Source organism: Actinokineospora terrae (genome assembly GCF_900111175.1).
In the GTDB taxonomy this organism is placed as follows: Bacteria; Actinomycetota; Actinomycetes; order Mycobacteriales; family Pseudonocardiaceae; genus Actinokineospora; species Actinokineospora terrae.
Genome location: NZ_FOGI01000003.1, coordinates 344,812 through 402,482, shown reverse-complemented (window position 1 = coordinate 402,482; position 57,671 = coordinate 344,812). Strand labels below are relative to the sequence as shown.

3 protein-coding genes and 1 pseudogene (2 of these 4 only partly in view) are annotated in these 57,671 nt (G+C 71.3%); all 4 read left to right on the top strand.

Translation table 11 applies throughout. The annotated features are described in order from the left end of the window. Window positions 1-7,835, top strand: the 3' portion of a protein-coding gene (locus BMY07_RS35250; RefSeq protein ID WP_092775713.1) for a type I polyketide synthase. 7,912 nt of this gene lie to the left of the window's left edge; 7,835 of the gene's 15,747 nt are visible here — the last part of the coding sequence; its start codon lies beyond the left edge, outside the window; the stop codon is at window positions 7,833-7,835. 124 nt (window positions 7,836-7,959) lie between these two features. After that, window positions 7,960-31,245 (top strand): annotated as a pseudogene (locus BMY07_RS35245) (SDR family NAD(P)-dependent oxidoreductase); the annotation flags it as partial. Between the two features lie 260 nt (window positions 31,246-31,505). Beyond that, the gene (locus BMY07_RS35240; RefSeq protein ID WP_245782258.1) at window positions 31,506-53,978 is read left to right on the top strand and encodes a type I polyketide synthase; all 22,473 of its coding nucleotides are present in this window, start codon (window positions 31,506-31,508) and stop codon (window positions 53,976-53,978) included. A gap of 247 nt (window positions 53,979-54,225) precedes the next feature. Continuing rightward, a protein-coding gene (locus tag BMY07_RS34825; protein WP_218150619.1) for a type I polyketide synthase crosses the window boundary here: on the top strand, window positions 54,226-57,671 show its beginning. It continues 11,158 nt past the right edge of the window; 3,446 of the gene's 14,604 nt are visible here — the first part of the coding sequence; it begins with the start codon at window positions 54,226-54,228; its stop codon lies beyond the right edge, outside the window.

The window sequence follows — 57,671 nt, the reverse complement described above, 5'->3', positions numbered from 1 at the left end:
TGGTGGCGCTGCACTGGGCCGCGAAGGCGTTGCGGTCGGGCGAGTGCGACATGGCGTTGGTCGGCGGTGTGACGGTCATGTCGACGCCGACGGTGTTCGTCGACTTCAGCCGCCAGCGCGGGCTCGCGTCCGATGGCCGGTGCAAGTCGTTCGCGGCCGCCGCGGACGGGACGAGCTGGGCCGAGGGTGCCGGACTGCTCCTGGTCGAGCGCCTGTCGGACGCGCGGCGCAATGGCCACACCGTGCTGGCCGTCGTCCGCGGGACAGCGGTGAACTCGGATGGCGCGTCCAACGGCCTGACCGCGCCCAACGGGTTGGCGCAAGAGCGGGTCATCCGACAGGCGTTGGCTGACGCGGGACTCACTGTGTCCGATGTGGATGCCGTGGAGGCGCACGGAACCGGAACCGCGCTGGGCGACCCCATCGAGGCGTCCGCGCTCCTTGCCACCTACGGCCAGGACCGCGACGAACCGCTCTGGCTGGGCTCCTTCAAGTCCAACGTCGGCCACACCCAGGCCGCGGCGGGCGTCGGCGGCATCATCAAGATGGTCCAGTCGATGCGCCACGACACCCTGCCGCCCACCCTGCACGTGGACGCCCCGTCGCCGCACATCACCTGGACCGCCGGGGCGGTCTCGCTGCTCACCGAGGCGCGCCCGTGGCCCGGGGTCGCCCGACCGCGTCGAGCCGGGGTGTCGTCGTTCGGCATCAGCGGCACCAACGCCCACGCCATCCTCGAACAGGCACCGCCAACCCCTGCCGCCACAGGCCTCCGCTCTGAGTTGACTGTTGACGCGCCATTGCTGCTGTCGGCGTCGTCGCCAGCGGGGCTGGTGGCTCAGGCTGCGCGCTTGCTGGAGGTGGACGCGGAGTCGGCGGATCTCGCGGTGTCGCTGGCGGCGCGTCCCCTGCTGTCGCACCGGGCGGTCGTGTTCGAGCGGGGCGGCCTGGCTGATCTCGCGGCTGACCTGGTGTCGGGCTCGGTGATCCGTGGTGCGGCGAGCCCGCACCGGCTGGCCTTCCTGTTCACCGGCCAGGGCTCGCAGCGGACTGGCATGGGCGAGCAGCTCCGGGTCTTCCCGGTGTTCGCGAGCGCCTTCGACGAGATCCGGACCCGGGTCCCCTTCGATGCCGCCGCGATCGACGAGACCGGTCACGCGCAGCCCGCGATCTTCGCCCTCCAGGTGGCCCTGTTCCGCCTGCTGGAGTCCTGGGGTGTCCATCCCGACGTGCTGATCGGCCACTCCATCGGCGAACTGGCCGCTGCCCACGTCGCGGGCATTCTCACCCTGGACGACGCGTGCACTCTGGTCGCCGCCCGAGCCAGCCTGATGCAGGCTCTGCCCTCTGGTGGGGCGATGCTGGCGGTGGAGATCTCCGAGGCTGACCTGGCCGCCGAGTTCCCCGATGGCCTCCCCGCAGGTGTCGACCTCGCCGCGATCAACTCGGATCGTTCGATTGTCGTATCGGGGGATCGTGGGATTGTTGAGCTGTTGGATCGTAGGTTTGTTGAACAATCCCGCCGGGTGAAGCGGCTGGTGGTCTCGCACGCCTTCCACTCGCACCTGATGGAGCCGATGCTGGACGAGTTCCGGCAGGTCGTGGCCGGGCTGTCGTTCACCAGTCCGACGATCCCGATGGTGACCAGCTCGACCGGTGACCCGAGCACGCCCGAGTACTGGGTGCGGCAGGTCCGGGAGACGGTCCGGTTCGCGGACGCGGTGGCGCGGGTCGAGGACGGGACCCGGTTCCTGGAGCTGGGGCCGGACGCGGTGCTGTCCGGGCTGGTCGACGCGGGCACGCCGACGTTGCGGGCCGGGGTGGACGAGCGGACATCGGTGCTCCGGGCGCTGGCCGTCGTGCACGTCCACGGTTGCGCGGTCGACTGGCGGGCTGTGCTCGCGCACTGGGGTGGTCAGCGGATCGACCTGCCGACCTACCCGTTCCAGCGCGAGCCGTTCTGGATCTCCCACACCGCGGTGGCACCGGTCGACAGCCGGTTCTGGGCGGCCATCGAGCAAGAGGACATCGAGTCCATCGCCGCCACTTTGCAGGTGGACGACCGGGAGAGCCTCGCCCGCGTTCTCCCCGCGCTGGCCACCTGGCGACGTTCCCAGGCCCTGGTGTCCACAGTGGAAGACTGGCGCTACCGCGTCACCTGGCACCCGCTGGACCTCCAGGCGGAGCCGCTGACCGGCGTCTGGGCCGTCGTCGGCCCTGATCCGGACAACGTCGCTGACGCCCTGCGCGCGTCGGGCGCCACGATCGTCTCCGAGCCGACGAACGCCACCGGCATCATCTCGACGGGTGACCTGGACGACGCCCTCCGCCTCGTGCAGGCCGCCACGGTCCCCGTCTGGTGCGTCACCCATCGAGCCGAGACCAACCCGGGCCAAGCCGCGATCTGGGGCTTCGGCCAGGTCGCTGCCCTGGAACACCCCGAACGCTGGGGTGGGCTCATCGACATCGCGGAACCCCTCACGCCGCGCTCCGCAGGCCGCCTCGCCACTGTCCTGAACGGACAGGAGAACCAGGTTTCGCTCCGTCAGAACGGAGCGCTGGCCCGGCGGCTCGAACGCGCTCCGCGCAGTGCTCCGCGCCCGGCATGGCGACCCGGCGGACCTGTCCTGATCACCGGAGGCAGCGGCGCCATCGGCGCCCACGTTGCCCGCTGGCTGGCCGGTCGCGGTGCCACGTCGCTCATCCTCGCCAGCCGCCGCGGCCCCCATGCTCCTGGTGCGGCCGATCTCATCGCCGAACTGGCCGATCTGGGCACCCAGGCCACAGTTGTCTCGTGCGACACCAGCGACCGCGATGCCGTAGCCGCCCTCCTCGCCGAGCTCCCGGTCACCGCCATCTTCCACACCGCGGGCACGGTCGACGACGGCGTCATCGAGTCCCTCACGCCGGACCGCTTCGCCGCCCTCATGCGATCCAAAGTGGACTCGGCGGCCCACCTCGACGAACTCGCCGGCGATGTCGACGCGTTCGTCGTGTTCTCCTCCCTCGCGGGCGCCATCGGCAACGCGGGCCAGGCCAACTACGCCGCCGCCAACGCCGCCCTCGATGCCCTCGTCGCCCGCCGTCGCGCCCTGGGCCGTCCCGCAACCGCGATCGCCTGGGGTCCTTGGGCTGACGCTGGCATGGCCGCAGGTCCAGTCGCCGACCGACTTCGCCGCGCGGGCCTGAACCCCATGCCGCCCAACGCTGCCCTTACCGCCTTGGCCCAGTCGCTCGACGGCGACGAACCGTACACCGTCGTCGCCGACATCACCTGGTCGCGATTCCCCGCTCGCCCTGACCGCCTTCTGTCCGGTTTCATCGAGGCCGCGGACCTCCCGGAACTCCCTCCGGCAGACCTGGCCCGCCACCTCGAAACCCTCGTCCGCACTCACGCCACCGCCATCCTCGGTCGCCCCAACCCGGTCCCCGCGGACCGCGCGTTCCGCGACTTGGGCTTCGATTCGCTTACCGCGCTGGAACTCCGCAACGCCCTCGCCACAGCAACCAACACCCCACTTCCCGCCAGCCTCGTCTTCGACCACCCCACCCCGGCCGCCGTTGCCGCCCACCTGCAGACCCTGCTCGGCCATGAACTCCCTGTTCGCCCACAGGCTGAGTTGCCAGTCCCCCATTCGGTGGTGGACGACGCCGTGGTGATCGTGGGCATGGCCTGCCGGTTCCCGGGTGGCGTGACCGGGCCGGATGACCTGTGGCGCCTGGTCAGCGAAGGCGCGGACGCGGTCGGCGGATTCCCCGGTGATCGGGGATGGGATCTCACCGGGGCGCCGGAGTTCGCGCGGGTGGGCGGATTCCTGGACGACGTGGCCGGGTTCGACGCGGCGTTGTTCGGGATCTCGCCGCGCGAGGCGTTGGCGATGGACCCGCAGCAGCGGGTGTTGCTGGAGGCCACATGGGAGGCGTTCCAGGCGGCGGGGTTCGACCCGTTTGGGCTCAAGGGTTCCAGCGTCGGGGTGTTCGCAGGGACCAACGGGCAGGACTACGCACCGCTTGTCGCAGCAGCGGGTGAGGGACTTGAGGGACACCTCGCGATCGGCAGTGCAGCGGCGGTGCTGTCGGGTCGGGTGGCGTACGCGTTCGGGCTGGAAGGTCCAGCGCTCACTGTGGACACCGCGTGCTCGTCATCGCTGGTAGCGCTGCACCTGGCTGTGCGGGCGCTGCGCGGCGGGGAATGCGACATGGCGTTGGCAGGCGGTGTGACGATCATGTCGACACCCACCGCGTTCGTGGAGTTCGGGCACCAGGACGGACTGGCGTCGGACGGCCGGTGCAAGGCCTTCGCCGCTGGCGCAGACGGAACTGGCTGGGGCGAAGGTGTCGGCGTTCTCCTGCTGATGCGGCACTCGGACGCCATCGCGGCGAACCGGCCCATCCTGGCAGTGGTCCGTGGCACGGCCGTCAACCAGGACGGCGCGTCCAACGGGCTCACCGCGCCCAATGGTCCGTCCCAGCAACGTGTCATCCGGGCGGCGCTCGCCGACGCCAGGTTGCGACCGTCCGATGTGGATGCTGTGGAGGCGCACGGCACCGGCACCGCCCTCGGTGACCCGATCGAGGCGCAGGCACTCCTCGCGACTTACGGCCAGGACCGCCCGCGGCCGCTCTGGCTCGGGTCCATCAAGTCCAACATCGGCCACACCCAGGCCGCGGCGGGCGTCGCCGGGGTCATCAAGATGGTCCAGGCCATGCGGCACGGCACCCTGCCCCGCACCCTGCACGCCGACGCGCCGTCCCCGCACATCGACTGGTCCGGCCCGATGCGCCTGCTCGTCGAGGACCAGCCGTGGCAGCCGGGCCCGCGCCGCGCCGCCGTGTCCGCCTTCGGCATCGGCGGCACCAATGCCCACGTCATCCTCGAACACGTCCCGGCGCCGCCGCCCGTCCCCGAGCCGCAACTCCCCACTGCGTTGGTCCTCTCCGCCCACACCCCTGAGGCCCTGCGTGCCCGTGCCACTGGCCTCGCCCACCTAGACCTCCCGGCCACCGCGATTGCCCGCGCGCTGGCCGCCACGGATCCCCGACTGCCTCACCGCGCGGTCGTCGTGGTGGATGGCGACTTTGGGGACCGCCTGGACCGGGTGTCATCGGTCGAGCACAGGGCGAACCTGGCGTTCCTGTTCACTGGCCAGGGGTCGCAGTACTCGGGGATGGGGCAGGAGCTCTATGCCACCTATCCCGTCTTCGCCGATGCCTTCGACGCTGTCCGGCTTCGGGTTCCCTTCGACGACTCCGCTATCGACGAGACCGGCACCGCCCAGCCCGCGATCTTCGCGCTCCAAGTGGCCCTGTTCCGCCTGCTGGAGTCCTGGGGCGTGCAGCCTGACTACGTGGTCGGCCACTCCATCGGCGAGGTAGCCGCCGCCCACGTCTCCGGCATCCTCTCCCTGGACGACGCGTGCAGCCTGGTTGCCGCCCGGGCCCGCCTGATGCAGGCGCTTCCGACCGGCGGCGCCATGCTGGCCGTCGAGATCTCCGAGGCCGACCTGGCCGCCGAGTTCCCCAACGGCCTCCCGACCGGCGTCGACCTCGCTGCGGTCAACTCGGATCGTTCGATTGTCGTATCGGGGGATCGTCAGATTGTTGTACTGTTGGATCGTCGATTTGTTGAACAATCGCGCCGGGTGAAGCGGCTGCAGGTCTCGCACGCCTTCCACTCGCACCTGATGGACCCCATGCTGGGCGAGTTCGAGCGGGCGCTGAGCGGGCTCTCGTTCACCACGCCGACTATCCCGCTGGTGACCACCGCGACGGGCGACCCCGCGACGCCCGGTTACTGGGTCAGGCAGGTCCGGGAGACGGTGCGGTTCGCCGACGCGGTCCGCCGAGTGCCCGAGGACACCCGGTACCTCGAACTGGGGCCGGACGGAGTGCTGTCGGCACTCGTCGACGGTGCCGCGCCGGCGTTGCGCCGCAAGCAGGGAGAGGTGATCACCCTGCTCGCGGCGGTGGGCCACGACTACGCCCGTGGTGGCACTCCACAGTGGACCAAGGTGCTCCCGCAAGGCGCCCCCGTGGCCCTGCCGCCCTACCCGTTCCAGCACCAGCGCTTCTGGCCCAAGACCAACCCCGCCGACTCCTGGTGGTACCAGGTCGACTGGACGCCCACTTCCCAGCACCCCGGCACCCCCACCGGCACCTGGCTCCTGATCGACCCCACCGACGACATCGTCGCGGCCTTCGCGGGCATTGACACCATCACCCGCACCAACATCACCACCGACGACGTCCGCGACCTCCCGGTCACCGCCGTCCTCGCCGCCACCCCCACCCCCGAGACCGTCCTCACTCTCCTGCAGAACGTCAACGCCCCCCTCTGGTGCGCGACCCGAGGAGCCGTCTCAACCCCCGGTGCCCCAACCCGCAACCCCCACCAGGCAGCCATCTGGGGCCTAGGCCAAGTCGCCGCGCTGGAACTCCCGCGCCGGTGGGGTGGTCTCCTGGATCTCCCGGAAACCGTTGACCCCCAACAGCTCCACGCGGCGCTAGCCGGCACCGAGACCCAACTGGCCCTGCGCGAGAACACAACCCTCGTCCGCCGACTCACCCGCACCACCCCGACCAAGACCCGCACCTGGGCCCCCACCGGCACCGTCCTCGTCACCGGCGGCACCGGCGCGCTCGGCGCCCACGTCGCCCGTTGGTTGGCCGACCGGGGCGCTCCTCGCCTGCTCCTCACCAGCCGCCGCGGTCCGCAGGCGCCATCGGCCGATGCGCTGGTCGCCGACCTGCGGCAACGCGGCGCCGAAGTCACGATCGTCGCCTGCGATGCCACCAGTCGGGACGCCCTGGCCGACGTGATCGCCGGACACGAGATCACCGCCGTCTTCCACACCGCCGGAACCGTTGACGACGGGGTGATCGACACCCTCGCCCCCGCCCAGTTCGACGCCGTATGGCAGAGCAAGGCGGCCGCGCGCCACTTCGACGAACTCCTGCCCGACGCGCACCTCGTGCTGTTCTCGTCCTTCGCAGGCGTCGTCGGAAACCCCGGCCAGGCCAACTACGCGGCCGCCAACGCCTACCTCGACGCCCTCGCCGAACACCGTCGCGCCCAGGGCCGTCCCGCCACGGCGATCGCCTGGGGCCCGTGGGCGGGAACGGGTTTGGGAGCCGATGCGGCGGCGGCGGATCAGCAGCACCGCACCGGTGTCACCGCGTTGGACCCCGCCCGAGCGATCGCGGCACTGGCCGACGCCCTCGACGCGGATCTGACCACGGTCGCCGTCGCCGCCATCGACTGGTCCCGCTTCGCCACTGGCCGCCACAACCCCTTGTTCGAGCGCCTGATCGCGACCAAGCCGACGACCGCCGGACCTGACCTGCGCGCAGTGATCGCCGAAACCCCTGCGGGCCAACGCAATTCGCTCGTGCTCGACCTGGTCACCGCCCGTGCCGCAGCGGCTCTCGGGCACCGCGAAGGCGAACTGGTCGACCCGCGGCGCGCGTTCCGCGACCTGGGCTTCGACTCCCTCACCGCCGTCGAACTGCGCAACCAGCTCGACGCCGCGACCGGACTCGCCCTGCCCGCCGGGGTCGTGTTCGACCACCCCACCCCCGAGGCGTTGGCCGCGTACCTGCTCGACGAGCTGACCGAGGACCCCGGGTCACCCGCGGTCGCCGAGCTGGACAAGCTGGAAGCCGCGCTCGCCGAGCTGCCGCCGACCGGGGCCGAGGCGAGCGCGATCACCACCCGGCTGCGCGGTCTGCTGGCGCTGCTGGAACCCGAGTCGCAAGCGGTGGCCGACGACCTGGCCGACGCGTCGGCGGACGAGCTGTTCGACCTGATCCACCAAGAGTTCGGCAAGTCCGGATGATGTTCGTGGCGGGGAGTCGCTGATCATGGCGGATGAGAAGAAGCTGCTCGAGAACCTGAAGTTCGTCACCGGCGAACTCCGGGTCGCGCGCCGCGCGCTGCGCGAGGCGCAGGAGCGGGCAGCCGAGCCGATCGCGATCGTGGCGATGAGCTGCCGCTTCCCCGGCGGCGTCGAGTCACCCGAGGACCTGTGGCGGCTGGTCAGCGAGGGGCGCGACGCCATCGGGCCGTTCCCCGACGACCGCGGCTGGGACCTCGACGCCCTGTTCGACCCCGACCCGGACACCATCGGCACCAGCTACGGCCGCACCGGCGGTTTCCTCGACAGCGCGACCCAGTTCGACGCCGGGCTGTTCGAGGTCTCGCCGCGTGAGGCGACCGCCATGGACCCGCAGCAGCGCCTGTTGTTGCAGGCGTGCTGGGAGGCGCTGGAACGCGCCGGGATCCCGCCGACCTCGTTGCGCGGTGAGCCGGTCGGCGTCTTCGCCGGTACCAACGGGCAGGACTACGCGAGTGTGATCGCCGCCGACCCGGAGGCAGCGGAGGGCTATCTCGCCACGGGAAGCGCGGCGAGTGTCCTTTCCGGACGTATCGCGTACTCGTTCGGGCTGGAAGGCCCGGCGGTCACTGTGGACACAGCGTGCTCGTCGTCCCTGGTGGCACTGCACCTGGCTATCCGGTCGCTGCGGGCAGGCGAGTGCCGGTTGGCGCTGGTCGGTGGCGTCACGATCATGGCGACCCCGGCGGCGTTCATCGAGTTCAGCCGTCAGCGCGCGCTCGCCCCGGACGGTCGGTGCAAGGCCTTCGGTGCCGGCGCGGACGGCACGGGCTGGGGCGAGGGCGTCGGCGTGCTGGTGGTCGAGAAGCTCTCCGACGCTCTTGCCGCTGGACACAGGGTTCTGGCGGTCGTGCGGGGGAGCGCGGTCAACCAGGATGGTGCGTCGAACGGGTTGACCGCGCCCAACGGTCCGGCGCAGCAGCGGGTGATCCGCGCGGCACTGGCGGACGCGGGGCTCGGTACGTCCGATGTGGACATGTTGGAGGCGCACGGCACCGGCACCCGACTCGGCGACCCGATCGAGGCCGAGGCGCTGCTGGCCACGTACGGCCGCGACCGGACCGAGCCGCTGTGGTTGGGCTCGGTGAAGTCCAACATCGGCCACACCCAGGCCGCGGCGGGCGTCGCGGGGATCATCAAGGCCGTCATGGCGTTGCGGCACGGCGTGCTGCCCGCCACCCTGCACGCGGACACCCCGACGCCGCAGGTGAACTGGGCCGCCGGAGCCGTGGCGCCGCTCACCGCGAACCGGCCCTGGCCCGCGGTCGACCGACCGCGCCGGGCAGCGGTGTCGTCGTTCGGGGTCAGCGGCACCAACGCGCACACGATCCTCGAACAGGCGCCTGAGGTCGATCCGCCGGTGGTTGCCGCTGATCCGCTCGCGGTGCCGTTGCTGTTGTCCGGATGCACGGACGAGGCACTTCGCGAGCAGGCAGCCGCACTTCGGGTGACCGGCAACGGTTTGCTCGACACCGCGTTCTCGCTCGTAACCACACGCTCGGCACTCACGCACCGGGCGGTCGTCGTAGCCCGCGACGACGCTGGCGCCGACGCCGCACTGGCTGAGATCGCCGCTGGTGGGACGCCTGCGTCGGTCGAGTTCGGAGTGGACGCGCCCGGCAGGCTGGCGTTCTTGTGCACCGGCCAGGGTTCACAGCGCCACGGCATGGGCGACGGTTTGCGCTCGTTCGACGTCTTCCGGGCGACCGCCGACGAGATCGCCGCCCGCCTCCGCTTCGACGAGTCGGACCTGGACCAGACGGGCAACGCCCAGCCCGCCCTCTTCACCCTCCAGGTCGCCCTGTTCCGCCTCGTGGACTCCCTCGGCGTCCGCCCTGACCTGCTCCTCGGCCACTCCATCGGCGAACTCGCCGCCGCCCACGTCGCGGGCATCCTCTCCCTCGACGACGCGTGCACCCTCGTCGCCGCCCGAGCCCGGCTCATGCAGGCCCTGCCCCCCGGCGGCGCCATGCTGGCCGTCGAGATCTCTGAGGCCGACCTCTTCCGCCAGTTCCCCGATGGCCTCCCCGCTGGCGTCGACCTCGCGGCAGTGAACTCGGATCGTTCACTTGTCGTATCGGGGGATCGTCAGATTGTTGAACTGTTGGATCGTAGGTTTGGTGAACAATCGCGTCGGGTGAAGCGACTGGTGGTGTCGCACGCCTTCCACAGCCACCTGATGGACCCGATGCTGACGGAGTTCCGGCGCGTGGTCGACGGGCTGTCCTTCGCCAAGCCGACGATCCCCCTGGTGAGCACGTCCACCGGTGACCCGAGCACGCCGGAGTACTGGGTGCGGCAGGTCCGCGAGCCGGTGCGGTTCGCGGCGGCGGTGGACGAGGTCCGGCGCAGGGGAGCCAACCGGTTCCTGGAGCTGGGACCGGACGGGGTGCTCAGCGCGGTGGTGGGGGGTGGCGCCGCCCCGCTGTTGCGCTCGGGCCGCGACGACCACGAGACCGTGCTGCACGCGCTTGGCCGTGTCCACACCCTCGGGACCAGGGTCGACTGGGCCGCACTGCTGCCCGGCGGGAACCGGATCGACCTGCCCACCTACCCCTTCGAACGCGTCCGCTACTGGCCGCGCCCGTCCGCGCGCGCGGACCTCACCGCCGCAGGCTTGGGTGCGGCGGAACACCCCATGCTCGGCGCCGCCGCCCCCCAACCCGATGGCGGCCACCTGTTCACCGGCCGCCTCACCTCGACCACCCACGCCTGGCTCACCGACCACCAGATCCAGGGCGACGTGCTCATCCCCGGCACCGCCTTCGTCGAACTGGCCCTGCACGCGGGCGACCAGGTCGGCCACCCAACCCTCGACGACCTGACCATCGCCGCCCCCTTGCCCCTCAGCGGCCCCCTCCGCCTCCAGGTCACCGTCACCCCACCCACCGACGACGACACCAGAACGGTGGAGATCCACTCCACGCTCGACGGCACCACCTGGACCCGCCACGCCGAAGGCCGCCTCTCCCGCGCCGCCTCGTCGACCACCCACGAACGGGCGCTGATAGCCGACGCGGTCGGCTCCGGGGCGCAGACGACGGGCCATCCTGGCGCCGAGTCGATCCGCCGTGCCGATGGACACCCCTCCAACGCCACACTGCCCTGGCCCCCAGCAGCGGAACCGATCGATCTGGAGTCCTTCTACGCGGCCGCAGCGGACCATGGGTTCGCCTACGGCCCCCTGTTCCAGGGCCTTCGAGCGGCATGGCGCAGCGACGACGCCTACTACGCCGAGGTATCGCTCCCCGACGATGCCCACCGCGACGCGACCCGATTCGGCCTGCACCCCGCGCTCCTCGACGCCGCGTTGCACCCGACCGGGCTCGATCCCGCCAAGGCCGGTCTGCCATTCGCCTGGTCCGGTGTCACCCTGCACAACCCGGGCGCGACCAGCCTCCGGGTCGCGATCAGGACCACCGCGACCGACACGTACTCCCTGGTCGCCACCGACCCGGCGGGCGCTCCGGTCATCACGATCGACAGCCTGACCCTCCGCAAACCTGCCCGCCGCGATGCCGATCTGTTCGCCATCGACTGGACGCAGCTCCAGGCCGCCGAGTCCACCAAGTCCGTCACACGTGGTACTCCCGCCGACTGGACGCCCGCCGATGCCGTGCTGTGGCAGGTTCCCGCAGGCGACATCGAGTCCACTGTGGTCGATGTGCTCGCCGGGATCCAGTCCTGGCTGGCCGATGATCGGTTCGGCGACTCGACCCTGGTCCTCAGCACACGCGACGCCGTCGCGGCACTCCCCGGCGACGAGATCACGGACCTCGCAGGCGCGGCCGTAGGTGGCCTGGTCCGATCCGCTCAATCCGAGCACCCGGGCCGATTCCTGCTCCTCGACGCCGACAGCGATCCGGCGGACAAGACCATCGCGTCCCTGCTGGACCTGGATGAGCCCCAACTCGCGTTACGTGGCAACGAGATCTTCGCGCCCAGGTTGGCCCGCGCCACCGGCAGCCTCTCCTTGCCGACCGCGACCACCTGGCGCCTCGACCCGAGCGGCGACTCACTCGACGCCCTCACCCTGGCCCCCGTCACGATCGACGAGCCCGGCCCCGGCCAGGTCCAGATCGCGGTCCACGCGACCGGCGTCAACTTCCGCGACGTCCTCATCGCGCTCGGCCAGTACCCGGAGCGCGCCTTGCTCGGCTCCGAGGGCGCTGGCGTGGTTACCGCGGTCGGCCCGGATGTCGACCTCAAGCCGGGCGACCGCGTCTTCGGGTTGTTCGCCGGGGGTTTCGGGCCATCGGTCGTGGTGGACCGGCGGATGGTGGCGCCGGTGCCGGACGACTGGTCGTTCGCCGAGGCCGCGACCGTCCCGATGGCGTTCCTCACCGCCTACTTCGGACTAGTCGACCTGGCGGGCCTGCGCGCGGGCGAGCGAGTGCTTGTCCACGCCGCTGCCGGCGGGGTCGGCATGGCGGCCGTGCAGGTCGCGCGGCACCTCGGTGCGGAGATCTTCGGGACCGCGAGCCCGGCCAAGTGGCAGGCCACCGGGCTAGACGACGACCACCTCGCCTCGTCGCGAGACCTCGGTTTCGCCGCCGAGTTCCCGAACGTCGACGTCGTCCTCAACGCGTTGGCGGGCGAGTTCATCGACGCCTCGGTCGGGTTGCTCGCCGCGGGCGGCCGGTTCATCGAGATGGGCAAGGCCGATCTCCGCACCGACATCCCGGGGTACCGCGCGTTCGACCTGAGCGAGGCTGGGGCGGACCGCCTGCAGGAGATGCTCGTCGAGGTGCTGGACCTGTTCGCGCGCGGCGTGTTCACGCTGCTGCCGTGGCGGGCTTGGGACGTCCGGGAAGCGCAGGCGGCCTTCCGGTTCGTGGGTCAGGGAAAGCACATCGGCAAGAACGTGCTCACCATCCCCCGGCCGGTCGATCCACAGGGGACAGTGCTCATCACGGGTGGCACCGGCGTTCTCGGCCAGATCATCGCGCGTCACCTGGCCGACGAGTACGGGGTGAGCAAGTTCGTCCTCGCCAACCGCGGCGGCACGGGAGACGTTCCCGGCGCCCGGATCGTCGCCTGTGACACGTCCAATCCGGACGCTCTCGCCGAGCTGGTAGCCGGAATCCCCGACCTGACAGGCGTGATCCACGCGGCGGGTACCGCTGACGACGGCGTGATCGACGCCCTCACTCCAGAACGCGTGTCCAGCGTGCTCGCGCCCAAGGCCATCGGGGCCATGGTGCTCGACGACCTCGTGGGCGACATCCCGCTGTTCGCCCTGTACTCCTCGGCGTCATCGGTGTTCGGCTCGCCGGGGCAGGCGAACTACGCAGCGGCGAACGCGGTCCTGGACGCCATCGCTCACCGTCGCCGGTCCCGTGGACTTGCCGCGGTGTCACTGTCCTGGGGCCTGTGGGCGACCTCGAGCGCGATCAGCGGCTCCCTGGACACCGTAGACCTCGCCCGCGCGACCCGGGTCGGTCCGGCGCTGACCGAGGCCCACGGCCTGGCACTGTTCGACGCCGCCCAACTCGACGGCCGCGCTCACCTGGTCACGATCGCCTACGACCCGGCCACCGCGCGGAAACTCACCCCGGTCCCGGCCCTGTTGCGCGGACTGGTGCACACACCACGCCGCGTCACCCGCACAGGGTCAGTCGACCACCTGCGCGCACTCAGCCCGGCCGAGGCAGGCCGCGCGCTGCTCACGACCGTGCGCGCTGAGATCACCGCCGTGCTCGGCCACACCTCGGCGGACACGGGCCGCCCGTTCAAGGAAATGGGCTTCGACTCCCTCACCGCCGTGGAGTTCCGCAACCGGCTCAACACCGCGACCGGCTTCCGGCTCCCGGCAACCGCGATCTTCGACTACCCGACGCCGACCGCGCTCGTCGACCACCTCCTCTCGCTGCTGCCCGCCGAGGAACGGCGGATCGAGATCGTGGCGAGTCCACAGTCGACCGACGAACCGATCGCGATCGTCGGCATGGCCTGCCGCTTCCCCGGCGGCGTTGGCTCCCCGGACGACCTGTGGGACCTGGTGTCGCAAGGGCGGGAGGGCATCGGGCCGTTCCCGACCGACCGGGGCTGGGACCTGAGCGCTCTGTACAACCCGGACGCCGACGTCGTGGGGACGACCTACGCCCAGGCTGGCGGTTTCCTCGACGACGTCTCCGGGTTCGACGCGCGGCTGTTCGGGGTGTCGCCGCGCGAAGCGACCGCGATGGATCCGCAACAGCGGCTGCTGCTGGAAGCGACCTGGCAGTCGTTCGAGGACGCGGGAATCGACCCGAACACCGTGCGTGGCTCGCAGACGGGCGTCTTCGTCGGTGTCGCCCACTCTGGCTACGGCGTGGGGATCCCGTTGCCGGAAGGCGTCGAGGGCCACTTCCTGACCGGCAGCTCGACCAGCGTGGCGTCGGGCCGGTTGGCGTACTTCTTCGGGCTTGAGGGTCCGGCGGTCACTGTGGACACCGCGTGCTCGTCGTCGCTGGTGGCGCTGCACCTCGCCACGCAGGCGCTGCGATCCGGTGAGTGCACGATGGCGGTCGCCGGTGGCGTCACGGTCATGGTGGGGCCGGGCATCTTCACCGAGTTCTCGCGCCAGCGCGGGCTTTCCGCCGATGGTCGGTGCAAGTCGTTCTCGGCTGACGCCGATGGGACCGGCTGGTCCGAGGGCGTCGGCGTGTTGCTGGTGGAGCGGCTGTCGGACGCCGCCACTCGCGGGCATCGGGTCCTCGCCGTGGTGCGGGGCTCGGCGGTCAACCAGGACGGTGCATCGAATGGCTTGACGGCGCCGAACGGTCCGTCGCAGCAGCGGGTGATCAAGGCGGCGCTGCGGTCGGCAGGGCTGTCGGCATCCGATGTGGACGCTGTGGAGGCGCACGGCACCGGCACGGTTCTGGGCGATCCGATCGAGGCGCAGGCGTTGCTGGCGACCTATGGCCAGGACCGTGACGTGCCGTTGTGGCTGGGGTCGCTGAAGTCGAACATCGGGCACGCGCAGGCCGCGGCGGGCGCGGCGGGGGTCATCAAGATGGTGCAGGCGTTGCGGCACGGCGTGTTGCCGCCGACGTTGCACGCTGCCGCCGCGTCGCCGCACGTCGACTGGGCGTCGGGCTCGGTGTCATTGTTGACCGAGTCGCAGCCGTGGATCCGGCGGGACCGGCCGCGTCGAGCGGGGATCTCCTCGTTCGGCGTCAGCGGGACGAACGTGCACACGATCATCGAGGAGGCCCCGCAGTCACCCGGCGTGGCGGCTGCGGAATCGGCGCACCCGGTGCCGATCGTGGTCAGCGCTCACTCACCGCAGGCGCTCGCCACTCGACTCGACCAGCTGCGCCCGCTCGCCGAGTCGACTCGTCCGGTGGATCTCGCCCGCGAACTCGCGGTCCGTGCCCGCCACCCGCACCGGGTCGCGTTCGCGGCAACCACCACCGCTGACGTTCTCGATGGCCTGGCCGCTACCGCGCCCGAGGTCGTGGCTGACGGGGTCGCGTTCCTGTTCACCGGTCAGGGTGCGCAACGCGAGGGCATGGGCCGCGAACTCCACGCCGCTTTTCCGGTCTTCGCCGAGGCCTTCGACGCCGTCCGCGCCCGGGTTCACTTCGACGACTCCGCGATCGACGACACCGGGAACGCCCAGCCCGCGATCTTCGCTCTCCAGGTGGCGCTGTTCCGCCTGCTGGAGTCCTGGGGCGTCCACCCGGACGTCCTCGTCGGCCACTCCATTGGTGAGCTGGCCGCCGCCCACGTCTCCGGCATCCTCTCCCTGGATGACGCGTGCACCCTGGTCGCCGCCCGGGCCCGCCTCATGCAGGCCCTCCCGACCGCCGGCGCCATGCTGGCCGTGGAGATCTCCGAGTCCGACCTTGCTGAGCAGTTCCCCGATGGTCTCCCCGCGGGCGTGGACCTTGCGGCGGTCAACTCCGATCGTTCGATTGTCGTATCGGGGGATCGCGGGATTGTTGAACTGTTGGATCGTAGGTTTGTTGAACAATCCAGTCGGGTGAAGCGGTTGGTGGTGTCGCACGCGTTCCACAGCCACTTGATGGACCCGATGCTGACGGAGTTCGAGCGGGTCGCGGCCGGGCTCTCGTTCGCCACGCCGACGATCCCGCTGGTGAGCACCTCGATAGGGGACCCCGCGACGCCGGGGTACTGGGTCAGGCAGGTGCGGGACACGGTCCGGTTCGCCGACGCGGTGCGGACTGCCGGGGCAGGCACGCACCTGGAACTCGGGCCGGACGGGGTGCTGGCGGCGCTGGTCGACCACGGCATCGCCACCTTGCGGGCGGGGCGCAGCGAGGTCACCTCCGTGATCTCCGCCGTCGCCGCCGCCCACGCGCGCGGGGCCAGCCTCGACATCACGGCGCTCGTGCCCGCCGGTGCGCGGGTCCCGCTGCCCACCTACCCGTTCCAGCGCGAACGGTTCTGGCTCGACCACGCCCCCACCGCGCCCGCGCTGGACAGCTACCGCGTCACCTGGACCGCGATCGACCCGACGCCCACCACCGGCGTGTGGCTGGTCCCCAATGACCTCCAGGCTCCCCTCAGGGCCGCGGGCCTGACCATTACCGACGACCCCGCCGCGGCCACCGGCGCGGTCATCGAGCCCGCCATTGCCGACCTGCCCGGCCTCATCCGCGACACCCAGGTCCCGCTGTGGATCATCGCCCGCGGCGACACCCGACGCACGGCCCAGATCGCGGGCCTGGGCCGCGTCGCCGCCCTCGAACACCCCCAGCGCTGGGGCGGCCTCGTTGAACTGCCGGAGAACCTGGACGACCAGACAGTCGCCCGGCTGGCCTCCGTGCTCGGCGGTGCGCACGACCAGGTCTCCATCCGACCCGATGGCGTGTTCGCCCGGCGGCTCGTCAAGGCCACCGCGCGCGCCGCCGCTCCGTGGCATCCACAAGGGACAGTGCTGGTCACAGGCGGCACCGGTGCTCTCGGCGCCCAGGTCGTCCGACACCTCGCGGCCCGTGGCGTCCACGTAATCGTCGCCAGCCGCCAAGGTTTGGCCGCGCCGGGCGCCGCCGATCTCCCCGCCGAGGTTGTGACCTGCGACGTGGCAGACCGGGAGGCGTTGTCCGCTCTGCTCGTCACGCACCCGGTCACGGCGGTAATCCACGCTGCGGGCGTAGGCGAAGATGCTCCCCTCGCCGACCTCACACCCGAGCGCCTGGCCTCGGTCCTGCGCCCCAAGGCGGACGCCGCCTGGCTGCTGCACGAGCTGGCGCCTGAGGCTCACCTGATCCTGTTCTCCTCTATCGCCGGCGTGTGGGGCAGTGGCGGCCAGGCTGCTTATGCCGCAGCGAACGCCGACCTCGACGCCCTCGCGGAACACCGCTCTGCGCTCGGACTCCCCACGACGTCGATCGCCTGGGGACCGTGGGCTGAAGCAGGGATGGCGGCCGGTGCCGCAGCCGATTTCCTGCGCAGCCGAGGTCTTCTTCCACTGTCGCCAGCGCGCGCATTGGCCGCGATGGACTCGGCTATCGCCAGCCCGCACCCGACGAGCGTCGTCGCCGATGTCGACTGGCCCACTTTCCTGGCCACCTTCACCTCGGCCCGTCCAAGCCCACTGCTCGCCGAGTTCACCCCTGACCAGGAACCTGCCCCGGACAACGACTCCCTGTCGTCGCGACTCCGTGGACTCTCCGCAGCCGAAAGCCACCGCGTGGTGCTGGACCTGGTGACCACGGCTATCGGCAGCGTCCTCGGCTACCGCGACGCCATCGACCCAGCCGCCACCTTCAGCGACCTGGGCTTCGACTCACTCACCGCGGTCGACCTCCGCAATCGCCTCACCACAGCAGTCGGGTTCGCCCTACCGTCCACTTTGATCTATGACCACCCCACCGCTCTCGCGTTGGCCAACCACTTGAGTTCCCGGTTTGATGCGCCTTCCTCGGTGGCCGAGGCCAGGCGCGTCATCGTTGATGACGACCCGATCGTCGTGGTCGGCATGGCGTGCAGGCTCCCAGGTGGAGTCGCCTCGCCGGATGACCTGTGGGACATGGTCGTCGAGGGCCGGGACGGTGTCGGCGGGTTCCCGGTCGACCGGGGCTGGAACCTCAGTGGCGCCGACTTCCCGCTGGTCGGCGGGTTCGTCCACGACGCCACCGGGTTCGACGCGGAGCTGTTCGGGATCTCGCCGCGAGAAGCCGCGGCGATGGACCCCCAGCAGCGCGTCCTGCTGGAAGCCAGTTGGGAGGCGGTCGAACGCGCGGGCATCGACGCCGGGACGATCCGGGGCACGCGCGGCGGGGTGTTCGTCGGCGCTTCCGGGTCCGGGTACGGGTTCGCGCAGGAATCCGACGAGGGCAGCGGGCACCTGATCACCGGGACCGCGACCAGCGTGATCTCCGGCCGCGTCGCGTACACCCTGGGGCTTGAGGGCCCGGCGCTCACTGTGGACACCGCGTGCTCCAGCGGCCTGGTCGCCCTGCACTTGGCGGCCCGGGCTCTGCGGCACGGTGAGTGCGAGTTCGCGATCGTCGGTGGCGTGACCGTCATGCCCAGCCCGGCCGGGTTCGCCGAATTCGCCAAGCAGGGCGGGCTCGCGCCGGACGGCCGCTGCAAGGCCTACGCGGAGGCCGCCGATGGGACCGGGTGGTCCGAGGGCGTCGCGGTTGTCGTCGTGGAGCGGTTGTCGGACGCGGTTGCCCAGGGGCACACCGTGTTGGCCGTCGTGCGCGGCTCGGCGGTCAACTCCGATGGCGCGTCCAACGGCCTCACAGCACCCAACGGGCCGGCACAGCAGCGGGTGATCCGGGACGCACTCGCCGACGCCGGGCTCGTAGCGTCCGAAGTGGATGCTGTGGAAGGGCACGGCACGGGCACGCGGCTGGGTGACCCGATTGAGGCGCAAGCACTGCTGGCCACCTACGGACAGGACCGCTCGGAGCCGCTGTGGCTGGGCTCGGTGAAGTCGAACATCGGCCACACCCAGGCCGCGTCCGGGCTAGCCGGGCTGATCAAGACCGTCCAGGCCCTGCGGCACGGGGTGCTGCCCAGGACCCTGCACGTCGACGCACCCTCGTCCCATGTGGACTGGTCGATGGGTGATGTCCGGCTGCTGGCCGAGGAGCGGCCGTGGCCCTCGGGTGAGCGGCCCCGGCGGGCGGGTGTGTCGTCGTTCGGCATCAGCGGCACCAACGCGCACGTGATCATCGAGTCGGCGTCGGTCGAGATGTCCCATGTCGAGGCGGCTCCTGTCGAGCGGGCGCAGTCGCCGGTCGCGCCGCTGGTGCTGTCCGCTAGGAGCGAGGTGGCACTGCGGGCACGGGCGGCTGACCTGCGGCGGGTCGACGCCGATCCTCTGGACCTCGCGCACTCGCTGGTGACGACGCGGGCCACGCTGGAGCACCGGGCCGTCGCGCTGGACTCCGCCGCGCTCTCGGGCCTGGCCGAGGGGACTGGTGCGTCCGGGCTGGTCACGGGGGTCGCCGGACCTGGTCGGCTGGCGTTCCTGTTTACCGGTCAGGGGTCGCAGCGGGCGGGCATGGGACGTGAGCTTCGGGTGTTCCCGGTGTTCGCGGCGGCGTTCGACGAGGTTGTGGCGCGGGTGTCGTTCGACGATGGCGCTATCGACCAGACCGGCAACGCCCAGGTCGCCCTGTTCGCCCTGGAGGTCGCGCTCTTCCGCCTGCTCGAGTCCTGGGGTGTTCGCCCCGACGTGCTGATCGGGCACTCCATCGGCGAGCTGGCCGCCGCCCACGTCTCCGGCATCCTCTCCCTGGATGACGCGTCCACTTTGGTCGCGGCTCGTGCCCGGCTGATGCAGGCACTCCCGGCCGGTGGGGCGATGCTGGCCGTGGAGATCTCCGAGGCCGACCTGGTCGCGCGGTTCCCCGATGGTCTGCCTGACGGCGTCGACCTGGCCGCGGTGAACGCCGAACGCTCGATCGTCCTCTCAGGCGAGGGTGGGGCTCTTGACCAGCTGCGATTCGGTTCCCGGGGGGTGAAGTCGTTGGTGGTGTCGCACGCGTTCCACAGCCACCTGATGGACCCCATGCTGGCCGAGTTCCAGCGGGTGGTCGAGGGGCTGACGTTCACCAGTCCGACGATCCCCGTGCTGGCCACCTCGACGGGTGACCCGAGTACGCCCGAGTACTGGGTGCGGCAGGTCCGGGAGACTGTCAGGTTCGCGGGCGCGGTCACGGAGGCCCGGGGGATCGGGGTCACCAGGTTCCTCGAACTCGGGCCGGACGGTGTGCTCACCGCCCTGGCTCGCGAGGCAGGTGACGGTGTCTTCGCAGGGTCATTGCGCGCTGGGCAGCCCGAGCCGGACGCCTTGCTCCGCGCGGTCGCGACCCTGCACGTCCACGGCGTCAGCGTCGACTGGGCCGCGATGCTCAGCCCCTGGCGCGGCCGCAAGATCGACCTGCCCGTCTACCCCTTCCAGCGGAAGCGCTACTGGCTCGGCACCGAACGCCTGCCTGCCATCGAGAATTGGCGCTATACCGCCGAATGGCACCCCCTCGCGCTCCCGCCGACCCCGGGCGAGGGTGTGTGGTTCGTCGATGGCCCGGTCCCCGCCGACATCACCGCCGCGATCACGACCTGCGACGACCTCGCTGAAGCGACCGGGATCCTCCGCCTGGCCAACACCCCCGAAGACGTCCTGTCCGCAGTGGACAAGAGCCTTCCCGTGTGGACGATCACCAGGAGCGCCCTCGACAGCGTCGATGGAGCCGCCACCTGGGGTCTCGGCCGAGTAGCCGCCCTGGAACTCCCGCACTGGCGCGGCCTCATCGACCTGCCCACGACCCTCGACGAGCACACGGCAGGCCTGTTCCGCGCCGCCCTCGCAGGCGACGAAGACCAGGTCGCCATCCGTGAGGACGGCGCCTTCGCCCGCAGGCTCCGCCGCGCCACCCTGTCCCCGGCCGAGCCGTGGCGCCCCCGGTCCGTGCTGGTCACAGGCGGTACCGGCGCGCTGGGCGGCCACGTCGCCCGGTGGCTCGCCGACCGCGGCGCCGGCAAGATCGTCCTCGCCAGCCGCAGCGGTCAGGACGCGCCAGGTGCCGGGGACCTGCTGGCCACGGTCGTCGCCTGTGACATCACCGATCGCGAGGCGCTCGCCGCCCTGCTGGCCGAGCACCCGGTCGACGCGATCATCCACACTGCCGGGATCGTCGACGACGCGCCGCTGACCGACACGACGGCCGAGCACCTCGCCCGGGTCGCGCACGCCAAGGTCACCGGCGCGCTCAACCTGCACGAACTCGCCCCCGACGCCCACCTCGTCCTGTTCTCGTCCATCGCGGGGACCTGGGGCGCGGGCGGGCAAGCGGCCTACTCGGCGGCCAACGCGGCACTCGACGGACTCGCCGCGCACCGTCAAGCGCTCGGCCTTCCGGTCACCAGCATCGCGTGGGGTCCATGGGCAGGGGCGGGCATGCTCGCCGCCGACGGAGCCGAGGACTACTTGCGCCGCCGGGGTTTACGGCCCATGCGACCGGATCACGCCCTTGCCGCTCTCGCCCAAGCGCTCGACCACCCTGCCACCACCGTCACCATCGCCGACGTCGACTGGCCCCGCTTCACGGCCACGTTCACCGCAGGCCGCCCCAGTCCTCTGTTGACAGAGTTCGTCCCCCTTGTCGAGGCGCCGGTTCGCCCGGGGCCGATCCGCACTGATCTCGTCGTTCTGGTCCGCACCGAGGCCGCGGCGGTGCTGGGGCACGAGTCGATCGACGCGATCGCCGCCGACAGGGCGTTCGCCGACCTCGGGTTCGACTCGCTGACCTCGGTCGAGCTGCGTGACCGCCTGGCCGAGGCCACCGGCGTGCCGCTGCCCGCTGGCCTGGTGTTCGACTACCCCACTCCCGCCGCGCTCGCCCAGTTCCTCGCAGGCGGATCCACTGTGGACGGGGGGATCGCCACCACTTCGGTCGACGACCCGATCGCGATCGTGGCCATGGCCTGCCGCTTCCCCGGCGGCATCGACACGCCGGAAGACCTGTGGGCGGCGCTTGTCGGCGAGCGGGACGTCACCGGGCCGTTCCCGACCGACCGTGGCTGGGACCTCGCCAACCTGGTCGACCCGGAACCGGGCAAACCCGGGACCTCCTATGTGGACCGGGGTGCGTTCCTGGTCGACCCGGCGCGGTTCGACGCTGACCTGTTCGGGATCTCCCCGCGCGAAGCGGTGGCGATGGACCCCCAGCAGCGCCTGCTCCTGGAGACGACCTGGGAAGCCTTCGAACGCGCGGGTATCGACCCGAAGTCATTGCGGGGCAGCAGAACCGGGGTCTTCACCGGGACGAACGGGCAGGACTACACGCGGCTCACGCTCGCGGTCGACGTGCCGGAAGGGCATGTTGCCACCGGTGGCGCCGCGAGTGTGATGTCCGGGCGGGTGGCCTACGTGTTCGGACTCGAAGGCCCCGCGCTCACTGTGGACACCGCGTGCTCGTCGGCGCTGGTCGCCCTGCACCTGGCCGCGCAAGCGGTGCGCAATGGCGAGTGCGGGCTCGCGCTCGCCGCCGGCGTGACGGTCATGGCGACCCCGGGCGCGTTCGTCGAGTTCAGCAGGCAGCGTGGGCTCGCGGCAGACGGTCGGTGCAAGCCCTTCTCCGAGGCGGCGGACGGCACGGCGTGGGGTGAAGGCGTCGGGGTGCTGCTGGTCGAGCGGCTGTCGGATGCCCGACGCCACGGCCACCCCGTGCTGGCCGTGCTCGAAGGCTCGGCGGTCAACTCCGATGGCGCCTCCAACGGTCTGACCGCGCCGAACGGTCCGTCCCAGCAACGCGTGATCCGGGCCGCCTTGGCGTCAGCGGGTCTGCGTCCATCCGATGTGGACGCTGTCGAGGCGCACGGCACCGGCACCACGCTCGGTGACCCGATCGAGGCCGAGGCGCTGCTGGCAACCTACGGGCGTGACCGGGACGAGCCGCTGTGGCTGGGTTCGGTCAAGTCCAACATCGGCCACACCCAGGCGGCCGCGGGTGCGGCAGGCGTGATCAAGACCGTCCTGGCGCTGCGGCACCAGACCCTGCCCGCGTCCCTGCACGCCGACACCCCGACCACCCACGTCGACTGGTCGGCGGGTTCCATCGAGCTGCTGGCCGCGGCCCGGCCCTGGCCCGTGGCCGAGCGGCCGCGCCGGGCCGGTGTGTCGGCGTTCGGGATCAGCGGCACCAACGCGCACGTGATCATCGGGGAAGCGCCCGATCAGCCCGCGGTGCCCCGATCTGCTCCCGCACCGGATGTGCTGCCGTGGCCGGTGTCGGGCCACTCACCGATCGCGCTCTCCACCCAGCTGGCGCGTCTCGCGTCGGTCGAGTCGACCCCCGTAGACGTCGCCCGGACGCTGGCGGCGCGGGCCGCCTTGCCGCACCGGGCCGTGCTGCTCGGCGACCGGACGATCACGGCACCTGAGCCACGGCCCAGTCGGCTCGGGTTCCTGTTCACCGGGCAGGGCTCGCAGCGGGCGGGCATGGGCGAGGGGTTGCGCGCGTACCCGGTCTTCGCCGAGGCCTTCGACGGCGTCCGCGCCCGGGTTCCCTTCGACGACTCCGCGATCGACGACACCGGCAACGCCCAGCCCGCGATCTTCGCCCTCCAGGTGGCCCTGTTCCGCCTGCTCGAATCCTGGAACATCCACCCCGACGTCGTGGTCGGCCACTCCATCGGCGAACTGGCCGCCGCCCACGTTTCCGGCATCCTCTCCCTCGACGACGCCTGCACCCTGGTCTCGGCTCGCGCTCGCCTCATGCAGGCCCTGCCCCCGGGTGGCGCGATGCTGGCTGTCGAGATCTCCGAGGCCGAGCTGGCTGCCGAGTTCCCCGAGGGCCTGCCCGCAGGTGTCGACCTTGCGGCGGTGAACTCGGATCGTTCGATTGTCGTATCGGGGGATCGTGGGATTGTTGAGCTGTTGGATCGTAGGTTTGTTGAACAATCCCGCCGGGTGAAGCGGCTGGTGGTGTCGCACGCGTTCCACAGCCACGTGATGGACCCGATGCTGGCCGAGTTCGAGCAGGTCGCGCGCGGGCTGCGGTTCGGCGCCCCCGCGATCCACCTGGTGAGCACGGCGACTGGCGATCCGAGCACGCCGGAGTACTGGGTGCGGCAGGTGCGGGAGACGGTCCGGTTTGCCGGGGCGGTCGCCGAGATCGAGAACGCGGCGTTCGTGGAATTGGGGCCGGACGGCGTGCTGTCTGCCCTGGTGGAAGCGGGAGCACCGCTGCTGCGCCGGGACCGGGACGATGTCGAGACCGCGCTGGCCGCCGTGGCGCACGCGTTCACCAGCGGCGCCAACCCCGACTGGACCGCCGTCCTCGCGCCCTGGGGTGGGCAGCTCGTCGACCTGCCCACCTACCCCTTCCAGGGGGACCGCTACTGGCAGCAGGTCACCGCCACCAAGCCCGCCGGTCTGAACGCCGCTGACCACCCGCTCCTCGCCGCCACCATCACCCCCGCGGCAGGCACCCAGACCCTGTTCACCGGCGTCATCTCCACCGCGACCCACCCCTGGCTGGCCGACCACCGCGTCCACGGTGACGTGATCGTCCCGGGCACCGCCGTCCTGGACCTCGTCCTCCACGCCGCCGCGACCACCGCCACCCCGGCCGTCGACGAGCTGACCCTGCACGCCCCGCTCGCTCTCAGCGGCCCGACAGAGCTCCAACTCGCCCTCGACGGCGCCGCGGTCACCCTCCACGCCCGCCCCGACAACGGCCAGTGGACCCACCACGCCACAGCCACCCTCACCACACCGTCGAACCCTTCCGTGATCACCCCGGCGGACGCGGCCGAGATCGACCTCACAGGGCACTACCCAGCCCTCGCCGACGCCGGACTCACCTACGGCCCGACCTTCCAAGCGCTCACGAACGTCAAGCTCCTCGACTGCCCCAGTGAGCCGGACTGGCTGCTGCACAACGAGATCCGCGCCGAGGTCGCCACCTCGGACGGAGCAGGCTACGGCCTGCACCCCGCCCTGCTCGACGCCGCCATCCACGCCGTGGCGGCAGCCGAGCCCGGCGGCGCGGCCAGGGTTCCGTTCGTCCTCAGTGGAGTCACGCTCCACGCCGCCGGGGCGTCCCGGCTCTCCGTGCGCATCGTGCCCACCGGTCGCGACACCGTGCGGATCCACGCGGAGAACCCGGACGGCCTGCCGGTCATCACCATCGACTCGCTCACCCTCCGCCCGGTCGGCACCGCCCGCGCGGGCGCCCTCTTCAAGATCGACTGGGTGTCGACCGGCCTCCCCCAGGCGCGGCCGGACCACATCTGTCGACCCTCCACTGTGGAAGACACGCTGGCCGCGATCCAAGACTGGCTCCGGAACGACTCCGGCACCCTCGCCGTGGTGACCCAGGGCGCGGTCGCGGCGGTCCCGGCGGACACGATCAGCGACCCGGCCAGGGCGGCGATCTGGGGACTGGTGCGCACGGCGCAATCCGAGCACCCGGACCGGTTCGCGCTCGTCGACACCGACGACGACCCCATCGTCATCCCGGGCGAGCCCCAGGTCGCCGTCCGGGCAGGCGTGCCCTACCTGCCGAGGCTCGTCCGCGCCCGACCCACCATCGCTCTCCCCGACACCCAATGGCGGCTCGTTCCCGGCGGCACGACACTCGCGGACCTGCGCGCCGAAGAAGTCCCCGTGGTCGAGCTCGCGCCAGGCGAGGTTCGGGTCGCCGTGCGCGCGGCGGGCATCAACTTCCGGGACGTGCTGATCACCCTCGGCACCTACCCCGAGCACGCCGATCTGGGGTCCGAGGGCGCCGGGATCGTCACCGAGGTCGGCCCCGAGGTCGCGGACCTGCGGGTCGGTGATCGCGTCTTCGGCCTGCTCGGTGGCGGATTCGCGCCCAGCACCGTCGTCGACCACCGGCTCCTCGCGTCCATTCCGGACGGATGGTCGTTCGCCGAGGCGGCCGCCGTCCCGATGGCGTACCTCACGGCCTACTACTCGTTGGTCGACCTCGCAGGCCTGTCCACCGGCGAGCGCGTCCTCATCCACGCGGCGGCGGGCGGCGTCGGCGGCGCGGCCGTCCAGGTCGCCCGGCACCTCGGCGCGGAGGTCTTCGGCACCGCCAGCCCGGCCAAGTGGACCGCGACCGGACTGGACCACGACCACCTCGCCTCATCGCGGGACCTCGCCTTCGCCGACAAGTTCCCCGAGGTCGACGTCGTCCTCAACGCGCTGGCAGGCGAGTTCATCGACGCCTCGGCCCGGTTGTTGCGATCGGGTGGGCGTTTCCTGGAGATGGGCAAGGCGGATCTCCGCACGGGCATCCCCGGCTACCGCGCGTTCGACCTGTGGGAAGCCGGACCGGACCGCCTGCGCGCGATGTTGACCGAGATCATGGCCCTGTTCGCCCAAGGCGCGCTGACCCTGCCGCCGATCCGCTCCTGGGACCTGCGCACCGCGTCGACTGCCTTCCGGTTCGTCGCGCAGGGCGGCCACATCGGCAAGAACGTGCTGACGGTGCCACACCAGTTGGATCCACAAGGGACAGTTCTGGTCACCGGCGGCAACGGAGCACTCGGCACATTGCTGGCTGGCCACCTGATCGCCGAGTACGGAGTGCGCCAGGTCGTCTTGGCCAGCAGGCGCGGCGTGGGGCCTGACCTCGGCCCAGCGGTCACCCACGTGTCCTGCGATGTCGCTGACCGCGCGGCCCTGGCTGGCCTGATCGCGACCATCCCCGACCTCAGCGCCATCGTCCACGCCGCAGGCGCCACCGACGACGGCCTGATCGAGTCGCTCACACCGGACCGGTTGACGTCGGTCTCCGCCAAGTCCGAAGGCGCACTGCACCTGGCGGAACTGGCGGGCGACACGTTGCTCGTGCTGTATTCCTCCGTCGCCGCCACTCTCGGCACCCCCGGACAGGGCAACTACGCAGCCGCCAACGCCGTGCTCGATGCTGTGGCGCACTACCGAGCCGCGCGTGGGCTGCCCACGGTTTCGGTGGCGTGGGGCCTCTGGGAGCGAGTCGGCGAGCTGAGCGGTCACCTGGACGAGGCCGCCCTCGCTCGTGCCGCCCGCTTGGGTGCTCCACTGTCCGATGTGGATGGACTGGCGCTGTTCGACGCCGCTCTCCGCGATGGGCGCCCGCACCTGATCGCCGCCGCGCTCGACGCGGGCCGGGTCGGTGCGGACGGACCGGCCATGCTGCGCGGGTTCGCTCGACCCGCCCCGAAGAAGGTCGTCGTCGACAGGTCGCGGTCCTCGCTCGACACGGTCCGAACCGAGGTCGCCGCAGTCCTCGGTCACGCCACTGTGGACACGATCGACCCCGACAGGTCGTTCGCCGAACTGGGATTCGACTCGCTCACTGCCGTCGAGCTGCGCAACCGGCTCACCACGGCCACCGGGCAGCGGCTCCCGGCCACCTTGATCTTCGACCACCCGACGCCCGCCGCACTCGCCGCCCACCTCGACGCCGAGGTCGTGGTCGAACAGGCGCCCGTGCGAGCCTCGGTCGACGAGCCGATCGCCATCGTCGCCATGAGCTGCCGCTTCCCAGGTGGCATCGAGTCGCCGGAAGACCTGTGGCGGTTGGTCGCCGAGGGCGGCGACGCGATCGGGCCGTTCCCGGACGACCGCGGCTGGGACCTCGACGAACTGCTGCACCCGGAGCGGGGCACCAGCGACACCGATCGCGGCGGGTTCGTCGAGGGAGCAGGCCGGTTCGACGCCACCCTGTTCGGCATCTCGCCGCGCGAGGCGTTGGCCATGGACCCGCAGCAGAGGTTGCTGCTGGAGGCTTCCTGGGAGGTCTTCGAGCGAGCCGGGATGGACCCGTTGTCACTGAGTGGCACTGACGCGGGCGTGTTCGTGGGTGCCGCGGCGTCGTTGTACGGGGCTGCGGTGCGTTCCTCCGAAGTGGAGGGTCATCAGATGACCGGCACCGCGACCAGCGTGGCGTCGGGCAGGCTGGCGTACTTCTTCGGGCTCGAGGGTCCGGCGGTCACGGTGGACACGGCGTGTTCGTCGTCGCTGGTCGCCCTGCACTGGGCGGCGCAGGCGTTGCGGTCCGGCGAGTGCTCGATGGCTTTGGTGGGTGGCGTCGCGGTAATGGCAACACCGGGGATGTTCACCGAGTTCTCCCGGCAGGGCGGCTTGGCAGCGGACGGTCGCTGCAAGTCGTTCTCCGCCGGGGCCGATGGGACCGGGTGGTCCGAGGGCGTCGGCGTGTTGTTGGTGGAGCGGCTGTCGGACGCGATCGCCCGGGGCCATGAGGTGTTGGCTGTCGTGCGCGGCTCGGCCGTCAATCAGGATGGCGCGTCGAATGGCTTGACGGCGCCGAATGGCCCATCGCAGCAGCGGGTGATTCGGGCGGCACTGAGGTCGGCTGGTCTCTCGGCGTCTGATGTGGACGTTGTGGAGGCGCACGGGACCGGCACGGTTCTGGGTGATCCGATCGAGGCGCAGGCGTTGCTGGCGACCTATGGCCAGGATCGTGACGTGCCGTTGTGGTTGGGGTCGCTGAAGTCGAACATCGGGCACACCCAGGCCGCGGCAGGCGTGGCGGGGATCATCAAGATGGTGCAGGCACTGCGGCACGAGGTGCTGCCGGTGACTCTGCACGCGCAGACGCCATCCGAGCACGTCGACTGGTCGTCGGGTTCGGTGTCGCTGCTGACCGAGTCGCGGCCGTGGGCCCGTGGGGTTCGGCCGCGCCGGGCGGGGATCTCGTCGTTCGGGGTCAGCGGGACTAACGTGCACACGATCATCGAGGAAGCTCCCGCGCAGGTCCTGCCGCCCCGCGCGGTCGATCCGACGCCTGCTGTCGTCCCGCTCGTCGTGTCAGCGGGCAGTCCGGGCGCGTTGGACGCCCAGTTGGCGGCGGTCTCGGCGGTCGCCGCTGCGCCGGTCGAGGTCGCCCGCGCGTTGATCGCCACCCGCGCTGACCTGCCGCACCGCGCTGTCCTGCTCGACCCGCTGGCCCCACCTGTCGCCACCGGGGTCGCTGGCCCTGGGCGGCTCGTGTTCCTGTTCACCGGCCAGGGCTCGCAGCGGGCGGGCATGGGCCAGCAGTTGCGGACCTTCCCGGCCTTCGCCGAGGCCTTCGACGCCGTTCGGGCTCGGGTCCCGTTCGACGACTCCGCGATCGACGAGACCGGGAACGCCCAGCCTGCGATCTTCGCGCTCCAGGTGGCGCTGTTCCGCCTGCTGGAGTCCTGGGGCGTCCGCCCCGATGTCCTCGTCGGCCATTCCATCGGCGAGGTAGCCGCTGCCCATGTCGCGGGCATCCTCTCCCTGGACGACGCGTGCACGCTGGTCGCCGCTCGTGCCCGTCTGATGCAGGGTCTCCCGACTGGTGGCGCGATGCTGGCGGTGGAGATCTCGGAGGCTGACCTGGCCTTGGAGTTCCCTGATGGCCTCCCCGCAGGTGTCGACCTCGCTGCGGTCAACTCGGATCGTTCGATTGTCGTATCGGGGGATCGTGGGATTGTTGAACTGTTGGATCGTAGGTTTGGTGAACAATCTCGTCGGGTGAAGCGGCTGGTGGTGTCGCACGCCTTCCACAGCCACTTGATGGACCCGATGCTCGATGAGTTCGAGCGGGTGGTCAGCGGGCTCTTGTTCGCCGATCCGACCATCGGCCTGGTGAGCACTGCCGCGGGTGACCCGACCACGCCGGGGTACTGGGTGCGGCAGGTGCGGGAGACAGTCCGGTTCGCCGGGGCGGTCGCGGGGTTGGGCGACGCGACCTTCCTGGAGTTGGGGCCGGATGGGGTGCTGTCGGCGCTGGTGGGCAGCGGGGCACCGATGCTGCGGGCGGGTGCGGACGAGCCGAGCACCGCGGTCAGTGCGGTAGCCGCCGCCTACGTCCGTGGCGTGCCGGTGAACTGGACCGCTGTCGTGGGGGACGGGCCGCGCGCGGTCCTGCCGACCTACCCGTTCGACCGGACGCACTTCTGGCTCACCGACGAACCTGCGGCGGCGGACACCTGGCGCTACCGGGTCGACTGGACCGAGGTCACCCCCGAACCCGCCACTGGCCACTGGCTGGTCGTGGGCGACAACGACCCCGCCATCGTCGAGGCGCTCCGCAAGACCGCCGAGGTCGCCGAAGTCAGCCTCGCGCAGGTAGCCGACACCCCGGCCGAGGGGATCCTCGTCCTGCCAGACTCCGCCGAGACCGTCCTGCGCGTCCTCAAAGCCAACCCCTTGGCGCCCGTCTGGGCCGCCACCCGCGACGCGGGCACCGACCCTGACCAGGCCCGAGTGTGGGGTCTTGGCCGAGTCGCTGGACTTGAGCGGCGGTGGGGCGGGCTCATCGACATCGATGGCGAGCCCACCACGCTTCCCCTGTCCGGCAGCGAAGACCAACTCACCCTCCGCGACGGCCGAGTGCTCGCCCGTCGCCTGGTGCGGGCGCCGAAACCCAGCGGAACGCGGTGGACTCCGGACGGTCCGGTCCTGATCACCGGCGGGACCGGTGCTCTCGCCGCCCACGTCGCCCGCTGGCTGGTTCGCCGTGGTGCCAACCACCTCGTGCTGACCAGCCGCCGCGGACCGGACGCGCCAGGTGTAGGCGCACTGGTCGCCGAGTTGGGTATCCGGGTCGACGTGGTCGCGTGTGACGCCGCGGATCGGGACGCCTTGGCCGCCCTGACGGCTGAGTACCGGCCCACCGTCGTCATCCACGCCGCCGGGGTCGCGGGCACCAATCCCATCGCCGATCTCGACGACCTCGCCGAGACGCAGCGCGCCAAAGTGGACGGAGCCCGCCACCTCGACGAACTGCTCCCCGATGCCCACCTCGTGCTGTTCTCCTCCATCGCGGGCGTCTGGGGCAGTGGTGGCCAAGCTGCTTACGCCGCAGCGAATGCAGCGCTCGACGCACTCGCCACTCGCCGCCGCGCCCGGGGGCAGAAGGCGACCGCCGTGTCGTGGGGACCGTGGGCGGATGGTGGTCTCGCATCGGGTGACGCCGAGGCTTACCTGCGGGAACGCGGCCTGACCCCGATGTCCCCGGACCGGGCCGTCGCGGCCTTGGGCGATGCCCTGGCGGCGAACGACACCCACGTGGTCATCGCCGATGTCGACTGGGACCGGTTCCTGCCGACCTTCACCGCCACGCGCCCCAGCCCGTTCCTCGCGGCCTTCCAGGCGGCTCCCGCAGACGCCACTGGGCTCACTGACTTCGCCACCCGACTGACTACCGCGACCCCGGCCGAACGTCAACGCGCGTTGCTCGACCTGGTCCGCCGCACCGCCGCCGACGTACTCGGTCACACCTCGGTCTCCGCAGTCCCTGCCCGCGCGGGCTTCGCCGACCTGGGCTTCGACTCGCTCACGGCGGTGCGGGTCCGCACCCGGCTGGCCGAGTCCACCGGCCTCGACCTGCCCACAGCGCTCGTCTTCGACTACCCCACCCCAACCGCGCTGGCCGACCACTTGGCCGACGAGTTGGCCGTCGACCCCGAGGAAGCCGAGATCCGCCGCGCGCTCGCCGAACTCCCGCTCGACCGGCTACGCGCCGCGGGCATCCTCGACCTGCTGCGAGTGGTCCCCGAACCGGTTGCCGACGACAGCTCCGATATCGACCTGATGGACGTCGACGCCCTCATCCAGTCCGCTTTAGACAACCCGGGTGCGTGACCGGGTGAGCCCCTCGCAGCGGTACCTGACCGTGCCAGCCCCGGCGGCGCGAACCCGTGGAGTCCAGCATGAGCCGTGAGCAGCAGATCGTCGAGGCGCTGCGGGCGTCGCTGAAGGAGACCGAGCGGCTGCGCAAGCAGAACCGGGACCTGGTCGCCGCCGCGGGGGAGCCGATCGCCATCGTCGGGATGGCCTGCAGGCTGCCCGGCGGCGTGACCTCGCCGGACCAGTTGTGGGACCTGGTGTCGCGCGGCGGCGACGGCATCACCGGGTTCCCCGGCGACCGGGGCTGGGACCTGGTCAGCGATGTCGACTACGCCCGCGCGGGCGGATTCGTCGACAGCGCGACCACGTTCGACGCCGGACTGTTCGGGATCTCGCCGCGGGAAGCGCTGGCGATGGACCCGCAGCAGCGACTGCTGCTGGAGTCCAGCTGGGAGGCCCTGGAGCGTGCCGGGATCGCGCCCGACTCGTTGCGCGGCAGTGCGACGGGCGTGTTCGCCGGTGCGTCCAACTCCGGTTATGGCGCTGGGGTCACGCTGCCCGAGGAAGTCGCGGGGCACGCGCTCACCGGGACGGCGAACAGCGTGATCTCCGGGCGCGTCGCCTACACGCTCGGGTTGGAGGGGCCCGCGGTCACCATCGACACGGCGTGTTCGTCGTCGCTGGTCGCCTTGCACATGGCGATGCGGGCGTTGCGTGCGGACGAGTGTTCGATGGCGTTGGTGGGCGGCGTGACCGTCGTGCCGTCGACCGCGGTGTTCGCAGAATTTGCGCGGCAGAACGGATTGGCGGTCGACGGTCGGTGCAAGTCCTTCGCTGGGGCGGCGGACGGGACCGGGTGGTCCGAGGGCGTCGCGGTGTTGGTCGTGGAGAAGCTGTCGGACGCGGTGGCCAGGGGGCACGACGTCCTGGCCGTGGTGCGCGGGTCGGCGGTGAACTCCGATGGCGCGTCGAATGGTCTGACGGCCCCGAACGGTCCTTCGCAGCAGCGCGTGATCAGGGCGGCGTTGGAGTCAGCCGGGATCTCGTCGTCCGATGTGGACGTTGTCGAGGGGCACGGCACCGGGACCCGGCTCGGCGATCCGATCGAGGCGCAGGCACTGCTCGCCACCTACGGGCAGGGGCGGGTGGAGCCGCTGTGGTTGGGGTCGCTGAAGTCCAACATCGGGCACACGCAGGCGGCGTCCGGCGCGGCCGGCGTGATCAAGATGGTGCTGGCGCTGAGGCACGCGACGCTGCCCAAGACCCTGCACGTGGACACGCCCACCCCGCACGCCGCGTGGGGGCGGGGCGCGGTGTCGCTGCTGACGGAGGCGCGGCCGTGGCCCGAGGTGGATCGGCCTCGGCGTGCCGCGGTGTCGTCGTTCGGGATCAGCGGGACCAACGCGCACATCATCCTGGAGTCGTACGCGGCTGAACCGGTTGAGGTGCCTGCCGAGCCGGCCGTCGTTGGGACGCCGTGGGTGCTGTCGGCGCGGAGTGCGGAGGCGCTTCGGGCTCAGGCTGAACTGTTGGCGGCGGTTGAAGAGTCTGATGTGGACATCGCCTGGTCGCTCGCCACGACTCGGGCCGTGCTGGACGAGCGGGCGGTCGTGGTCGGGGGCCGCGTCGGGTTGGACGCGGTGGCTCGTGGGGAGTCGGGTCCTGGTGTCGTCCGGGGCACGGCGGTCGACGGTGATCTGGCGTTCCTGTTCACGGGCCAGGGGTCGCAGCGGGCGGGCATGGGGCAGGCGCTCCGGGTGTTCCCGGTGTTCGCGGAGGTCGTCGACGACCTCCACGCCCGCCTCCCGTTCGACGACGCCGCGATCGACCAGACCGGGAATGCCCAGGTCGCGCTGTTCGCCCTCCAGGTCGCGCTGTTCCGGCTGGTCGAGTCCTGGGGCGTCCGTCCCGATGTCCTCGTCGGCCATTCCATCGGCGAGGTGGCCGCCGCTCACGTCTCCGGCATCCTGTCGCTGGATGACGCGTGCACCCTGGTCGCTGCTCGTGCCCGTCTGATGCAGGCGCTCCCGACCGGTGGCGCGATGCTGGCGGTGGAGATCTCCGAGGCTGACCTGGCTGTCGAGTTCCCTGATGGCCTCCCCGAGGGCGTTGATCTCGCGGCGGTGAACTCTGATCGTTCGATTGTCGTATCGGGGGATCGTCGGATTGTTGAACTGTTGGATCGTAGGTTTGGTGAACAATCTCGTCGGGTGAAGCGGTTGGTGGTGTCGCACGCGTTCCACTCGCACTTGATGGACCCGATGTTGGGTGAGTTTGAGCGGGTCGTGGCGGGGTTGTCGTTTGCGAGCCCGACGATCCCGGTGGTGGCCACGGCCACGGGCGACCCGAGCACGCCGGGGTACTGGGTGCGGCAGGTCCGGGAGACGGTGCGGTTCGCGGACGCGGTCGGCGGGCTGGACGAGAGCACGCGGTACCTGGAACTCGGGCCGGACGGGGTCCTGTCCGCGCTGGTGGGCGGCGTACCGACACTGCGGGCGGGCCACGACGAGCCGGACTCGCTGCTCACCGCCGTGGCGCGGCTGCACGTCGTCGGCGTGCCGGTGGACTGGACGGCGGTCCTGCCGCGAGGTCGACGTGTGCCGCTGCCGGTCTACCCGTTCCAACGGGCCCACTACTGGCTCGCACCGGCGTCCACCGAAGCCGCGGTCGACGACTGGCGCTACCGGATCGACTGGTCCCCAGTGGACCCGAAGCCCGCCGGAGACCAGGGCTGGCACGTCATCGGCGACGACCCCACGCTCTCCGACCTGCCCAGGAGCGATAACCCCGCCGCCGTCCTGGTGGCCCCGGGCGCCGACCCGGCGACGGTCATCGACCTGCTGCGCACCGCGACCGCCCCGATCTGGGTCCTCACCCGAGGCGCGATCTCCACGGGACCCGCCGACCCGGTCACCGACCCTGCGGCCGCCCAACTCTGGGGCCTCGGGCAGGTGGCGGCCCTGGAGCACCCCGACCGCTGGGGCGGCCTCATCGACCTCGACACCACCCCTGACCTGGCCCGACTCGCCGCCGTCCTCGCCGGTGACGAAGACCAGGTCGCCCTCCGTGCCGACGCCACCTACGCCAGACGCCTGATCCCCGCTCCCGCGAACAGCGGAATACCCTGGCGCGCAACAGGAACCGTCCTCATCACCGGCGGTACCGGCGCGCTGGGCGGCCATGTCGCCCGGTGGCTCGCCGGTCGGGGTGCTGAGCACCTGGTGCTCACCAGCAGGCGTGGTCCCGACGCGCCCGGAGCCGCTGACCTGGTGCGAGAACTGGCCACCCTCGGCGCCCGAGCCGAGGTCGTCGCCTGCGATGTCGCCGACCGCGACGCTCTCGCCGCGCTGCTCGCCGAACACACCATCACCGCCGCATTCCACACCGCAGGCGTGGTCGCCTCGACTCCGCTCGCCGAGACCACTGTGGACGAGTTCACCGCGATCACCCGCGCCAAGGCGGACGGCGCGACCAACCTGCACGAACTGCTGCCCGACGCCCACCTGGTGCTGTTCTCCTCCATCGCGGGTGTCTGGGGCAGTGGCGGTCAAGCCGCCTACGCCGCCGCGAACGCGCACCTCGACGCCGTCGCAGCTCAACGGCGTGCGCAAGGCAAGTCCGCCACCTGCGTCTCCTGGGGGCCGTGGGCCGGTTCGGGCATGCTCACGGACGCCGATGCCGAGGACTACCTGCGCAAACGCGGTCTCACGCCGATGTCCCCGGTCCGCGCGGTGGCCGCGCTGGGTCGTGCGCTCGACGCGGGAGACACCAACGTCACCGTGGTCGACATCGACGGACCACGATTCGCCGCCGTCTTCACCTCCGGCAGGCCAAGTCGGCTTCTCCCCTGGAGCACTCCGGCCGTCGCTGTTTCGAAGTCCACATGGGACGACGGCGGTGCGCTTGACCTGGTGCGCGCCGAGGTGGCCACCGTGCTCGGGTACACCGGGTCGGTCGACGCGCGCAAGCCGTTCAAGGACCTGGGTTTCGACTCGCTCACGGCCGTCGAGCTCCGGGACCGCCTGGCCACCGTGACGGGACAACGGCTCCCCGCGTCGTTGGTCTACGACTACCCGACCGCGACCGCCCTGGCCGAACACCTCCGCCGCCAGGCACGAGGCGAGACAGCGCGAGCGCGGACCGAGGTCGTCACGCGGACCGACGAGCCCATCGCGATCATCGCCATGAGTTGCCGCTTCCCGGGTGGTGTCGACTCGCCCGAGGCCCTGTGGGACCTGGTCGCCAACGGCCGTGAGGTCGTCGACGAGTTCCCCACGGACCGGGGTTGGGATCTCGACGCCCTCCGGTCCAGCTCACACTCGCTGCGTGGCGCCTTCCTGCGCGACGCCGCCGAGTTCGACGCCGACCTGTTCGGCATCTCCCCGCGTGAGGCCACGGTCCTCGACCCGCAGCAACGCTTCCTCCTTGAGGCGACGTGGGAGGTGTTCGAGCGGGCCGGGATCGACCCGACCTCGTTGCGGGGTGAGCCGGTCGGGGTGTTCGCGGGCACCAACGGGCAGGACTACGCCGGGGTCGCGCTGGCTTCCGAAGGTCTGGCGGGATACCTGTCGACGGGGATCACGGCGAGTGTCCTGTCAGGACGGATCGCGTACAGCTTCGGGCTTGAGGGTCCTGCGGTCACTGTGGACACGGCGTGCTCGTCGTCGCTGGTCGCGTTGCACCTGGCCGCGAAGGCTCTGCGGGACGGTGAGTGCTCGCTCGCACTGGCCAGTGGCGTGACGGTGATGGCGACGCCGGGTGCGTTCGTCGAGTTCACCCACCAGCGCGGACTGGCGGCGGACGGCCGGTGCAAGCCCTTCGCGCAGGCAGCCGACGGCACCTCGTGGGGTGAGGGCGTCGGCGTCCTGCTCGTGGAACGGCTCTCGGACGCGATTGCGAACGGGCACAGCGTGTTGGCGGTCGTTCGCGGCTCGGCGGTGAACTCGGATGGCGCGTCCAATGGCCTCACCGCGCCGAACGGTCCGTCCCAGCAGCGAGTGATCCTCTCCGCCCTGGCTGCGGCAGGCTTGGATCCGTCTGATGTGGACGCTGTGGAGGCGCACGGCACCGGCACAGTACTTGGCGATCCGATCGAGGCGCAGGCGCTGCTGGCGACCTACGGGCAGGACCGCGCGACACCACTGTGGTTGGGCTCGGTGAAGTCCAACATCGGCCACACCCAGGCCGCCGCGGGTGTCGCCGGTGTGATCAAGATGGTGCAGGCCATGCGGCACGGTGTCCTGCCGCGGTCGCTGCACATCGACGCGCCGACCTCGCACGTCGACTGGTCGGCGGGAGCGGTGTCCCTGCTCACCGAGTCCCAGCCGTGGTCACCGGGCCCGCGCCGAGTGGGCGTGTCGTCGTTCGGGGTCAGCGGGACGAACGCGCACGTGATCCTGGAGGCGGGCGGACCCAACTGGAGTGCTGCCTCTGAGGTGACTCGCGAATCCAGTGTGGACGACAAGCAGCCTGGGTCGCGAACTGGTGCGACTTCCGCGTGGGTGCTGTCGGCTGCTTCCGCGGTGGGGGTTCGGGAGCAGGCAGCGCGGTTGGTGCGCTTCCTGGAGGCCTACCCTGCCGACCCGGCAGCGGTCGCACACACGCTTGTCCACGGTCGGGCGGCGCTGGGGTACCGGGCGGTCGTGCCGGGTGGTGATCTTGCCGCGCTGGGGCGGTTGGCCGAGGGCGGTGGAGGTGTTGTCGAGGGGTCGGTGGTGGACGGGAAGCTGGTGTACCTGTTCACCGGTCAGGGGTCGCAGCGGGCGGGTATGGGGCGCGAGCTGCGGGTGTTCCCGGTGTTCGCGGAGGCCTTTGACGAGGTCGTGTCGCGGGTGTCGTTCGACGATGACGCCATCGACCAGACCGGGAACGCCCAGGTCGCGATCTTCGCCCTCCAAGTGGCTCTCTACCGACTCCTGGAGTCGCGCGGCATCCACGCCGATATCCTCGTCGGCCATTCCATCGGCGAGGTGGCCGCCGCCCACGTCTCCGGCATCCTCTCCCTGGACGACGCCTGCACCTTGGTGTCAGCTCGGGCCCGGCTCATGCAGGCCCTGCCCCCGGGTGGCGCGATGCTGGCCGTCGAGATCTCCGAGTCCGAGCTGGCTGCCGAGTTCCCCGATGGCCTGCCCGCAGGTGTCGACCTTGCGGCGGTGAACTCGGATCGTTCGATTGTCGTATCGGGCGATCGTGGGATTGTTGAGTTGTTGGATCGTAGGTTTGGTGAACAATCTCGTCGGGTAAAGCGGCTGGTGGTGTCGCACGCGTTCCACAGCCACTTGATGGACCCGATGCTGGCCGAGTTTGAGCAGGTGGTGCGGGGTCTGTCGTTCGACAGTCCGACGATTCCGCTGGTGAGCACCTCGACCGGGGACCCGGCGACGCCGGAGTACTGGGTGCGGCAGGTCCGGGAGACCGTCCGGTTCCACGAGGCGGTCAGCGGACTCAGCGACGTGGGCACGTTCGTGGAACTGGGGCCTGATGGGGTGCTGACCGCTCTCGTGCGGCAGAGCCTGGACGCGGGCGCCGTGCCGCTGGTGCGGGCCGGGAAGCCGGAGATCGACACCTTCGACCACGCGCTGGCCACGCTGTTCACCCGTGGTGTACCGGTGCAGTGGCCCACCCGAGGCCCTGGAGCGGACCTCCCCACCTACGCCTTCCAGCGCCGCCACTTCTGGGCCAGGCCCAAGCCCGCCCCGACCGGCCTCCAGCCCGCCAACCACCCACTGCTCACCGGCTCCACCCCCCTCGGCGACGGCGGCCACCTGTTCACCGGCACCCTTGCCGCCGAGGGCTGGCTAGCCGACCACTTCATCCACGGCGCCGTCGTCCTCCCCGGCACCGCCCTGCTCGAACTCGCCCTCCACGCAGGCGCCACCACCGGCACCCCCCACCTCGACGAACTCACCATCGAGGCCCCGCTCACCCTCCCCACCACCCTCCAACTCTCCGTAGCCGCCCCCACCCCGGACGGCACCCGCTCCATCACCATCCACTCCACCACCGGCACCACCTGGACCCGCCACGCTTCCGGCGTCCTCAGCACAGCCACCTCCGAATCGGCCTTTGCCCCGGAAGTGGCTGGTGACCTTGCCGCACTCGATGACCTCTATCCCGCGCTGGCTGCGGCTGGGCTTGACTACGGGCCCGCGTTTCAAGGCCTCCACTCCGTCCACCGCACCGGGCGGGGCTTGATCGCCGAGGTCGGTGCTCCTGTGGACGTCACTGGGTTTGGGCTTCATCCGGCACTGTTTGACGCGGTGTTGCATGCGTTGGCGTTGGACTCTGATGGCGGCGAGCCCGTGGTCCCGTTTGCCTGGGCCGGGGTCACGCTGCACGCCACCGGGGCAGAACGCCTTTGTGCCTACCTGACTCGGATCGCCCCTGACGCTGTTCGGGTCGTTGTCACCGATGATGACGGTGCCCTTGTCGCCAGTGTCGAGTCGCTGACGCTGCGGGTTGCGGCGAAGTCGGCTCGGTCGCTGGACAATGCTCTGTTCACAGTGGACTGGGTTCCGGTGGCGGCGAGCGCCGACACCGAGGTGCGCGATGTCGTGGTCCCCATGCCCGACACCGTCGCCGACACGCTGGGGCTGGTGCAGGCCTGGATCAGGCACAACCCCGACCCGCGGCTCGTGCTGGTCAGCTCGGGTGCCGTGGCCGCGCTCCCCGGCGACGACATCACGGACTTGGCGGCCGCGGCGTCGTGGGGTTTGGTGCGTTCGGCCCAGTCCGAGCACCCAGACCGGTTCGTACTGGTCGACGCCACCGACGTGAGCGACCTCGCCGGCGCGCTCGCGCTGGACGAGCCGCAGCTGGCCGTACGCGACGGCAACGTTCTCGCGCCCCGCATCGTCCGCGCCCAACCAGGCATCGCCATCCCCGACGAGCCCTGGCGCCTCGACGTCACCACCGGCGGCACGCTGGAGAACCTCGCCGCACTGTCCATACCAGACCAGACGCTGCGACCGGGTGAGGTGCGCGTCGCGGTCCGGTCGGCGGGGATCAACTTCCGGGACGTCCTGATCGCGCTCGGCAGCTACCCCGAGCAGGCCGTCATGGGCTCCGAGGGCGCGGGTGTGGTCGTCGAGGTCGGGGCCGGGGTCACCGACCTGGCCGAGGGCGACCGGGTCTTCGGGCTGCTCACCGGCGGGTTCGGCCCGCACGCCGTCGTCGACCGGCGACTGGTCGCGCCGATGCCGGAGTCCTGGTCGTACACCGAGGCCGCCGCGGTTCCGATGGCGTTCCTGACCGCCTACTACGCGCTCGTCGACCTGGCAGGCCTGCGCGCGGGCGAGCGAATCCTCGTGCACGCGGCCGCGGGTGGCGTCGGTATGGCGGCCACCCAGATCGCCAGGCACCTCGGCGCTCACGTGTCCGGGACGGCGAGCCCGGCCAAGTGGCCGTCAACCGGTCTCGCCGACGAGGACCTGGCTTCCTCGCGGGACCTCGGCTTCGAGCAGAAGTTCGGCGCGACCGGGTTCGACGTCGTCCTGAACTCCTTGGCAGGCGAGTACATCGACGCCTCCAAGCGGTTGCTGGGCGACGGCGGCCGGTTCATCGAGATGGGCAAGGCGGACCTGCGTGACCCGGCTGACTTCCCCGGCCTGACCTACCGTGCGTTCGACCTCAGCGAAGCCGGACCGGACCGCCTCCAGGCCATGCTCCAGGAGTTGATCGCCCTCTTCGGACACGGCGAACTCCGGCTGCTGCCGACCAGGGCATGGGACATCCGGGACGCCCGCTCGGCGTTCCGACACCTCGGACAAGGCCGCCACGTGGGGAAGAACGTCTTCACCATCCCGCGACCACTGTCCACAGTGCTCATCACCGGTGGGACTGGCGTGCTCGGGTCGGCGTTGGCGCGTCACCTGGTCGACCAAGGCGTTCGCAGGCTCGTGCTCGTGTCCCGGAGCGGGCAGGCGAGTCAGGAGTTGCCGGGCGCGGACGTGACCATCGTGTCCTGCGACATCAGTGACCCGACCGCGTTGTCCGAGGTGATCGCCGAGTACCAGCCCACTGATGTGATCCACGCGGCCGGTATCGCCGACGACGGCCTGATCATCGACCTGACCCCGGACCGCCTGCAGACCGTTTTCGGGCCGAAGGCCGACGCGGCGCGGGTCCTTGCCTGCCTCGAACTCGACTCACTGACCTTCTACTCGTCGGCCTCCGCCACCTTCGGAACCCCGGGCCAGGCCAACTACTCGGCCGCCAACGCCTACCTGGATGCCCTAGCGCACCAGCTTCGCGCTCAGGGCAAGAACGCGGTTTCCCTGGCCTGGGGCCTGTGGGAAGAAGCCAGCGGGATCACTTCGAGTCTCACCACCGCTGACCGTCAACGACTGGGGACCGCTCTGTCCACTGAGGATGGATTGACCCTGTTCGACCGGGCCCGAACTCTCCCGCAAGCGCACGTCCTCCCCATGCGGGTCGACGCCCGATCGGCCCACCCGCTCCTGCGCGGGATGAGCGTCGGTGCACAACGGCGTGCGAAGGCCGTGTCGCTGACCACGGACAACGCGCTCGACCTCGTGCGCGAACACGTGGCCGCGGTCCTGGGCCACGCTTCCGCCGACGCGGTCGACCCGCGCCGGGCGTTCCGGGACCTCGGCTTCGACTCGCTCACCTCCGTCGAACTGCGGAACCGGATCAACTCGGCCACCGGCCTGCGCCTGCCGCCGACCATCGTGTTCGACCACCCGACCCCGGTGGCACTCGCGGCTCTGCTCTCGGAAACCCGACCCGCGGCCAAGAAGACCGTGGCCCGGGTGGTCGACGCCGGGGCGGACGACATCGTGATCGTGGGCATGGCTTGCCGGTTCCCCGGCGGGGCCGGGTCGCCGGAAGAGCTGTGGGAGCTGGTGGTGTCCGGAGTGGACGCCATCGGCGAGTTCCCGCGCGACCGCGGCTGGGACCTCGACGCGCTGTACGACCCGGACCCCGAGCGGCTGGGTACCACCTACACCCGGGCCGGTGGGTTCGTCAGCACGGCCACCGAGTTCGACGCCGGGCTCTTCGGGATCTCGCCGCGTGAGGCGGCCGCCATGGACCCGCAACAGCGTCTCTTGCTGGAGACCACGTGGGAGGCGTTCGAGCGGGCCGGGATCGACCCGATGTCTTTGCACGGCAGTAGGTCTGGCGTGTTCATGGGTGTCGCGACCTCGCTGTACGGGTTGGACAGCGGGCCGTCCGAGGGGCACTCGCTGACCGGGATCGCGACGAGCGTGGCATCCGGCCGACTCGCTTACACGTTCGGACTCGAAGGTCCGGCGCTCACCGTGGACACCGCGTGCTCCAGCAGCTTGGTCGCGTTGCACCTGGCCGTGCAGGCACTGCGGAATGGGGAGTGCGCGCTCGCGCTGGCCGGTGGCGCGACGGTCATGGCGACCCCGGGGATCTTCACGGAGTTCAGCAGGCAGAAGGGACTGTCGGTCGACGGGCGGTGCCGCTCGTTCGCGGCCGACGCGGACGGGACCGGCTGGGGTGAGGGCGTCGGTATCCTCGTGGTCGAACGGCGGTCGGACGCGGTCGCCAACGGGCACGAGATCCTCGCGGTGGTGCGGGGAACGGCGGTCAACTCCGATGGCGCCTCCAACGGCCTCACCGCCCCCAACGGGCCGTCGCAGCAGCGGGTGATCGAGGCGGCACTCGCGGTCGGCGGCCTGGCCCCGTCCGATGTGGACCTGGTGGAAGCGCACGGCACGGGAACCGTTCTCGGTGACCCGATCGAGGCGCAAGCTCTGCTGGCGACCTACGGGCAGGACCGGGCCGAGCCGCTGTGGTTGGGCTCGGTGAAGTCCAACATCGGTCACACGCAGTCAGCCTCCGGCGTCGCTGGCGTGATCAAGGTCGTCGAGGCCCTGCGGCGCGGCGTGCTGCCCGGCACCCTGCACGCCGACGAACCGACTCCGCACGTCGACTGGACGGCGGGCTCGGTGTCACTGCTGACCGAGTCGCGGCCGTGGCCCAGTGTGGAGCGGCCGCGCCGGGCCGGGGTGTCGTCGTTCGGGGTGAGCGGGACCAACGCGCACGTGATCATCGAGCAGGCCGGGCCCGCTCCGGTGGTGGTCGCCGAGCCTCGTGCGGCCGATCCGGTGGTGCCGTGGGTGCTGTCGGCGGCTTCCACTGACGCGCTGCGGGCACAGGCGTCGCGGCTGGCGGCGCACTCTGCGGGCCTGGACCCGGTCGATGTCGGATTGTCCCTGGCCAGCGCGCGGGCTGATCTCGACCACCGGCTGGTCGTGGTGGGTGCGACCACGGATGACCTGCGGACGGCCCTTCTCGAGGCCGAGGGGCAGGTGATCTCCCGGGGGCGGGTCGCGTTCCTGTTCACGGGGCAGGGTTCGCAGCAGGCGGACATGGGCCAGGAGCTGCGGGTCTTCCCGGCGTTCAAGGCCGCCTTCGACGACGTCCGGGCTCGGCTGCCGTACTCGGACGAGGCCATCGACCAGACCGGCAACGCCCAGCCGGCCCTGTTCGCCGTCGAGGTGGCGACCTTCCGCCTGCTGGAGTCCTGGGGCGTGCACCCTGATGTTCTCGTGGGCCACTCCATCGGCGAGGTAGCCGCCGCCCATGTCGCGGGCATTCTCACGCTGGATGACGCGTGCACTCTGGTCGCCGCCCGAGCCAGCCTGATGCAGGCTCTGCCCTCTGGTGGGGCGATGCTGGCGGTGGAGATCTCCGAGGCTGACCTGGCCGCGCAGTTCTCCGATGGCCTGCCCGCCGGGGTGGACCTTGCCGCGGTCAATTCGGATCGTTCGATTGTCGTATCGGGGGATCGTGGGATTGTTGAGCTGTTGGATCGTAGGTTTGTTGAACAATCCTGCCGGGTGAAGCGGCTGGTGGTCTCGCACGCGTTCCACTCGCACCTGATGGACCCGATGCTCGATGAGTTCCGGCAGGTCGTGGCCGGGCTGTCGTTCGCCAAGCCGACGATTCCCCTGGTGAGCACCGCGGCCGGGGACCCGAGCACGCCGGAGTACTGGGTCCGGCAGGTGCGGGAGACGGTCCGGTTCAGCCAGGCGGTGCGCGAGTCGGGCGCGGCGACGTTTGTCGAGGTCGGGCCGGGTGGGGTGCTGTCCGCACTGGTGCACCACAGCGTGGACGGTGCGGTGACGGCCCCGGCAGTGCGCCCGGGAGACGAGGTACCCGCACTGGTGCGGGCTGTCGGGACGGCTTGGACACGGGGTGTCGCCGTCGACTGGTCCGCCGTCTTCGCCCAGTGGGGTGGGCGGCGAGTCGCCCTGCCGACCTACGCGTTTCAGCGCAGTCGGTACTGGCTGGAGCCCCGGCGGCGAATTGAATCCACTGAGGACTGGCGTTACCAGGTCGACTGGGCGCCGGTCGACGATGGCTCTGTCACCGCAGGCAAGTGGGCTGTCCAGGGCGCGGCGGACGTCGCGGCGGCCCTGAAGTCGGCGGGTGTCACCGTTGTCGATGACGTTGCGGACGCTGGCGGGTTGGTGGTCGAGGTCGACGCACCCGGGCTCCTGCGCGTGGTGGCGGAGGCGACCGTCCCGGTGTGGGCCGTGACCCGTGGTGGGGTCGACGCAGCCGAGGTCTGGGGTGTCGGCCGCGTCGCCGCGATCGAGATGCCGCAGGTGTGGGGCGGGCTCATCGACCTGCCCGCCGGTGCCGATGCACGCGTGGCGAAGGTACTGGGCGGCACAGAGGATCAGGTCTTACTGCGGCCAAACGGCGCAGTGGCGCGAAGGTTGCGCCGGGCGCCCCTGGGGCACCGGCGACAGTGGACGGTCGACGGACCGGTCCTGATCACCGGCGGCACCGGCGCGCTCGGCCTGGAAGTGGCGCGGTGGCTGGTCACCCGGGGCGCGACCGAGGTGGTCCTGGCGAGCAGGCGCGGCGGCACAGCCCCCGACCTGGGCGTCCCCGTGCACGTGGCGGCCTGCGACATCGCCGACCGGGACGCGGTGGCCGCGCTGTTGGCCCGGCACCCGGCGACGATGATCGTGCACGCGGCAGGCATCGACACCCGAACCCCGCTCATCAGCGCGGATCCGGCCGCGTACGCCGAGGTGACCCGCGCGAAGGTGCTCGGCGCCCGCAACCTGCACGAACTCGCCCCGGACGCGCACCTGATCTTCTTCTCGTCCATCGCGGGCGTGTGGGGGAGCAGCGGCCAGTCCGCCTACGCGGCCGGGAACGCCTACCTCGACGCCCTCGCGGAACACCGAGCGGCCGCCGGGCAGCGTGCGACGTCGATCGCCTGGGGGCCTTGGTCGGCCGGGATGGCCACCGGTGCCGCATCCGACTACCTGCGTCGGCGCGGCCTCAACCCGTTGCGCCCTGACCGCGCCCTGTCCGCGTTGGGTGACGCCCTCGACAGCGGCGACACCGCCGTGGTCATCGCGGATGTGGACTGGGAACGCTTCGTCCCAGCGTTCACCTCAGTCCGGCCGAGCCCGTTGCTGACTGAGTTCGTACCCGCCGACACCGCGCCGACGCACGGCTCATGGGCGTCGACCACGGCCGATTTGTCCACTCAGGAGCGCTTGGCGTCGGTGCTCGCTCTCGTCCGCAAGCACGCCGCCGACGCGCTCGGTCACCCCGACTCGACGACCATCGAGCCGGGAAAGCCGTTCAAGGAACTCGGCTTCGACTCGCTCACCGCGGTCGACCTCCGCAACCGGCTGGTGGCCACCACCGCATTCGCGATCCCAGCGACCGCGGTGTTCGACCACCCGACCGCGCAGGCTCTCGCCGATCACCTGCTCGGCTTCCTCGCCGAGGAGAAGCCCGAGTCCGCGCAACCGGTCCAGGCGCGTGACACCACGGACCCCATCGTGATCGTGGGTATGGCGTGCCGCTACCCGGGTGGCGTGAACTCTCCCGAGGACCTGTGGGAACTGGTCACCACGGGAACCGACGCGATCGCGGACTTCCCCGCTGACCGCGGCTGGGACCTCGGTGCTGACGTCACCTACGCCCGTCGCGGTGGATTCGTCGACACGGCAACCCAGTTCGACGCGGACCTGTTCTCCATCTCGCCGCGCGAGGCGCTGGCGATGGACCCGCAGCAGCGGCTCGTGCTGGAGACGGCCTGGGAGGCGTTCGAGCGCGCGGGTGTGGACCCGTTGTCGTTGCGGGGATCGGCCACCGGCGTGTTCGTCGGTGCCTCGAACTCGGGCTACGGGACAGGTGCGGAACTGCCCGCCGAGATCGAGGGCCACTTCCTGACCGGAACCGCGAACAGCGTCATGTCCGGCCGGATCGCCTACACGCTCGGGCTTGAAGGCCCCGCGGTCACTGTGGACACCGCGTGCTCCAGCAGCCTCGTGGCCCTGCACTGGGCCATCCGGGCCCTGCGGGACGGGGAGTGCGACCTCGCGTTGGCCGGTGGCGTGACGGTCATCCCGTCGCCAGCGGTATTCGCGGAGTTCGCCACCCAGGGCGGGTTGGCGGCGGACGGCAGGTGCAAGGCGTTCGCTGACGCGGCTGACGGCACGGGTTGGTCGGAAGGCGTCGGTGTCCTCGTGGTGGAGCGGCTGTCTGATGCCCTCCGCAATGGACACCGGGTGCTGGCGGTGGTGCGCGGATCGGCCGTGAACTCCGATGGGGCGTCGAACGGTTTGACAGCACCGAACGGTCCGTCGCAGCAGCGGGTGATCAAGGCGGCGCTGGCCTCAGGCGGGCTCACTGAGTCCGATGTGGATGCGGTGGAAGGGCACGGCACCGGCACCCGGCTCGGCGACCCGATCGAGGCGCAGGCACTGCTGGCGACCTATGGGCAAGACCGGGATGAGCCGCTGTGGTTGGGGTCGCTGAAGTCGAACATCGGGCACGCGCAGGCGGCGTCCGGTGTCGGCGGCGTGATCAAGATGGTGCTGGCACTGCGCCATGGGGTGCTGCCGCGCACGCTGCACGTTGACGCGCCGTCGTCGCACGTGACCTGGGGTGCTGGGGCGGTATCGCTGCTTACCGAGTCGCGGCCGTGGCCAGAGGTGGACCGACCTCGGCGCGCGGCTGTGTCGTCGTTCGGGGTGAGTGGGACCAACGCGCACACGATCCTTGAGGAATACCCGGGCGCCGACCCGGTCATCGAGGCCGAGGACCTTGTGCTGCCGTGGGTGGTCTCGGGTCGTAGTGCGGAGGCGCTGCGGGCGCAGGCGTTGCGGCTCAGGGACTTCGCTGGGCGCTACCCGAATGCGGCGGTAGCGCGTGCGCTGGTTGCGAGCCGGGCCGACCTGTCGCACCGAGCGGTGGTCACGGGAGCCGCGGCGTTGGAGGCGTTGATCGCCGATCGCCCGGCGCCGGGGTTGGTGCGGGGTGTCGCCGGGGATGGGCGCTTGGGGTTCCTGTTCACCGGGCAGGGATCGCAGCGGGTGGGGATGGGCCGAGGGCTGTACTCGGCGTACCCGGTGTTCGTGGCGGCGTTCGACGCGGTGTGCGCGCGGGTCTCGCTTGACGAGCCGCTCGCCGATGTCGTGTTCGGCGATGGGGCTTTGCTGGACCAGACGGCTTATGCCCAGGCCGGGTTGTTCGCCTTGCAGGTCGCGGTGTTCCGGTTGGTGGAGTCGTGGGGCGTCCGCCCGGATGTCCTCATCGGGCACTCGATCGGTGAGCTGGCCGCCGCCCACGTCGCCGGGGTGCTCTCGCTGGACGACGCCTGCGTTCTGCTCACCGCCCGCGCCCGGCTCATGCAGGCATTGCCCGCGGGTGGGGCGATGCTCGCGGTCGAGGCTTCCGAGTCCGAGTTGGTCGCCGAGTTCCCCGATGGGCTTCCCGCAGGGGTCGACCTGGCGGCGGTGAACTCGGACCGTTCGATCGTCCTATCGGGAGAGCTGTCGGCCATAGAGTCGTTGAACGGCAGGATCGAGGGACGCCGGACGAAGCGGCTCTCGGTATCGCACGCCTTCCACTCGCACCTGGTCGAGCCGATGCTGGGCGAGTTCGCCGAGGTCGTGGAGACGCTGGTGTTCCGGCGGCCGGAGATCCCGCTCGCGCCGACCTCGGTGGGGGACGTGGCGACCCCCGAGTACTGGGTGCGGCAGGTCCGCGAGACCGTCCGGTTCGCCGACGCTGTGCGGTCGGTGGACGTGGGCACCTGGCTGGAGCTCGGCCCGGACGGGGTCCTTGCCGCCATGGTGCAGCAGACGGTCGCGGCATCGGCTGTCCCCGTTCTGCGCGGCGGGCGTGACGAGGCTGAGTCCATTGTGGATGCCGTGGCGCACCTGCACGTGAATGGAGGGCGGGTCGACTGGACCGCGATCCTGGGGCGTGCGGTTCCCCTTGACCTGCCGACGTACGCGTTCCAGCGGGAGCGGTACTGGCTCGACCAGGCGGTCGCCGCTGACGACGGATTCTGGGCGGCTGTCGAGTCGGGCGCGGTGCAGGTCTCGGAAGGCGAGCGTGAGCAGTTGTCTGCCGTGCTCCCCATGCTGACGGCATTGCGTCGAGACCACCGCGAACGCTCTACTGTGGACTCTTGGCGCTACCGGGTCACGTGGCGGCCGCTGGTCGACGCGTCGCGCACCATATCGGGGCGCTGGCTGGTGATCACGCCTGATGGCGCGGTTCCGGACGACATCGCGGGCGCGCTGGCCGGGGTCGAGATCGTGGCGGCCGCGCCGGGCGGGCTGCCGGTGGTCGACGGGGTGGTCGGCGTGGTGGCGCTGCTGCCCGTCGAGGACGTGCTGGGTGTGGTCCAGGCGGACCTGCCCGCGCCGTTGTGGTGTGTCACCAGGGGTGCGGTCGCTGTCGACGGGGAGTCCGTCGACCCGGAGCAGGCCCGCGTGTGGGGGCTTGGGCGGGTGGCCGCCCTGGAGGTCCCCGGGCGATGGGGCGGTCTGGTGGACGTGCCCGCGGAGCTGACGGGGCGCGCGGCCCGGCGGTTCGCGGCGGTGCTCGCCGGTGACGAGCGCGAGGTCGCGGTGCGGGCGTCCGGGGTGTTCGGGCGCAGGTTGCGGCGTGCCGCGGTGGGTGCCCGGGGGACGTGGTCGCCGGATGGTCCGGTGCTGGTGACCGGCGGGACGGGGGCGCTGGGCGCGGAGGTGGCGCGGTGGCTGGTCGAGCAGGGTGCGACGGAGTTGGTCCTGGTCAGCCGCCGGGGGCCGGACGCTCCCGGGGCCGCTGAGCTCGTTGCCGGCCTGGACGCCTCGGTGAGCATCGTTGCGTGCGACGTTGCCGACCGGGACGCCGTTGCGCGACTGCTCGCCGAGCATCCAGTGCGGGCGGTGTTCCACGCGGCGGGCATCGTTGACGATGGAGTACTCGACGCGCTCACCAAGCCGCGCCTGGACGCAGTATTGCGATCGAAGTCCGCGCGATGGCTGGACGAGCTGGCCGTTGCGGCGACTACCTTCGTCGTGTTCTCGTCGCTGGCCGGTGTGATCGGCAGCGCGGGCCAGGGCAACTATGCCGCCGCGAACGCCGAACTCGACGCCCTGGTCGAGTCGCGCCGCGCCCGGGGCCTCCCCGGCCTGTCCGTCGCCTGGGGCCCGTGGTCCGGCGCGGGCATGGCCGCCGACGTCTCCACCCGCCTCCGCCGGGGTGGCCTGCGCCCGCTGGCCCCCCGCCGCGCACTGACCGCGCTCGCCACGGCCCTCTCCGCCGCCGACACCGCCATCACGATCGCCGACGTCGACTGGCCCAACGTCACCTCCACCAGCCCCCTCCTCGAGGACTTCCCCACCCGCCACCACACCCCCGAACCCGTCCGCGACCTGCTCGACCTGGTCATCACCCACACCGCAGCCATCCTCGGCCACCCCACCGTCGCCCCCGACCGCGCCTTCCGCGACCTCGGCATCGACTCCCTGACCGCCCTCGAACTCCGCAACTCCCTCTCCGCCGCGATCACACACCCGCTACCCGCAAGCGTGGTCTTCGACTACCCCACCCCCGCCGCCGTGGCCGCCCACCTGGGCACCCTGGTTATCCACAACCCCACCACCCATCCACAGCCCGCCGCCGACCCTTCCCCCAACCCCGCAGAGCCGGTAGACTGGACCAGGGCCGCCCCCCGGAGTGGGTGGGGGCTGCCGTCGCGGGCGGGCGCGCGCGAGCCGGGGGTGGATGAGGCCGGTAAGTCGCTCGATGGGGTCGTGGACAGGTCTGGCTCGGGGGTTGTTGAGGCCGGCCCCGCCGCGGTCGACCTCAGCCTCGTCGCAGATGAGCCCAGCCCTGCCATTGCTGAGTCCAGCCTTGCCATCGTCGAGCCCAGCGTTGTCGCCGCTGAGTCCAGGCTTGCCACCGTTGAGCCCAGGCTTGCCATCGTCGAGCCCGGCCTTGTCGCCGTTGAGGCTGGCCGGACTGGTCGCAGGGGGCCCGTGGATCCGGGCGTGCTGGCGGCCGGTGGCGATGGGGTGAGTGTTCGGACGCGCGACGGAGTCGATGAGGACTCTGTGGTGATCGTGGGGATGGCGTGTCGGTTGCCGGGGGGCGCTGAGGGGCCTGAGGGGTTGTGGCGGGTCGTTCGGGATGGGGTGGACGGGATGGTGGGGTTCCCGGACGACCGGGGGTGGGAGCTCGGGCGGTTGTTCGACGACGACCCGGAGCGGGTCGGGACCTCGTACGCGCGGGTTGGCGGGTTCCTCGGCACCGCCACCGAGTTCGACGCGGCGTTGTTCGGGATCTCGCCGCGTGAGGCGGTGGGGATGGATCCGCAGCAGCGGCTCATGCTGGAAGCCTCGTGGGCCGCGATCGAGGACGCCGGGATCGACCCCCGGGGCCTGAAGGGCAGCCGGACCGGGGTGTTCGCGGGGACCAACGGGCAGGACTACCCGGCCCTGCTGGTCGGGAAGTCCGAGCTGGAAGGGCACATCGGGACCGGCAACGCGGCCAGTGTCCTTTCCGGACGGATCGCGTACACGTTCGGCCTGGAAGGACCTGCGCTGACGGTCGACACGGCGTGCTCCAGCAGTCTGGTGGCGTTGCACCTCGCGGCGAAGGCGCTCAAGGGCGGCGAGTGCGACATGGCGCTGGCCGGGGGCGTGACGATCATGTCGACGCCGGGGGCGTTCATCGAGTTCAGCAGGCAGCGGGGGCTCGCGCCGGATGGGCGGTGCAAGGCGTTCGCGGCAGCGGCGGACGGCACGGGCTGGGGCGAGGGCGTCGGCGTCCTCGTCGTCATGCGGCTCGGCGACGCGCTGAAGGCCGGACGACGGGTGCTCGCCGTGGTCCGGGGCACGGCGGTCAACCAAGACGGGGCGTCGAACGGGCTCACCGCACCCAACGGCCCCGCGCAGCAACGGGTCATCGAGGCCGCCCTCGCCGACGCGCGCCTGCGAACGTCCGATGTGGACGTTGTGGAGGCGCACGGCACCGGCACCTCGCTCGGCGACCCGATCGAGGCGCAGGCGCTGCTCAACACCTACGGCCAGGGCCGGGACGAGCCGCTGTGGATCGGGTCGGTGAAGTCCAACATCGGGCACACGCAGGCTGCCGCCGGTGTCGCGGGCATCATCAAGATGGTCATGGCCATGCGCCACCGCGAACTGCCCAGGACCCTGCACGTCGACGCGCCCAGCGCCCAGGTCGACTGGTCCGCCGGCGACGTCGCGCTGCTCACCGAGCCCCGGCAATGGCCCGCCGACCGACCGCGCCGAGCAGGCATCTCGTCCTTCGGCGTGAGCGGCACCAATGCCCACGTGATCATCGAGGACTACCCCGCGGCTGCCATTTCCCAAGTGGAGCTGGAAGAACCGGTGCCGTTCGTCCTCTCCGCCGCGTCGCCCGAGGCGCTCGTCGGCCAAGCGCGGGCACTGCTGGACATCAAGCCGACCCTGGACGTCGCCGCATCGTTGCTTGATCGCGCCAAGCTCCCGCACCGGGCCGTGATCATCGCCACCGACGCCGACGAGTTCGCAACGGGCCTGCGCGCGGTGGCCGACAGGGGTCAAGCCGACAAGGGCGGGCTGGCGATCCTGTTCACCGGCCAAGGATCGCAACGCGCGCACATGGGCCGCGAACTGCGGGCCTATCCCGCCTTCGCCCAGGCCTTCGACGACATCCGCGACCGGCTCCCGTTCGACGACAACGCGATCGACGACACCGTGCACGCCCAAGCCGCGATCTTCGCCCTGGAGGTCGCCCTCTACCGGTTGGTCGAGTCCTGGGGGATCGCACCGGATGTCCTCATCGGACATTCGATCGGCGAGGTCGCCGCGGCCCACGTGTCCGGCATCCTGTCGCTCGACGACGCCTGCGCGCTGGTCGCGGCCCGCGGTCGCCTGATGCAGGCACTCCCGGCCGGCGGCGCCATGCTCGCGGTCGAGGCCGAGCCGCACGAGATCGACTTGCCGCCGGGTGTTGCCCTCGCGGCTGTCAACGCCGCGCGCTCGCTGGTGGTCTCCGGTGACGAGGACGCGGTGGACGCCCTCGCCGAGCGCTGGTCGACCGAGGGGCGGCGGGTGAAGCGACTCGTTGTCTCGCATGCCTTCCACTCGCACCGGATGGACCCGATGCTGCCGGAGTTCAGCGCGATCGTGCACCAGCTGACCCTGTCGCCCGGCCACCACTCCGTCATCTCCACCGTGCACCCCGACGCCGACCTGGGCAGCCCCGACTACTGGGTCCGCCAGGTCCGTGAGCCGGTCCGCTTCACCGACGCGGTGGCCGAGGCCCGACGACGCGGCGTCACCCGGTTCCTGGAACTCGGCCCGGACGGCGTGCTGACCGCGCTGGTGGGTACCGACGCCGACGTTGCCGTGACGGGGTTGCGAGCGGGCAAGGGCGAGCGGGAGACGGTGCTCGCGGCGGTCGGGCGGCTGCACGAGGCAGGCGTCGAGGTCGACTGGCGGCCGCTCGTGGCGGGCGGACGGCAAGTCCCGCTCCCCACTTACGCGTTCGACCGGCAGCGGTTCTGGCCGTTGGCGGCCAAGCGTTCCCGTGTCGATGACCTCACCTACGACATCACCTGGACACCCGTCGCGGCCCCGAACGGCCGGCTCGACGGGACCTGGGCCGTCCTGGGTGACGACACCCGCGGCATCGGCAAGCTCCTCGAAGCCCACGGCGCCGAGGTCGTGACGCAGGAGGTCGACGGACTCGCCGGGATCGTGTCTCTGTTGAGCCTCAACGACACCGTCGCCCTGCTCAAGCGGGACGGCGCTCCCATCTGGTGCGTCACCGAAGGCGCCGTGTCCATCGACGGCGAGGCCACGGACCCCGAGCTGGCTCAACTCTGGGGCCTCGGCCGGGTTGCGGCACTGGAACGGCCACGACGCTGGGGTGGTCTGATCGACGGCGACGGCCCCGGCGTGATCGCGGCCCTGGCGGGAACCGAGGACCAGGTGGCCGTGCGCGACGGCGGACTCCTGGCACGGCGCCTGAAAGGCACCAAGTTGTTGCCCACCAAGACATGGCGCCCAACCGGACCCGTCCTCGTCACCGGCGGCACCGGCGCACTGGGCATCGAGGTCGCCCGCTGGCTGGCCGACCGAGGCGCCGACGAACTCGTCCTGGTCAGCCGCCGTGGAGCGGGCGCACCCGGAGTGGCGGACTTGGTCGAGAGCATCGACGCCCAGGTCCACGTGGTGTCCTGCGACCTCGGTGACAAGGAAGCGGTTCGGCAGTTGCTGCGGGACCACCCGGTGACCGCCATCGTCCACGCGGCAGGCGTCGCCGGAGTCGCCGACCTGGTCGACCTCGACGCCGACACGATGGCCGACGCACTGCGCGCCAAGGCAACCGGCGCGCAGCACCTGGACGAACTGGCCACAGTGGACACCTTCGTGCTGTTCTCGTCCATCGCGGGCGTCTGGGGCAGCGGAGGCCAAGCCGCGTACGCCGCCGCCAACGCCGCGCTCGACGCGCTCGCCCACCGCAGGCACGCGGCGGGCAAACCGGTCACCTCGGTGGCCTGGGGCCCGTGGGCGGGCGCGGGCATGGCGGCTGGATCCGAGGACTACCTGGGCAAACGCGGCCTCACCGCCCTCGACCCCGCCGACGCGCTCGAAGCCCTCGGCGCGGCGCTGGACGCGGGCGTGCCGACCGTGACCGTGGCCGATGTCGACTGGCCCCGGTTCGCCGACTCCTTCCACACCGCCCGCCCCGGCACCCTGTTCGCCGAGCTCCTCCCGGACGACCCGCGACCGGTCGACAGCGACCTGCGGGAACGCCTGGCCGGGCTCTCGGAGGCCGACCGGGACGCGACCCTGTTGGCGCTGGTCACCGGTGCCGTCGCGGAAGTGTTGGGCTACAACGGGGTCGACCCGAACCGGGCCTTCCGGGACCTCGGGTTCGACTCCCTCACCGCGGTCGAGCTGCGCGGCAAGCTGGTCGTGGCGACCGGCCTCGCGCTGCCCTCGTCGCTGGCCTTCGACTACCCGACCTCCGCCGAGCTGGCCAGGCACCTGCGCGCCGAGCTCAGCCCCGCGACCGGGGTCGACGCGCTGCTGGCCGAGCTGGACGCGGTGGAGTCCGCGTTCGCGGGCGCGGCCCCGGACGGGCTGACCCGGATCAAGCTCGCCGTCCGGCTGCGGTCGTTCCTGGCAGGCTGGGACGGGGCGGCGCCCGCCGAGCCCGCGGGCGACCTGGACGCCGCCGATGACGACGAATTCCTCTCGCTCATCGACCAGGAACTCGGCCGCTGACCGCCGGTTGTGCCATTGTGGAAAGGGCGGAAAGGCGCGGCGGAATTGCGCCGCGCCAATTCGCCGGACCGCCCCGGGGTGTCAAGCCCCTAACGGCTGGTCAGCTAGGGGGGCTAGGGGGTTGTCCGGCCAGGACGGTGCTTCCTAGGGTCTGAGTCGTGTTCTGGCCCCGGAATGCCCGCCGATTATCGGCGGCGGGCAGGCGGGTTTTGTGCGCGGACGTCGGCCCTGGAGAAGGTGGCATCGGGTGACTGACGAGAAGAAGTATCTGGAATACCTCAAGCGCCTCACCGCCGACCTGCGCCAGGCCCGCCGCCGACTGCGGGTGGCCGAGGACAGGCCGCACGAGCCGATCGCCATCGTGGGCATGGCCTGCCGCTACCCGGGCGGGGTCACCTCCCCGGAGCAGCTGTGGGACCTGGTCGCGCAGGGGCGGGACGGGGTCTCGCCGTTCCCCACCGACCGCGGGTGGGACGTCGTGTTCGACGACGACCCCGACGCGCCGGGCACCAGTTACGCGCGTGAGGGCGGGTTCGTCCACTCCGCCGCCGAGTTCGACGCCACCCTGTTCGGCATCTCCCCGCGCGAAGCGGTCGCGATGGACCCCCAGCAGCGCATCTTGCTGGAGACCGCGTGGGAAGCCGTGGAGCGCTCCGGTTTCGACCCGCTGTCGTTGCGCGGTAGCCGTACCGGCGTGTTCATCGGTTCGTCGTCTTCCGCTTACGGCGCTGGCCTTCGCGAGTTACCGCCAGGTGCCGAAGGCCACCTGCTCACCGGTAACGCCCCTAGCGTCGTCTCCGGCCGGGTCGCCTACACCCTGGGGCTAGAAGGCCCTGCCGTCACCGTTGACACTGCCTGCTCCAGCAGCCTTGTCGCACTTCACCTGGCTGTGCAGGCATTGCGCGCCGGCGAATGCGATCTGGCGCTGACCGGTGGCGTCACCGTGATGACCTCCCCGGGCATCTTCACCGAGTTCAGCCGCCAGAAGGGCCTAGCCGCTGACGGCCGCTGCAAGGCCTTCGCCGCCGCCGCTGACGGGACCGGGTGGGCCGAGGGCGCGGGCGTGCTGGTCGTAGAGCGGCTCGCCGACGCGAAGGCGCGAGGGCACCGGGTCCTCGCTGTAGTGCGCGGCACGGCAGTCAACTCCGACGGAGCCTCTAACGGACTGACGGCACCCAACGGCCCCTCCCAAGAGCGGGTCATCCGCGCTGCGCTCGCCAACGCCCGTCTTGCCCCGGCCGACGTCGATGCCGTTGAGGCGCACGGCACCGGTACAACCCTCGGTGATCCCATCGAGGCGCAGGCGCTGCTGGCCACCTACGGGCAGGACCGCGACCGTCCGCTGCGGCTCGGATCCGTGAAGTCCAACCTCGGCCACTCCCAGGCCGCCGCGGGTGCCGCCGGGATCATCAAGGTCGTCCAGGCGCTGCAGAACGACCTGCTGCCCAAGACCCTGCACGTCGACACCCCCACCCCGCACGTGGACTGGGCTGCCGGGGCGGTCGAGCTGCTCACCGAGCCGTCGCCGTGGCCGCGCGACCCCGAGCGCCCGCGCCGCGCCGGGGTGTCGTCGTTCAGCGTCAGCGGCACCAACGCGCACATCGTGATCGAGGAAGCCGAACTCGAGCCCGCCGAGGCCGCCCCGGTCGCGCCGCCCGCCGTCGTGGCCTGGCCGGTCGCCGCCCGCACCGGCGACGCCCTGCGCGCCGCGGCGGCCGCTCTGTCCGGTGTGGACGAACGGCCGGTCGACATCGCCTGGTCGCTGGCCACCGGCCGCGCCGGGTTGGAGCACCGCGCCGTCGTCGTCGGCACCTCGGTCGACGAACTCCGCGCCGGTCTCGCCGCCGTCGAGCGCGCCGGGTCCGCGGTGAACGTGATCACCGGGGTCGCCCGCTCCGAGGCAGCCCCGGTGTTCGTCTTCCCAGGTCAGGGCTCGCAGTGGGCGGGCATGGCGACCGGGTTGCTGGCCGGTTCGCCGGTGTTCGCCGCGCGGCTGGCCGAGTGCGCGCACGCGCTGTCGCCGTACGTCGACTGGTCGCTGCTCGACGTCGTCCGCGCGGGCGACCTGGACCGGGTCGACGTGGTCCAGCCCGTGCTGTGGGCGGTGATGGTGTCGCTGGCCGAGCTGTGGCGCTCGGTCGGGGTGACGCCCGCGGCCGTGGTCGGGCACTCGCAGGGGGAGATCGCGGCGGCGGTGGTCGCCGGGGCGCTGAGCCTGGCCGACGGCGCGCGGGTGGTGGCCCTGCGTAGCCGGGCGATCGCCGAGGTCCTCGGTGGGACCGGCGGCATGGTGTCGCTCGCCCTACCGCACGAGGAGGCCGCCACGCTGGTGCAGCGGTGGCCGGGCCTGTCGGTGGCCGCGGTCAACGGGCCGCAGTCCACTGTGGTGTCCGGTGACGTTACCGGGCTGGACGAGCTGTTGGCGCACTGCGAGGACGCGGGCGTGCGCGCGCGGCGGGTGCCAGTGGACTACGCGTCGCACTCCGCACACGTCGAGCGGCTGCGCGACCGGCTGGACTTCGCCGGTCTGACCCCCAGGTCGGCCGAGGTGCCGTTCTACTCGGCGGTCACCGGCGACATCGTCGACACGACCGCGCTCGACTCGGCCTACTGGTATCGCAACCTGCGGGAAACAGTGCGGTTCGACCAGGCCACTTCGGCGGTGCTGGCGGCAGGGCACACCGTGTTCATCGAGGTCAGCCCGCACCCGGTGCTCACCGTCGGCCTGCAGGACACGGCCGCCGTCGCATTGGGCACGTTGCGCCGCGACGAGGGTGACCTGCGCCGCTGGATCACCGCCGTCGCTGAGGCGCACGTCGCGGGTGTGCGGGTCGACTGGTCGGTCTTCGCCGCTGGTGGTGTGCAGGTAGACCTACCGACGTACCCGTTCCAGCGGCAGCACTACTGGCTATCGGCCCCCGTCGTCGCGGCCGAGTCCTGGCGCTACCGGGTCGACTGGAAACCGTTCACGCCCGGACAGGGCGCGATAGGGACCTGGGCCGTGGTGCGGACCGAGGGCGTGGACGGACAGTGGTGCCTTGACGCGTTGGCGGCTAGAGGCGTCGAAGCGGTCGAGATCGTGCTCGCGGACGATGACCTTGACCGGTGGACGTTGGCCGAACGCATGCGCGAGGTCGGTTACCCAGACGGTGTGGTGTCCCTGCTGGCGTTCGACGACCGACCGCACATCGACGACGACGCGGTCACGGTCGGCGTCGGTGGCACCCTCACGCTCGTTCAGGCTCTCGGCGACGCTGGGGTAACCGCGCCGCTGTGGTGCGTCACGCGCGGGTTGGACGATCCGGTTCAGGCGCAGGTGTGGGGCCTGGGTCGGGTCGCGGCGCTAGAGGTTCCAACGCGGTGGGGTGGGCTGGTTGACCTGCCTTCCGGAGGCGACCCCGCCGCGCTGGTAGCCGCGCTGGGTGGCAGCGAGGACCAGGTATCCGTCCGTGGGTCGAGTGTCTTCGGCCGCCGGTTGGAGCGATCGGCCGAGCCACGCGCCACGGCGCCGCTAAAGCTGGCTGGACCCGTGCTGGTCACCGGCGGCACTGGGGCCTTGGGTGCCTCGGTCGCACGATGGCTGGTCGGTAGGGGTGCCTCCGTCGTTCTGGCCAGCCGTCGCGGGATGGACGCCCCGGGCGCGGCAGAGCTATCGGCTGAGCTGGGTGCACCGGTCGTGGCGTGCGATGTCGC

Bases quoted from the DNA above. Each gene is read 5' to 3' on its own strand.
- BMY07_RS35240 (WP_245782258.1), top strand. From the start codon at position 31,506: ATGAGCCGTGAGCAGCAGATCGTCGAGGCGCTGCGGGCGTCGCTGAAG.